The following is a 57671-nucleotide window of genomic DNA, read 5'->3' on the forward strand; positions in this document are numbered from 1 at the left end:
GTATGATGCCAAAGCGCCGCAAGAAGAGAAAGTTAATGGTAAGTGAAGCAAGAAAATTAATAACAAATGAAGAAGCCCAAAAATTAATTGACATGGATGAAGTAACACAAGAAGCGGTCTTTCGTGCGGAGCAATCGGGAATTATTTTTATCGATGAGATCGATAAGATTGCTAGCAAGAATAGTGGAGGATCAAGTGCAGACGTATCACGTGAAGGGGTTCAAAGAGATATCTTGCCAGTTGTCGAAGGGTCAACGGTTGTAACTAAATATGGAACAGTTAAAACAGATCATGTACTATTCATGGCTGCTGGAGCTTTCCATATGGCAAAACCGTCCGATTTAATACCTGAATTACAAGGTCGTTTTCCAATTCGCGTGGAGCTTACAAAGCTAACGGTTGATGACTTCTTTAATATTTTGGTTGAACCAGATAATGCATTAATAAAACAATATGAAGCATTATTGGAAACTGAGGGTATACAAATTGAATTTTCTGACGATGCTATTCGTAGGATTGCTGAATTTGCATTTGAAGTGAATCAAAACACGGATAATATCGGAGCCCGCCGTCTGCATACGATTATGGAAAAACTATTGGAGGATTTATCCTTTGAAGCACCTGAAGTTACTTTAGAAAAAATTACAATAACTCCGCAATATGTAGAGGAAAAATTGGGTGCAATCTCACGTAACAAAGACTTAAGTCAATTTATTTTGTAGATTTTATATACAATAAGTTGCTAAGTTAGGATTTTGAAATGAAAATAAACAATAAAATAGGAATTGTGTTTAGTATTTAGGAGGAAGAAAGAATGGATTTATTATCAAGAACTAGAAAAATTAATGCGATGCTTCAAAAAGCAGCAGGTAAACCAGTAAACTTTAAAGAAATGGCAGAAATCTTAAGTGATGTTATTGGTGCCAATATTTATGTCGTTAGTAGAAGAGGGAAGCTGCTAGGTTTTTCAGCTAACCAGCAAATTGAAAATGATCGTATGAAAAAAATGCTTGAGGAACGCCAATTCCCTGAAGCTTATACAAACAGCCTTTTTAACATCCAAGAAACATCTTCAAATTTAGATGTGGAAAGTGAATACACTGCTTTCCCAATCGAAAATAAAGAATTATTCAGCAATGGCTTAACAACAATTGTTCCAATTATTGGTGGTGGAGATCGTTTAGGTACACTTATTCTTGCTAGATTAAACGATCAATTCCATGATGATGATTTAATCCTTGCTGAATACGGAGCAACAGTTGTAGGTATGGAAATCCTACGTGAAAAAGCAGAGGAAATCGAAGAAGAAGCTCGTAGCAAAGCTGTTGTACAAATGGCAATTAGTTCTCTATCTTACAGTGAATTAGAAGCGATTGAACATATTTTTGAAGAACTAAATGGCAAAGAAGGCCTTCTTGTTGCTTCGAAAATTGCAGACCGTGTAGGAATCACTAGATCAGTCATCGTTAATGCATTGAGAAAATTAGAAAGTGCTGGTGTCATTGAATCCCGCTCATTAGGTATGAAGGGAACATATATTAAAGTATTAAATGATAAGTTTTTATTTGAACTAGAAAAACTTAAATCAAATTAAGTGTATATACAAAACGCCTTTCTTCGACAAGAAAGGTGTTTTTTTATTGCAATCACTTTACAAAAGGCATGCAACAAGATTAGTTAATTTCTACTATATTTTCTTAATGAAGATACGAAGTTTTGTATATGCAGCAGCCCTTCAAATAAAAAACGTTCGTAAATTCATCATTATTTACATAGATTTCCTGTTTCGCAACGAATGATTTAAATTTATAATGAAAATGGGCCAAAGGTCATAACAAAAGTATCCAGTAATGCATGGACATATTATTTCATTTTCTTTACAATGAATAGTAGATTGTCATATTACGTCGAAATTCATCAAAATTCAGAAAATTACTTGATTGTTTATACAATTAAACGAATAATAATGAGGTGCCGAATATGAATTTATTTTCAAATACGATGGCAACAATAGAGAACGGATTGAATTACTCCTCTTTAAAACAAAAGGTTATTTCACAAAATATTGCGAATGAGGCTACACCGGGCTATAAGGCAAAGGATGTTAGCTTTAAAGAAACATTGCAAACGGAAGTGAATCGCTCTGTTTCTGCTTATCGCACAGATGTAAGGCATTATGATTTTAATATTAGAAATGCTTCAACTCAAGGGGTTGTTACAAGGGAGAATGTTTCGTATAACGAAAACGGGAACAGTGTGGACGTTGATAATGAAATGGCTGACCTAGCAACGAACCAGATCTATTACAATGCATTGATCGATCGAATGAGTGGAAAATTCTCTAGTTTGCAAAATGTAATTAGGGGTGGAAAGTAAAAATGACGATTTTTCATAGTATGAATAATACCGCTTCAGCCTTATCTGCTCAGCGTCTACGCATGGATGTAATTTCATCCAACATGGCGAATGTTGATTCTACAAGGGCAGAATATGTTAATGGCGAATGGCAGCCTTATAGACGTAAATCGGTTGTTCTTCAGCCGAAGGAAGGTCAGTTTTCAAATTTCTTACATGTTGCTATGAATAAAGGTGGAGATCAAACTGTTGGCAATGGGGTAAAGGTAACAAGAATTGCAGAAGATGAAACACCTTTCAAACTAGTCTATAATCCTGAACATCCTGATGCAAACGATGATGGGTATGTAGAACTACCTAATGTTGACCCATTACGTGAAATGGTAGATTTAATAAGCGCAACAAGGTCTTATGAAGCGAATGTCACGGTTTTTAATGCGTCCAAAGGCATGATGATGAAGGCGCTAGAAATTGGCAAGTAAAGGAGTGAAATAAATGAATATTAGTGGATTCCAGCCAGTAACGAATGTTTTTAAAGCGGATATAAATACGAAGACTCAGCCATATACACCATACGAAGTACAGAAGAGTTTTGCGTCCGTATTAAAAGAATCTATTGAAAAAGTGAATGAAACACAAATCCAATCTGATAAAATGACAGAGAAATTGGTGAACGGGGAGAATGTTGATTTACATCAAGTAATGATTACCTCTCAGAAAGCTAGTGTGACAATGCAAGCAACTCTTGAAATTCGAAATAAGATCATTGAAGCATATCAGGAAACTATGAGAATGCAAGTTTAATAATATTGGCTTTTTTCTAAAAAGATTGCTGTTTTTTAATGAATTTTAGAATAAATAATATACCAAATAGGTCGGTTGATTGGAGCGGAAATCAACCTTTCCCAATTAGGTGTAAAATAGCGATGATGTTTGCGGAAATAGCCATAATATTTAAAGCTAAAAACTAGTAATTTAGCGGTTATTAGCAACCTAATATGAGACAAAATAACCGGGGGATAAAAATGAACGAATCGTTTCTAAGATATAAAGATAAAATGATGGAATATTGGAGTGGCCTGACCAAAAAGCAAAAAATGCTGCTTTTTGGTTCCGTACTTTTATTAATTATATTTATCGTCTTAATTACTTTTTTTACTACAAGAAAGACGCTTGTCCCACTTTATAGCAATCTGACACCATCAGAAACGGGTACGATTAAGGAAAATTTAGATGGAAGAGGGATTACTTCTGAGATCGCTGATGGTGGAACGACGATAAAAGTACCTGAAAAGATGGTTGACACACTCAAGGTGGAACTTGCAGCAGAGGGAATTCCTAATTCAGGTAATATTGATTACTCGTTTTTTAGCCAAAATGCTGGAATTGGTACAACAGATAATGAATTCAATATGATTAAGCTAGATTCGATGCAGGCTGAATTGGCTAACCTGATTAAGGGGATTGATGGAGTTCAAGATGCGAAGGTAATGATCAATTTGCCTGAGAAGGGTATTTTTGTGAGTGATGCTTCAGAAGCAGCTTCTGCATCTATTATTCTTAACACAAAGTCAGGCTATCAATTTGAAGAAACTCAAATTCAAGCACTCTATCATTTAGTTTCAAAAAGTATTCCGAATTTACCTACAGATAATATCGTCATAATGAATCAGTTTTTTGAGTACTTTGATTTAAAAAATAATGACAATAATTCTTCACCAGGTTCAACATTTGCTACTCAACATGAAATCAAGAAACAAATTGAAAAAGATGTTCAACGTCAAGTTCAAAGTATGCTAAGTACACTTATGGGGCCAGGTAATGTTGTTGTATCTGTCTCAACTGATATTGATTTCACACAAGAAAATAGAGAAGAAAATTTGGTTAAGCCTGTAAATGAGGAAGATATGGAAGGGATTGCGATAAGCGCCCAAAAAATCACCGAAACTTTCACTGGCAATGGAGATGCTGTTGGTGGAATTCCGCAAGGAGAAGATCCATCCGATGCGCTAGGTTCCAATTACTTGGAAGGCAATGGATCAAATGGTGATTACGAACGAATTGAAGAAACAATTAATAATGAAGTAAATAAAATTCGCAGAGAAATTGTTGAAAGTCCTTATAAAGTTCGTGATCTAGGAATTCAAGTAATGGTCAATCCTCCGGAGGAAGGCGATCTTCCGCAGGAAAGAATTGACGATATTACGAAAATCCTAGGGACAATTGTACGGACAACGATTGACAAAAATGCCGGGAATACGGCTCTTACAGAAGACGAGATTAATGATAAAGTAGTTGTTTCTGTTCAGCCGTTTGAAGGGAAAGTTGATTTCGAAAGTGAAACAAAAACGGCTATTCCATTATGGGCTTATATTGTAGGTGGAGTACTATTAGCCATTATTGCATTGCTCATATTCCTATTTATCCGCGCGAAAAGAAAACGTGAGGCAGAAGAACAAGAACTTGAAATACAAGAAGAATTATTACATGTTCCAGATGTGAATGAAGAGCATGAAACTGAAGGTACAATGCGTAAGAAACAGCTTGAAAAAATGGCAAAAGAAAAACCGGAAGATTTTGCGAAGCTATTGCGCACTTGGATTGCTGAAGACTAAGGGGGGTAAAAAGTGGCGAAAAGAGATCAAAAAGAATTATCTGGTAAGCAAAAAGCGGCCATCCTGCTTATTTCCCTTGGTCCTGATGTCGCGTCATCTGTATATAAACATTTAAGCGAGGAAGAAATAGAAAAATTAACTTTGGAAATATCAGGCGTGCGTAAAGTTGAAGCTCATGCAAAAGAGGAAATACTTGAGGAGTTTCATAATATTGCTTTGGCGCAAGATTATATTTCTCAAGGTGGAATTGGCTATGCAAAAACAGTGCTTGAAAAGGCACTTGGTAATGAGCAGGCAGCTGTCATTATTAATCGACTAACCTCATCATTACAGGTTCGTCCGTTTGATTTTGCTAGAAAAGCAGATCCGGCACAAATTTTAAACTTTATACAGAATGAGCATCCACAGACAATTGCTCTCATTCTTTCTTACTTGGATGCCGCTCAGGCTGGACAAATCTTATCTGAGCTTCCACAAGAAATGCAGGCAGATATTGCGAAGAGAATTGCTGTCATGGATAGCACGTCACCAGAGATCATTAATGAAGTAGAACAAATTCTTGAACGAAAACTTTCTTCAACAGTTACTCAGGATTACACGCAAACGGGTGGAATAGAAGCGGTTGTTGATGTTCTTAACGGAGTAGACCGTTCAACAGAGCGGACCATTTTAGATGCACTAGAAATACAGGACCCTGAGCTTGCTGAGGAAATTAAGAAAAGAATGTTTGTATTTGAAGATATTGTTACGCTTGATAGCCGTGCCATTCAAAGGGTTATTCGTGATTGTGAAAATGAAGACCTTATGTTGTCACTGAAAGTATCAAGTGATGAAGTGAAAGGAATCCTCTTCAAGAATATGTCTTCTCGTATGGCTGAGACCTTTAAAGATGAAATGGAATTTATGGGTCCAGTTCGGCTTCGTGATGTGGAAGAAGCACAATCCAGAATTGTTGCGATTATCCGTCGTCTAGAAGAAGCAGGAGAAATTGTCGTTGCCCGTGGTGGAGGAGATGATATTATTGTCTAGATTAATTAAAGGGACAAAGTGGAATCCACCAACTGAAACAGAAAAAAAAGTAATATCTATTAAAGTACTAAATCCATTCATTCAAGATGATGAAGTAGAAGAGATTTCAGCAATTGAGACTGATAAAGTGGTTCAAACCATTTTGAGTGAAGCTGAAATACAAGCAGAATCCATTATCAATGATGCAAAACAAAAAGCAGAACTCTTTCAAAGGGAAATCATGGAAGAGAGACAGGCTTTTGATTTGGCCAAAGAAAAAATGGCAGAACAAGCTCGTAACGATGGTTTTTCACATGGGATAGAAGAAGGAAGACAGCAGGGATATACGGAGTATCGTGAAGTGATCCAGTCTGCGATTGAAATTGTTGACTCAGCAAAGAAAGATTACCAGAGTCATATTGCTTCATCTGAAAGAACGATCCTTGAGTTAGGTATGAAAGTGGCAGAGCGTATTCTCGGGAAGACACTAAGTGAACATGAAGAAGAATTTATATCTATTGTCAAACGAGCGATGAAAGAGGCAAGAGACAATCAGGAAGTACAGCTTCATGTTCATCCCACTCATTATGACTTCCTTCTTGCGAATAAAGAGGAATTATTGATGCTATTCCCAAAGGAAATAGATTTCTATATTTATCCGAATGATGATTTAGCGGAGACAGGCTGTTTTATTGAGTCTGCTAGCGGGAGAATTGATGCAAGCGTTGATAGTCAATTAGAAGAAATAAAGCAAAAGATTATCGAAATGCTAGAGGGTGAGTAAGAAATGAATCTTACTGATTTAATTGAACAAATCGATCAATTAGATACATTTAAGCGTTATGGGAGAGTAAAAAGAGTTGTCGGATTAATGATTGAGTCTCAGGGTCCTGAAAGCTCGATTGGCGATGTTTGCTACATTCATACTGCAGGCACTCGAAAAAGAGTGATTAAAGCAGAAGTAGTAGGCTTCAAGGGAGACGATGTCATATTAATGCCATATACAACGATTAATGATATTTCTCCAGGAAGCTTAGTTGAAGCGACTTCTAAGCCATTAGAAATTAAAGTTGGTGCACAGCTAATAGGCTCTGTTCTTGATTCCGTTGGGCATAAGCTTGATGGATCCTCGCTTCCAACTGGTCTTTCGTCTGTACCAACAGAACAAGAACCACCAAATCCATTGCAGAGACCACCTATTTCGACACCAATCAATGTAGGTGTTCGGATGATTGATAGCTTACTATCAGTTGGTACTGGACAGCGTGTGGGAATATTTGCTGGTAGTGGAGTTGGTAAGAGCACATTATTAGGGATGATCGCTAGAAACACGACAGCAGACTTAAATGTCATTGCTCTAATTGGAGAACGAGGAAGAGAAGTCCGAGAGTTCATTGAGAAGGATCTTGGTCCAGAGGGACTAAGTCGTTCAATTGTTGTCGTTGCAACATCTGATCAACCGGCACTTATGAGAATTAAAGGTGCGTTCACAGCTACAGCTATCGCAGAATACTTCCGTGACAAAGGGTTAAATGTCATGCTGATGATGGATTCAGTTACGAGGGTAGCGATGGCGCAGCGGGAAGTAGGACTAGCTATTGGCGAACCTCCAACAACAAAGGGGTATACACCATCTGTTTTTGCCATTCTTCCAAAGCTCTTAGAAAGAACTGGAACGAATGAATTAGGTTCAATTACCGCCTTCTACACAGTTTTAGTAGACGGTGATGATATGAATGAGCCAATTGCCGATACAGTGCGTGGAATTCTAGATGGTCACTTCGTTCTAGACAGGGCGCTTGCCAATAAAGGTCAATATCCGGCAGTAAATGTCCTAAAAAGCGTGAGTCGAGTGATGAATAATATTGTTGATCCTGCTCACGTAAAGGCGGCTGAAAAATTACGTGAAGTGTTAAGCACATATATTAATTCAGAGGACTTGATTAATATTGGGGCATATAAACGGGGATCGTCAGTCGAAATTGATGAAGCAATTAGACTATATCCTTCAATCATTTCATTTTTAAAACAAGCAACAAGTGAGGAAATCACTTTTCAAGAAAGCCTTCAGCAACTATTTACTTTAGTAGGGAAAGGTGAGTAGCTTTCATGCAGTATCAATATAAATTTGAAAAAATTCTTTCCATAAAAGAAAGAGAAAAAGATGAAGCTTTCAATATTTATAGCCAAGCAGTGAAAAAATTTGAAGAGGCTGCAGAAAAGCTATATGGGTTGTTGAAGAAGAAGGAAGACCTTGAAACTTACCAATCATCTAGACTAGTAAATGGATTACCTGTTCAGGAAATTAGACATCATCAGCATTTTATTCATAATCTAGAAAAAACGATTACTCATTATCAACAAATAGTCATCAATGCAAGAAATCATATGAATTTTTATCAAGAAAAGCTGATGGAGAAAAACATTGAAGTCAAAAAATATGAAAAGATTAAAGAGAAGGACTTCGCCATGCATACTGAAACAATTAAGTATTTAGAAGGCAAACAAATGGATGATATCTCGATCCAGCAATATATGAGTCGGGGAAATTAGGTGGTAATGTGGACAAAGTTACAGAAGAGGTAGAATCAAAAAAAACATCAAGATTCCAAAGCTTCATTTATATTGTTCTAATTCCGCTGTTAGGTGCCATATGCGTCACCCTACTTGTGATGACTTATCTTGGCTACAATGTTTTTGACTTAACAAAGGAATATGGTCAAAAGATTCCATTCTTATCTTCGGCATTCTCGGAGGATACGAAAGAATCAGCTGAGGAAATGGAAACGAAAATGATCGAGCTTGAAGCAGAAATAAAAGATCGTGAAGCAAAAATAGATAAATTAGAGTCTGAATTAAAAAGTAAAGATCAAGAGATATCTAGGTCAGTATTGGAAAAAGAACGTCTAGAAGAAGAAATTGCTGAGTTAACGGCAATGAAAGATGAAAATAAACGAGCGTTCAAAGATATTGTCAAGACATACGAAACGATTTCAGCAAAAAAGGCAGCACCGATTCTTGCACAAATGACAGAAGAGGAAGCCATCCAAATTCTCACAAATCTTAAATCAGATACACTAGCTGCCATAATGGAAAAAATGGAGCCAGAAGATGCTGCGAGATATACTGAACTATTAACAGCAGATATTGATGTGAATGAATAGATGATTATCCTAAATTGATCGTTGAAAGGAGGTGAAAAAGTGGATATTTCAAGTATAGGTGCAATAAATACACTTATTTCTTCAGAGGTAAAAATAGGTGGCACAGGAAAAAATAGCAATAGTTTCTCATCGCTTCTTTCCAATTTAGTATCTGATTCACCTATAACTACACAGCCGAATTCAGTGAATGAGGAATCGAATGAATTAACAGGTGAAGAGCTTGCAGGTCTTGTTCAGTTCTTGCAAATCAATGATATTCTTGAACTGGAAAATGGGATGGAGTTACTTGGGAAGACTGCATTTCAAAGTAACACAGATATTATTTCATTGATTGAAGAGGAATTAAATATTTCATCTGAAGGGCTTCTCCAATTATTAACGACTATTTATAATCATTTTGCGACTGATGAAATGAAGCAAAATGAATGGGTAGGAAATGGTGAAGTGACCCCTGCGGAAGAGAATCATTTAGAAGCGATTCTTTCTATTATTCAAGCAATTTCTGTCATGCAAACGAAGGAAACAAGTATAGTGATGGATAAAGAACTGGCTCAAGGATTGAAGGCATTGAAGCTTTATGATTTATTAGCAGCGAACCAAGATTCTTTCGGAAGTGAAACAAGATTAAAAGAATTACTAAAAAATATCAATGAGAAGTTTGAATTAAAGCTGAATGGTCAAACGTCTGCTAATCGCGAAGAGTATTTACAGAAAACTTTTCATACACTTGTTCAAGAAATGAGCAGTAAAAATCCTATTTTAGGTACAGAAGCAAAGGTGGAACAACCATCTCAAGTGTTGAATAAAACGGATAACATCCATAATGGGTTCATTCAATTTCAACAGATGTCAAAGCCTGAGCAGTTAACACTAATGACAAGTACTCAAAGACCCGTTTCTGCAGAGCAGCTAATGGAGCAATTTGAATCCATTCTATCTCGAAGTAAATTTAGTGTAAATGGTGGTACACAAAGGCTATTCATCAAGTTGAATCCTGAACATTTAGGTGCACTGAGAATTGAGTTGATCCAAAAGGATTCGATGATGGTTGCCCGGATTTTAACATCAACCTCGTTGGCTAGAGAAATGATGGAATCACAGTTGAATGGGTTAAAGCAAGCATTTAGTTCACAAAACATCCAAATTGAACGAGTGGAAATCTCGCAACAGTTTACTGGACAGGAACGTACCTTTAACCGTGAACAACAGCAAGGTCAGGAAAGACAACAGCCGAGAGAAGAGCAAAAGGAACAACAAGCTAATGAGCATTTTACTAAAAGCTTTGAAGAGGCACTCCTCAATACGGAAGCATAGGTGTGATATATATGACAAATACAATCGATTCATCATTGCTGCTTTCTGATTATCAACAGAAGCAAAGAAAAACGGGTTCTGACATTTTAGGCAAAGATGACTTTTTGAAAATATTAATGGTTCAGCTGCAAAACCAGGATCCAACAAATCCGATGCAGGATAAAGATTTTATTGCTCAAATGGCTACTTTTTCTACTTTGGAGCAGATTACGAATATGGGCAAGACGATGGAAAACTTTGTGAAGGTACAGGAACAAAGTCAAGTCATTGCTTATAATCAATTTGTTGGCAAAGATGTAACTTGGCATAAGATTTCAACTTCAGCTTCAGGGCAGGAACCTGTTATTGAAGAAGGAACAGGTCGAGTAGCTTCCGTTCAATTTAAGGATAATAGTGTTATTTTTATTCTTGATGATGGAACAAAATTAGAGCCAGCAAATATTTCGCAAATTAATGAAACATCAAAAGAAAATGCAATGGTACAAGCAAGTATGATGATTGGGAAAATTGTTACTTTCTTAGATGAAAACAAAGTGGAAAAGACAGAGGAAGTGAAATCAGTTTCATTTAAAGATGGAAAAACCGTTTTCCAATTAGCAGATGGGACGACAATTACGTCTTCACAAATTACAAAAATTGAATAATACAGGGAAGTGATTGGATGGATAAAATGATGTTTCATCCGATTCAACCAAAGTCCGTAACGAAACCCAAACCAACATCAGTCAATCAAACGTTTCAATCGAATAATCAATTTACCGTTCATTTTCATCAAGCTTTACAAACAGACAGCAAGCTTACTGTGAGCAAGCATGCAAAGGAGCGCCTCCTTCAAAGAGGAATTCATATCAATGAAACGAGTTGGAATCAGATTGAAAAGAAAGTACAAGAAGCAAAAAACAAGGGTGTAAAGGAATCACTTGTATTGCTGAAAGATGCAGCACTTATCGTCAGTGCAAAAAACAATACAGTGATTACGGCAATGGATCGGGAGGAAGCCCGAACACAAATATTTACGAATATTAACGGAACGATACTGTTAGATCAATAAAATGATTGGCTGGACCTTCAAATGGAAGCCATGGCTTGCTGAATGATGGATGCAAGCTGTATATGAGAGGAGTAATTATTAAATGCTACGTTCAATGTACTCAGGAATAAGCGGAATGAAAAACTTTCAAACAAAGTTAGATGTAATTGGTAACAATATCGCTAACGTTAATACTTTTGGATTTAAAAAGGGTCGAGTAACTTTTAAGGATACAATGAATCAAATGGTTGCTGGCGCAAGTGCCGCTAGTGAAAACCGTGGAGGAAAAAACCCAATGCAGGTTGGATTGGGATCAACACTTGCAACAATAGATACAATTCATACAGGAGCAAGCTTGCAGACAACAGGTCGAGCACTTGACCTTGGGATAGATGGGGATGGATACTTCGTTGTCAAACAAGGAAATGCAGAATTCTATTCTCGTGCTGGAAATTTCTATTTAGATGATGACGGAAATTTAGTTAACGGGGATGGATTGAAAGTACAGGCTTATAAGGTAGATTCTAAAACTAATTTACCAACAAATCAGTATGGGGATGTAGCTGTAAATGTTAACGCTGTGTTGCCAGCAACAGCTACTGGAGATATATCAATTACAGAAAACCTATCTGCAAATGCAACTGATGGTTCCATTTTTACTCAACAAATTAAAATTGTTGATGATGCTGGGAAAGAACACAAAATTGATGTTCATTTTGAAAAGTCAACAACAGCAGATACCTGGAACGTTTATATAAACGCAGATCCAGCAGCAAATCCTAAACCTACAGCAGATACAACTATTGCATTTGATCCTGCTACTGGTATACCGACAACAACACCAACTTCTTTTGCTTTTACTCCTATAGCTACTGGAACTGCAGCACCTGCAGCACCTTTAATTCCGGGCTGGACGGGTGCAACTGCATTGAATTTAAATTTTAAGGATTTAACCCAAGTTGATGGTGCAACAACAGCTATAGTAAGCCCTGATGGAAATACTGAAGGAAGTCTAGAAAGCTTCAATATCGGTTCAATGGGTGAAATTAATGGTGTTTATTCAAATGGACAAGTTAATACATTAGGGGTACTTGCTCTGGCTAAATTCAGCAACTCTTCTGGTTTACAAAAGGCTGGGAACAATCTTTTCCAAGCATCCATTAACTCGGGTACACCAAATGTGGGAATTCCAGGTAGTGGACGTGGAACAATCGCTCCTGGCTCTCTAGAAATGTCCAATGTTGACCTCTCTGAAGAGTTCACTGAAATGATTGTTACTCAGCGTGGATTCCAAGCTAATACACGTATTATCACTACATCTGATGAAATCTTGCAAGAGTTAGTTAACTTAAAACGATAAGTTAAAGGGGGGACAGGGCCAGAGACTTAAAGCTCTTTGGTCCTGAACATAACATTGATAAAGGTTACTCGATTAAATGGCAAAGAATTTATGTTAAATGCGATCTATATTGAAACGATTGAATCTTTTCCTGATACGACAATTATGCTAACAAATGGGCGGAAATATGTTGTACGGGAAGATGAGGATATGGTTGTAGAGCGTGTCAAAAGTTTTTATCAATCTGTAAGCCTGCTAGGGCAACAGCGTATGGGAGAGGATGAAAATGAAGAATAATAAGCTGCTAATGATTATGATAATTATGCTTGTTGCCATTACCCTAGTTGGTGCTGTTGCGGTTATTGTTGTCAAGGAGCTAAATAGTAATTCGGGGTCACAAGCACCTACGATTGATGAAGTATTAGAAGCATCTGTTGATGTGCCACAAATTACAACGAATTTAGCGAGCAATGATTTTCTTCGTATTTCTTTTAAAATTCAAACAGACAGCAAAAAAGCAAAAAGTGAATTAGAGAAAAGAGATTTTCAAGTAAAAGATATTATTATTCAGGAATTGTCTGAAATGACTGCGAAAGACATCCAAGGAAAGGGTGGACAAACGCTCTTGAAAAAAGCATTAAAAGAAAAAATTAACGGCCTCATGCAAAAAGGCAAGGTTGAAGAGGTCTTTATTACCGAATCTCTCCTTCAATAGAATGTGTGTTGGGCTAATGAAATATAGCTAAATTTCTAAACTGGAGGTGAGTTCTCATGTCTGGAGAAGTATTGTCACAAAATGAAATAGATGCCCTTTTATCTGCAATATCAACTGGTGAGATGGATGCGGATGAACTAAAAAAGGAACAATCAGAAAAAAAGGTCAAAGTTTATGATTTCAAAAGAGCCCTTCGTTTTTCAAAGGATCAAATAAGAAACTTAACAAGAATTCATGATAATTTCGCACGACTTTTGACGACATTCTTTTCAGCACAACTAAGAACATATGTACAGATTACAGTAGCTTCTGCTGATCAAATCCCATATGAGGAATTCATTCGTTCAATTCCCAAAATGACCATATTAAATGTATTTGAAGTCCCGCCATTAGATGGTAGAATTCTTATGGAGGTTAATCCGAACATCGCCTATTCATTAATGGATCGAATGATGGGAGGAAAAGGATCGAGTGTCAATAATGTTGAAAATTTAACTGAAATTGAAACAAAAATCATGTCGAACACATTTGAAAGTGCTTTTGAAAATTATCTAGAAGCATGGAATACGATAGTTGACATTGATCCAATGCTCGTCGATTTTGAAGTGAATCCGCAATTTTTGCAAATGGTTTCACCGAATGAAACGGTTGTTGTCATTTCATTAAATACAATGATTGGAGAAACAAGTGGAATGATCAATATATGTATTCCACATGTTGTTCTCGAACCGATTATTCCTCGATTATCTAATAGTTATTATATGCAGAAGGAAAAAAAGGATAGGGAACCTGATGAGATTAAACGTCTGGAAAGTCATCTTCACTATGCAGAGCTGCCAGTTGTTGGTGAACTTGGAAATTCAGAATTTAGTATTCAGGATTTCTTATTATTAGATATTGGGGATGTCATTGAGTTAAATAGACAAATTGATCAGCCGCTCATTGTAAAAGTAGGAGATATTCCTAAATTTATTGGGCAACCAGGTAAAGTAAATAAAAAATTAGCCATTCAAGTTTTGGATATTGTGAAAGGGGGAGACGACGTTGATGAGCGGTGATATGCTTTCACAAGATGAAATAGATGCTCTATTAAGTGGTTCAGATGATACAGATACAGAAGAAACATTAGATGATTCCCTTTTTGTTGAAGATTATCTATCAGCTATGGAGCAAGATGCTCTAGGTGAAATCGGTAATATTTCATTTGGGAGCTCAGCTACAGCATTGTCTACTTTACTAAATCAAAAAGTAGAAATTACAACTCCAACAGTTTCTATAATAGAAAAAAAGAGGTTGCAAGAGGAATTTCCACATCCATATGTTGCAATCCAAGTAAGTTATACAGAAGGATTTTCTGGAAGTAACTTATTAGTAATCAAGCAAGAGGATGCAGCAATTATAGCTGATTTAATGCTTGGCGGGGATGGGAAGAATCCATCAGATATGATGGGGGAAATCCAATTAAGTGCTGTGCAGGAAGCAATGAATCAAATGATGGGTTCAGCAGCTACGTCAATGTCAACTATTTTTAGTAAAAGGGTTGATATTTCTCCACCGACAATTGATATGCTAGACATTCAAGAAGGTGAAGGAACAGAAGTAATCCCAGCTGAAGAAGTATTGGCGAAGATTTCATTCCGATTGAAAATTGGTGATTTAATTGATTCGAATATTATGCAGCTTTTGCCACATCCATTTGCAAAAAGCTTAGTTGAAGAATTGTTAAATCCAAGTCCAGACCCTGTAATAGATACGACGATAAGTAGTGAGATGGAAGCTCCTGTTCAACCATCCATCCCTTCAAGTGAAATTTCGATGGAAAAGCAGCCAGTTCAACAAAGCTATGGATATAATCAAGCGGCAGCCCAACAGGTAGAACAAGCAATTCCACAAGCAGGGTATCAGCAGCAGGCATATGTCTATCAGCAGGCAGTACCAATGCATTCAAATGGGCCACAACATCTTGGATCTGCGTTCGCCGATGGATCAAATGTAAATGTACAGCCAGCTGTATTTTCAAATTTTGAGCCTGTTCATTTACAAGAGTCTGAGTCGAAAAATTTAAATATGCTTCTCGATATTCCGTTGCAGGTTACCGTTGAACTTGGCCGTACGAAACGATCTGTGAAAGAAATACTTGAGCTATCATCTGGTTCGATTATTGAACTTGATAAGCTTGCTGGGGAGCCAGTGGATATTCTCGTTAATAACCGTCTGATTGCCCAAGGGGAAGTAGTTGTCATTGATGAGAACTTTGGTGTTCGTGTGACAGACATTATTAGTCAAAGCGACCGCATAAAAAAACTTAGATAAAAAAACGCATGGGGGTTAAGGAGTTATGGCGCAAAAAATATTAATTGTTGATGATGCAGCATTTATGAGAATGATGATTAAAGACATACTAACGAAAAATGGTTTTGATGTAGTAGGGGAAGCTGCTGACGGTGTACAAGCAGTTGAGAAGTATAAAGAATCCATGCCAGATCTTGTGACGATGGATATTACGATGCCTGAAATGGATGGAATTACAGCTTTAAAGGAAATTAAGAAGATCAATCCAAATGCGAAAGTAATTATGTGTTCTGCAATGGGGCAACAAGCAATGGTAATTGATGCTATTCAAGCGGGAGCAAAGGACTTCATTGTTAAGCCTTTCCAAGCTGATCGTGTCATTGAAGCAATCTCAAAAACTCTAGGATAATACATTGAATAGAGGGTGCAGTCTATTGCAATATGTAAAAAAGACTTTTCTTTTTCTACTTCTTATTGGAATTGCTCTGCTAGGCCAGGAACTTCCAGCCTCTGCAGAGCAATTAAATAATAGTGTAAAGGATTTCTATGAGAATCCTGAAAGTAATGGGGAGAAAGAAGAATCCCCACCTGAGCAAAAGGAACGAGAAGAACCGTTGGATATTGAGCCTTCAACAGTAGGGATTACTGCGTGGGATATTATCAAAATGATCCTTGCTACAGGGTTTGTCATTGCACTTTTATATTTTTTACTTAAATTCATTAATAAAAGAGGCAAAATGTATAACAGCAATCAGCTAATTGAAAACTTAGGTGGAACTTCCTTAGGTACGAACCGTTCAGTACAAATAATTAAGGTAGGAAATCAAGTTTTAGTTGTAGGTGTAGGGGAGAATATTCAGCTTCTAAAAGAAATTACTGATGCTGAGGAATGTAGTCGAATTATTTCAGAGTACAATGATAAAATGGAACAGCTTGTTCAACCAAGCGATATTGTGACAAAGGTACTTCAACTTAAGAAGAAGAATCAGCAAACAACGGATAATAAAGGGAACAAATTTCAATCACTGTTAAAAGAGCAGCTAGATGATATTTCCAAAGGCAGAAAGAAATTATTCGATGAAATGGAGAAGAAAGGGTCAGACGAGCGATGAATGAATTTATGGAGTTTTTTAACAATAGTTCGCCTGAGAATGTTTCGACTTCCGTTAAATTAGTCTTAATGCTGACGGTTTTATCATTGGCACCAAGTATTCTTATTTTAATGACTTGCTTTACACGAATTGTTATTGTTCTCTCCTTTGTCAGAACGGCGCTTGCTACTCAGCAAATGCCCCCGAATCAAGTCATTATCGGACTATCATTGTTTTTAACTTTTTTTATTATGGCACCTACCTTTCAACAGGTAAATCAAGAAGCACTTACACCACTTTTTAATGAAGAAATCAATTTGGAAGAGGCGTACGAGAAAGCAGCTCTTCCGTTTAAAGAATTTATGAGCACACATACACGGCAAAAGGATTTAGCATTGTTTCTCGATTATTCCAAGGCAGATAAGCCAGAATCGATTAGTGATATTCCGTTAACAGCACTTGTGCCAGCATTTGCAATAAGTGAAATTAAGACAGCTTTTCAAATTGGGTTTATGATTTTCATTCCATTTCTTGTGATTGATATGATTGTAGCAAGTGTCTTAATGTCCATGGGAATGATGATGCTTCCACCGGTAATGATCTCACTTCCTTTTAAAATACTGTTATTTGTCCTTGTAGATGGCTGGTATTTAGTCGTTAAATCGCTCTTACAAAGCTTTTAAGCAGGTGAATATAGAAAATGACTCCTGAAACAGTTATATCGATTGCAGAACGCGGCATTATTACTGTATTACTTATATGCGGGCCGCTATTGCTTTTAGCGCTTATTGTTGGGCTAATTGTTAGTATCTTTCAAGCAACAACACAAATTCAAGAACAAACATTAGCCTTTATTCCTAAAATTGTGGCTGTATTAGTAGGGATTGTGTTTTTTGGACCGTGGATGCTTAGCCATCTCCTTTCATATGCGGGCGATATTTTTTCTAACTTAACGAAGTTTGTGGGTTGATATGATGGTAGAATTATTACCCGCTTTTCCAGCATTTTTATTAGTTTTTGTAAGGGTAACATCTTTTTTTCTGATGATGCCCCTTTTTTCATATCGATCAATTCCGACTGCGGCAAAAATTGGCATAGGCTTTTTTATGGCAATGATTATGGTATTCACATTTGATCTACCTGCAATCGAAATAGATCATAATTACTTTTTATTGATAATTAAAGAAGCACTTGTTGGTCTAATGATTGGTTTTATCGCTTACTTGCTATTGTCTGCTATACAAATTGCGGGTGGCTTTATTGATTTTCAGATGGGATTTGCAATTGCAAATGTGATAGATCCACAGACAGGTGCACAAAGTCCATTAATGGGCCAATATTTATATACGATTGCCCTTCTTTTTTTACTAACAGTAAATGGACATCATCTCATGCTGGATGGTGTATTTTATAGTTATCAATTCATTCCGATTGACCAGCCGTGGATTCCTTTCGGAGATCCGAATTTGGCTGAATTTATCATTAAAACATTCAATTCGATGTTCATTATCGCTTTCCAATTGTCCATTCCAGTAGTGGGTAGTTTGTTTTTAGTTGATATCGCATTGGGAATTGTCGCTAGAACAGTTCCGCAGCTTAATGTTTTCGTTGTCGGTCTTCCATTAAAAATTGGCGTGAGCTTTATCGTGCTTATCATAGTAATCAGTGTATTAATGATTGTTATTTCTCAATTATTTGAAACAATGTTAAGCACAATGCGTGGACTCATGGAATTAATTGGGGGAGCATAGTCAATGAAACAATTATTAACTTTAGACTTACAGTTTTTTGCTGGAGAGAAAACAGAGAAAGCAACACCGAAGAAACGGCAAGATTCGAGAAAAAAAGGACAGGTTGCTAAAAGCCAAGATGTAAATACCGCCATTGTTTTATTAGGCGTCTTCCTTTTTCTCTTGTTTGCCGGGTCATATTTAAAGGATATTATTATTAACCTCATGAAGCATAGCTTTCAAGAATTTATGCTGCTCGAATTAACAGAAGTAAATGTTTATACTGTTTTTCTAACGATTTTAAAAGAGCTTGTTGTCCTTCTAGCACCGATTATGGCTGTTGCGATGATTTCCGGTGTGGCAGCAAATTATATGCAAGTTGGCTTTTTATTTTCAACTGAAACAATTCAGCCGAAATTAGAAAAACTTGACCCAATTAAAGGATTCAAACGAATTTTTTCAGTGAGAGCGTTAGTAGAACTGCTTAAATCAATGTTGAAAATTGGATTTGTTGGTCTTGTTACTTTTATGGTTTTATGGAGCAGGATTGATGAAATTCTTATCTTATCACAGTTATCAGTTGGCGCGGCACTAGCAACTATTGGCGGATTGACAGTGCAAATGGGCATTTTTGCTTCTGCTGCCTTATTATTTCTTTCTTCACTTGATTATTTGTATCAGAAGTATGATTTTGAAAAAAACATCCGAATGTCAAAACAAGATATTAAGGATGAATATAAAAATATTGAAGGGGACCCGCTCATTAAATCTAAGATTAAGCAAAAACAACGGGAAATGGCGATGAGTCGAATGATGCAGGAGGTTCCTAATGCAGATGTAGTTATTACGAACCCAACTCATTATGCTGTTGCATTAAAGTATGACGAAACAAAATCAGATGCACCGTATGTAATTGCTAAAGGGGTTGATTTCGTTGCCCAGAAAATCAAACTTATTGCCAAAGAAAAAGAGATCATAACTGTTGAAAATAGGCCTCTTGCGAGAGCTTTATATAGTCAGACCGAAATAGGTGACGCCATCCCAGAGGAATTCTTCAAGGCGGTGGCGGAAATATTAGCCTATGTATATCGAACAAAAAAGAAAATCTAGTAATTTGAAAGATTAAAAGCTGTAGTGCGTAATCGCCTAGAACAGATTTACAGGTGAGAACGGCGTTTGCGCTTTTCTTAATAGGAGTGGACATAAATGCGGTTAAAAGACTTATCAGTTTTACTGAGCGTAATCTTAATAGTAGCAATGTTAATCATTCCTTTTCCAACGTGGCTGCTTAGTATTTTAATTCTGATTAATATTACATTGGCTCTTCTTGTCTTAATGACAACAATGAATATGAGTGAGCCACTCCAATTTTCGATTTTTCCATCTTTATTGTTATTATTAACATTATTTAGACTTGGCCTGAATGTATCCACAACAAGATCGATTCTTTCTACTGGTGATGCAGGCGGGGTTGTTCATACTTTTGGTACGTTCGTTGTTGGCGGAAATATTGTAGTTGGACTTGTTGTTTTCTTAATTCTTATTATTATTCAATTTATTGTTATTACAAAGGGTGCTGAGCGTGTTTCCGAAGTGGCAGCAAGATTTACGCTTGATGCGATGCCAGGGAAACAAATGAGTATTGATGCTGATTTGAATGCGGGCATCATTTCTGAACAGCAGGCACGAGAACGTCGGGAAAAAGTAAGCAGAGAAGCTGACTTTTACGGTTCAATGGACGGTGCGAGTAAATTTGTTAAAGGAGATGCGATCGCAGGGATCATTATCGTATTAATCAACTTGATATTCGGGATTGTCATTGGAATGATGCAGCTTGGCTTGCCATTTGCTGAAGCCGCTCATCGCTTTTCATTAATGACGGTTGGTGATGGCCTTGTGAGTCAAATACCAGCGCTACTTATATCTACTGCTACAGGGATTGTCGTAACAAGAGCTGCGTCAGATGGAAATCTTGGTTCAGATATTCTTACGCAATTATTTGCATTTCCAAAGATGTTATATGTGACTGGTGGAACGATCTTTCTACTCGGATTATTTACACCTATTAATGATATTCTAACGATTCCGATCGCTGCATTGCTTTGTATCGGCGGGTATATGATTTCCAAAACACCAGAGTCAGGAAAAGAACCTTTGGAAGAATTGGAAGATGAAATGGAAGCAGGGGAAATGAAAAGCCCTGAAAATGTCGTTAGTTTATTAAATGTGGATCCGATCGAATTTGAATTTGGCTATGGACTCATTCCTCTTGCTGACGCCAATCAAGGTGGAGATTTACTTGATCGGATTGTTATGATTCGCCGGCAGCTTGCAATTGAACTTGGCTTGGTCATTCCAGTTGTGAGAATTCGTGATAATATTCAACTCCAGCCGAATGAGTATCGACTCAAGATAAAAGGAAATGAAATGGCTCGAGGAGAGCTTTTGCTCGATCATTATTTAGCAATGAGTCCTGGAATTGAAGACGATTCAATTGAAGGAATTGATACAGTGGAGCCATCCTTTGGACTTCCAGCGAAGTGGATTACTGAAGATATGAAAGAGCAAGCTGAAATATTTGGTTATACGGTAGTAGATCCACCATCTGTTGTATCTACTCATATTACTGAAGTGATTAAAGGGAATGCCCATGAACTGCTTGGACGACAAGAAACGAAGCAGCTAATTGATCACTTAAATGAAAGTTATCCAATTTTAGTTGAAGAGGTAACACCAAATCCACTCACGGTAGGTGAGGTTCAAAAGGTACTTGCTAAGCTTCTAAAAGAGAATGTCTCTATTCGTAATTTACCAATAATATTTGAAACATTGGCGGATTTTGGAAAAGTCACGAGTGACACAGAATTGCTAACAGAATATGTTCGCCAAGCATTAGCTCGTCAAATTACTAATCAATTTTCTCAAGGAAATGATTCACTAAAAGTTGTAACTCTTTCAGGAAAAGTGGAAAAGCTAATTGCTGAGGGAATTCAACAAACAGAGCATGGAAACTATTTATCGATCGATCCAACTGTTTCACAAGGCATCCTTGAGTCAATCGCATCACAAGTTGAACAATTATCGCTAATGGAACAAACACCAATTGTTCTATGTTCTCCTGCAGTCAGAATGTACACTAGACAATTAACAGAACGGTATTTCCCACAAATACCAATATTATCTTATAATGAGCTTGAAGCAAATGTTGAAGTACAGAGCGTTGGGGTGGTGAATGTGGAGTGAAGGTGAAAAAATTTATAGGCTCTAGCATGTCTGAAGCGATGAAACAAATTCGTGCAGAACTTGGAAGTGAAGCAGTCATCTTAAATTCAAGAGAAGTCGTAACAGGTGGCTTTCTTGGTTTATTTAAGAAAAGAACAATTGAAGTGATTGCCGCTGTTGATCCAAAATCAACCCAACAGCAAATTCCGACGACTAAGCAAAAGAAAATCATCACTCCAATTACAGAGAAAAGTGAATGGAAGCCTCAACCGGTTCCTCAAGATATTCAACCGATCGAGCCAAAACCATCAAGTGATGTAATAAAAGAAATTAGTGAACTGAAATCTCTAATGAAAACAATGTCTGTTCAGAACAACGGATTTTCACCAGCATACCCTGCAGCAGTACAAATCATGCAAAAGCGTTTAAATGATCAAGAAATTGATTCAAGCATACAGGAATCCATTTTAAGCAGTCTTCTTGAAAAATGGTATATTGCAGGTGCAAATGCATCCATTGATAAGGTTTACACTTGGCTTGAGCAGGAATTAATCAACCGATTGAATGATATTCCTTTCGGCGGGGTATCATTTTCGAAAAAGTATATAAATGTTGTTGGGCCAACAGGTGTTGGAAAAACAACGACATTAGCAAAAATTGCTGCCGAATGTGTAATTAATTACAAGAAAAGGGTTGCATTTATCACGACAGATACTTACAGAATTGCAGCCATTGAACAATTAAAAACATATGCAAAGATATTAAATATTCCATTAGAAGTGTGTTATACAATTGAAGAATTCAAAAAGGCAACTGAAGCATTTATGGATTATGATCTTGTTTTAATTGATACTGCCGGAAGAAACTTTAGAAATAAACAGTATGTAGAGGATCTAAAGAAGGTTATTGATTTTGATAAAGATATAGAAACATTATTAGTTCTTTCTTTAACGGCTAAGCAGCGGGATATGGAAGATATTTACGAACAATTTTCAGCAATTGGAATTGATAAGTTTATTTTTACAAAAGCAGATGAAACATCGACATATGGTGCAATGTACAACATGATCAATAAATACAACAAAGGTGTTGCTTATATGACAAATGGTCAAAATGTTCCTGATGATATGATCGCTGCTAATCCACATGCTCTTGCGAAAACAATTATTGGGGTCGAGAATAATGAAAGATCAAGCTGAAAAACTAAGATTAAGACTTAATGGAAATTCAGAGGTCAAGACGCCAAAAACGTTAGCTGTTGTTAGTGGAAAGGGAGGAGTTGGGAAATCAAATTTATCTTTGAGTTTTTCGATTTCTCTCGCTTTAAAGGGCAATAAGGTTTTGTTATTTGATATGGATATGGGAATGGGCAATTTAGATATATTGATGGGGAAGTCTTCTGAGTATTCGATCGTGGACTTTTTTGAAGGAACGATATCTTTACGAGAAACAATTATGGAAGGTCCAGAAGGAATGAAGTACATTGCTGGCGGTTCAGGCTTATCTCATTTAGTTGGACTTAATGATGATCTGATCCATTCCTTTTTAGATGAGCTTTCTGGATTAATTAATGAGTATGATTATGTTATTTTTGATATGGGGGCAGGGGTGTCTGAAGCAACATTAAAATTCATTCTCTCTGTTCAAGAAATCGTTGTTATTACAACGCCAGAGCCTACCTCAATGACAGATGCATATGCTATTATGAAACATATACATTTAATGGATTCGTCCATTCCTTTCTATATGATTGTGAACCGATTTCAAACGGAAAAAGAAGGACAGCAAACTTTTTTACGACTATCAAATGTGTTAAAAACTTTTCTTGGAAGAGATGTTTTCTGCCTTGGCATGGTTCCTGACGATCGTGCCATTCAATTAGCAGTTAGACGACAAATCCCATTTATCTTATTTAATCAAAAGTCAGCTGCTTCAAAATCAATGAAGCAAATAACGGAAAGATACATGGAAAGACAGTTTTCACAATTGCCATCTACACATACTTCCATTCACTTTGTTTCAAAGCTTAAGAAATTTCTCTTTGAAAGGTAGGAGATCAGCATGACTAAAATAAGTGTCCTCGTAGTGGATGATTCGGCATTTATGAGGAAACTCATTTCTGATTTTCTATCGGAGGATTCCCGGATCGAAATTATCGGGACTGCAAGAAATGGAAAAGATTGCATCGATAAATTAAAAGTACTAAAACCAGATGTTATTACAATGGATGTTGAAATGCCATTATTAAATGGGATAGATGCATTAAAAATAATTATGAAGAATGCCCCTGTGCCAGTTATTATGCTCTCAAGTACTACGAAAGAAGGAGCAGAGAATACGATAGTAGCTATGCAAAATGGAGCCATCGACTTTATTGCGAAACCTTCAGGAGCGATCTCCCTTGATTTACACAAAATCAAGGAAGAATTAATACAGAAAATCATTTCAGCTAGTAAAGTGAATCGTAAACAATTAGTTAAATTAACAAATGATAAATATTTATCTACTACTAAGGCTGAAAGTTATAGTAAAATAGAACTGCATGAGAATAAGCAGCAAGTAAATAAGTCACTTGTTAAGTGGAATCAAGCATCAAAAAAACTAATATGCATTGGCACTTCCACTGGTGGGCCAAGAGCTCTTCAAAATGTACTAACAAAATTACCAGCCAATATAGATGCGGGTATTTTAATTGTTCAGCATATGCCAGCAGGATTTACTAAGTCTTTAGCAACACGATTAGATTCACTATGCATGATTTCTGTTAAATAAGCGACAAATGGGGAAATCGTCCAAAAGGGAACAGCTTATATCGCTCCTGGCGGGTTCCATATGAGAACAATCCAAAAGGGACCGAATATCGTGATAAGTCTTGACCAAACAGAGGCAAGAAATGGCCATAGACCAGCAGTCGATACATTATTTGAATCCATTAGTGAGATACAGCAGTATTCGAAGATAGCTGTAATAATGACTGGTATGGGTTCAGATGGGGCGAAGGGCTTACAAGTATTGAAGCAAAGTGGCTCAGTGAAAGCAATCGCTGAATCAAAGGAAACATCAATCGTTTTTGGAATGCCAAAAGCTGCAATTGCAACGAATTTAATTGATGATATACAAGATGTAGAAAATATTGCACAAACAATTTTGAAATATGTTTAATGCCGAGGGGTGTAGGCCAGATGGATATGAATCAGTATTTAGAGGTGTTTATAGAAGAAAGCAAGGAGCATTTACAGGCATGTAATGAACAACTTCTTGAATTGGAGAAGAATCCAGAGGATATTGCTATTGTTAATGAGATTTTCCGTTCAGCTCATACATTAAAAGGAATGTCTGCGACGATGGGCTATGAAGATTTAGCTAAGTTAACACATCAAATGGAAAATGTCCTTGATGCAATCAGAAACGGCAAGATTAAATTTAATCCAGAAATATTAGATGTCGTATTTCTAGCGGTCGATGATTTAGAAGCAATGGTGCAATCAATCGCTGACGGTGGAGATGGAAAAAGAGATGTTTCAAATGTGGTGGCCAAATTATTGTTAATTGAAAATGGTGAGAGTCCTGCAAATGCTGAGGCAAAGAAAGAAGTAGCTGTTGCGATTGCTGAAAAACCACAAGCGGCTAAAAGTGAATATGATGAATTTGAATTAACGGTTCTTCAACAATCACGTGACCAAGGATTTGAAACATACGAAATTACGGTTGCCTTACGAGATGACTGCCTATTAAAAGCTGCTCGAGTATTTATGATCTTTGAAATTCTTGAGAAGATTGGTGAAGTAATTAAGGCAAACCCTTCTGTGGATCAATTAGAAGAGGAAAATTTTGATCAAGAATTTACAATAACAATTGTATCGAAAGAAAGTAATCATGATATTCAAAAGAAAATAATGAAGGTTTCTGAAGTAGATCGTGTAGATGTTAATATCATATCTTTAGAAAACCTTCGTCAATATGAAGAGCAAGAAGTAACTGATGTGACACCTGAAAAAAATAATCATGTAGAAATAGAGAATACTAGTAATGAAGATCAAGAGAGCAAGCCAGAAGATAAAAAGGCTGCCAATACGACAAAACACTCTAGCAGCAAAACAATTCGTGTAAATATTGAAAGATTGGACATCCTATTAAACTTATTCGAAGAATTAGTGATTGATCGTGGACGTCTAGAACAAATTTCAAGGGATTTGAATAACCAAGAACTACATGAAACTGTAGAGCGTATGTCTAGAACGACTGGTGATTTACAAAATATTATTTTAAATATGCGTATGGTTCCAGTAGAAACAGTCTTTAATCGCTTCCCACGAATGGTTCGTCAATTAGCACGTGATTTAAATAAAAAGATAGATCTTGAAATTATTGGGGCAGAAACAGAATTAGATCGAACAGTTATCGATGAGATTGGTGATCCTCTTGTTCATTTAATTAGAAATGCACTTGATCATGGTGTAGAGACGCCAGAGGAACGGAAAGCAAATGGAAAGAGTGAAGTTGGAACTGTTGTTCTCAAGGCTTATCATAGCGGAAACCATGTATTCATAGAAATTGAAGATGATGGTGCGGGAATCAGCCGTGATAAAGTTTTAAGTAAAGCCTTAAGCAAGGGCATTGTAACAGAGCAAGCTGCAGCATCGATGACCGATAGTCAAGTGTATGAATTGATTCTTGCTTCTGGATTTTCAACAGCTGATAAAATTTCTGCAGTTTCAGGACGAGGAGTAGGCTTAGATGTAGTTAAGAGCACAATTGAATCATTAGGTGGATCCATTTCAATTGAATCAAAACTTGGACAAGGGTCTGTATTCTCTATTCAATTGCCATTAACTTTATCAATCATTTCTGTCATGTTAACTGAAATTCAACAAGAAAAATTTGCTATTCCACTTTCTTCAATTATTGAAACAGCTATTGTAAAGAAAACGGATATTCTAAATGCACATAATCAGCAAGTAATTGATTTCAGGGGCAAAGTTGTTCCTGTATTATTCTTGAACGAAATATTTGAAGTGCCAGTATTTGAAGAATTAGAGGACGAATTCTACTCTGTTGTTATTGTTAGAAAAGGGGATAAGATGGCAGGACTTGTTGTTGATTCCTTTATCGGGCAACAGGAAGTTGTCCTTAAATCACTAGGCAATTATTTAACTAATGTATTTGCGATTTCTGGCGCGACCATTCTTGGGGATGGACAAGTGGCTTTAATCGTTGACTGTAATGCATTAATTAAATAGAAACAAATGAGGGGGTGTACAATAAATGTCAGAAGCAGTAGCATCAGATATTAAACTTATTGTTTTCCAATTAATGAATAAAGAGTATGCAATTCCTGTGAATCAAGTGCAATCGATCGAGAAGGTTGAACATATTACTAGAGTGCCAAAAACAGAGAAGTTTATTAAAGGTGTCATTAATCTTCGAGGAGTCATTACGCCAATTATTGATTTGCGTAGCCGATTTGAACTTGAAGAAGCAGAAGTTACGGAAAGTACACGGGTCATTATTGTAAATTTTAATGATTTAGAGGTAGGTTTTATTGTCGACCTAGCGAATGATGTGATTGATATACCAGTTGAGTCCATTGAGCCTCCACCAGAAGTAGTTGGGGTAACGGAAGCAGAGTATATTAATGGTGTTGCCAAAATTGGAAAGCGCTTATTAATATTAATAGATTTAGAAAAAATATTAATTCCAGAACAATTAAGTAATTTAGGAATTGAAGGATAAATCAATGGATTTCATTGATAAGATTTCTTCGTTGCATCTTGATATTTTAAAGGAAATAGGCAATATAGGGGCAGGTAATGCTGCAACAGCTCTTTCACAAGTCTTAAATAAGAAAATTGACATGAAAGTACCAGATGTTCGTGTTGTTTCCTTTGATGAAATGATGGACATGGCTGGCGGAGCTGAAAATGTTGTTGCTGGAGTTTTTCTAAGAATTGAAGGGGAAGCTCCAGGAAATATGTTTTTTGTACTTCCACTTGAACAGGCAACTAGCTTTATACAAGTAATGATCGGTGATGAAAGCTTTTCGTTTGAAACGACACCTTATAATGAAATTGGCTTGTCTGCATTACAGGAGCTTGGCAATATTCTTTCGGGGTCTTATTTATCTGCTTTATCAGATTTCACAAATTTATCTCTCTATCCTTCTGTACCTGCATTAAGCATTGATATGTTTGGTGCCATTATAAGTTATGGCTTAATTGAATTATCACATGTAAGTGATTATGCCATCGTGATCAATACATCTTTGAATGAAGAGGAAGAAAAGTACAAAGAATATGTGGAGGGTCACTTTTTTCTTCTCCCAGACCCTGACTCATTTCAGACCATTTTCAAATCATTAGGAGTTAGTCATAATGATTGAATGTAAAGATACGATTAAAGTTGGAATTGCTGATATGAATATTGTTAAAGCGCCAAATGTAATTAGAACTTCTGGATTAGGATCTTGTGTGGGTGTAGTCGTCTATGATCAATCACGAGAACTAGCAGGTCTTGCTCATGTCATGCTGCCTGATTCTTCACTTACAAGGTCAGGCAGCTTAAATATTGCCAAGTATGCAGATACTGCAATAAAGGAGCTAGTTTCAATTTTAATGAAGAATGGTGCTAGGTCATATTCGTTAAAGGCCAAAATTGCTGGTGGTGCCCAAATGTTTCAATTCACAAGTGGAAGTGATATGATGCGAATCGGCCCTAGGAATGTAGAAGCGGTGAGAAAGGAACTTGCCGATCTTCATATTTCCATTGTGGCAGAGGATGTGGGTGGAAATAGTGGGAGAACGATTGAATTTAATCCTAAGACGTGTTTGTTAAATATACGGACAGTGAATAAAGGCATTAAGGATCTTTAGTAGATTTCATTCGGTAACTATTCATATCCTCTGATGGCTTATTTATATCAGAAGATTGTGTCAGCCTCTTTCTCGATGAAAGGGCTGTTTTCCTATTGATATATTCCCCGAGTATGATGTGAAACGCTAGATTTGGCATTGATAAAAATGGTTACGCACAGTAAAAGTGTAATGCAAACGTTTGAGGAGGATGGGTATGGCACATCTATTGACAGAGGAGCAAACACATTGGCAAAGCTGGGTCACTTCACGTGATGCTGAAGCTGGGAATTTCCTTGTTCAAAAGTACTTGCCTCTTGTAAGTTATCATGTTCAGCGCATATCGGTAAATCTTCCAAAAAGTGTTTCTCGTGATGATATCCGCAGTCTTGGGATGATTGGTTTGTATGATGCTTTAGAGAAATTCGATCTAAACCGAGATTTAAAGTTCGATACGTATGCCTCTTTCAGAATACGTGGAGCGATTCTAGATGGTTTACGTAAGGAAGACTGGTTGCCTCGAAATACGAGGGAAAAGGCGAAAAAAATTGAGGCAGCAATTGAAAGACTTGAGCAAAAATTAATGCGTAATGCAACAATTCAAGAGATTTCTTCAGAGTTAAATTTACCTGAAGAGGAAGTACAGTCTGTTATGAATGAACATTTCTTTGCTAACATCTTATCGATTGATGAAAAACCAAGTGATCAAGATGATAAAGAAGGACAATCCTTTATTATTAAAGATGAAGGAACAGAAATGCCTGAGGAGAAGTTAATTAAGGATGAAATGATTAGTGAAATGGTCAAGTTAATTTCACAATTAAATGAAAAAGAACAAATAGTAATTAGTTTGTTTTATAAAGAGGAGCTTACTCTAACAGAGATTGGCCAAGTCATGAGTCTCTCAACATCTAGAATTTCTCAAATTCATTCCAAAGCAATTTTTAAATTGCGCCATGCTTTGGAGAAAGTCTATTAATTCTGTAGGGAAAGAGGAGATGGCAGGTGGAACAATATTTTCGCCTTATAATTGATAAAAATCGGCTAGTGGCAAAAATAGAACGAATTGCGCAAGTTGAGGATGATTTTGCAATGTCGCAGGATGAAGTCATTCAATTTCTTAACAAGGAAAAAATCGCCTTTGGAATAAAGGAAGAAGTTGTAATCAATATATGCCATTCACCAAATTCAATTCAATATCCAATTGTTATTGCTGAAGGGATTCCTTCGAAGGATGGAAGCAATGCTTACTTACTGGATGAGGTGCAAAAGGATAAAAAAGAAAAACGGGAGAAATTTAACTTCCGCAATGTAATCGAAATCCCCTCTGTAACGAGTGGACAAGTATTAGCTTCAATTTACCCACCAACCCCCGGAACATCGGGCACCGATGTATTCGGTCATGTTATTCCAGCCAAAAATGGCATGCCACTAAAAATTCGCCCAGGTAAGAATGTTATTCTAAATGGAACAAAGTTTTACTCAACATCTGATGGACAACTTAGCTTAACTAGTAAATTAATTTCAGTCAATCCTGTCTACGAAGTACAGGGAGACCTAGATTTGAAAACAGGAAATATTAATTTTATTGGGAATGTTGTTATTAGAGGAAATGTTCCTAGTGGATATGAAGTCATTGCAGGCGGAGATGTTAAAATATTCGGTTTAGTTGAAGGCGCTATCATTCGGTCGGATGGAAATATTATCATATCAGGCGGTGTTTCTGGAGGAAATAAGGGGAGCTTATTTGCCATAGGAAATATTCAAGCTGCCTACTTAAACCAAGCGAATGTAGAATCTAAACAGGATATTTTTGTGAATAATTCAATTTTACATAGTGAAGTGAAAGCGGCGGGCTCTATTTTCTGTGAAAATGCATTGGTTATTGGGGGGAGGCTAACTGCTGGAAAGTCTATACATATAAAGGAAGTAGGAAATAGATTATTCACGAAAACAACTCTCCGAGCGGGCGTGGATGACTCTGTTATTGAAAGAGAGAGTGCTCTTCAAAAGAATAAAATCGAATTAAATGCAACATTTGAAAAGCTTATGATGATTGAGAATAAGCTCTTGCGCATTGGCAAAGCAAAAGGGATGTTAACTGCTGAACAAAAATCAATTATTTTAATGCAGCGAGAAAGCAAAAATAAGATTACACAACAGTTAAAGGAAATCGATGAAGAGCTTGAAATAATAAATAATGAACAAAGCGAAAGAAATAATTCATGTATTCATATTTATAAAACAGCCTATCCAAATACAATTTTTCAGTTTGGAAAATATGCCATTCAATTGCAAAAAAGCCAATCAAGCAGTAAGTACTCAATCTCTAATAGTGAAATCATCTCTGAGCCAATCGTAGAATTTAAAAATCCAGTTATTAAAGTCTAGGGTGACTACATATGAGCTTAAAGTCTGTTGAGATGCAAATTGCTTTACCTAGAACATTTGAAGCAGGGAAAATTCAAGAACAGCTTCAACAACGCGGGCAAATTGCGAATGATTTTGCTTCTGAGTACACGAGTAAGGAAGCGGAACAAAAAAGGAAAACAGTAAATAAACAGGAGCAAAAGGGAAATGTAAGGTTATCCCAGGAACAAAATGAGCATGATCAAGATCCGAATCATTCAGAGAAAGATGAGCATCAAATAAAAGATTCTCAAAAAGAGAAAAGAGAAAAACACCCCTATAAAGGAAATTTCATTGATTTTAGCGGATAGAGGGATGGTATGACTACATTTTTTTTATTACTTAGCTTGTTTTTAAATATATTAGCCTTATTTGCAATTGTCATTTTATTTCTCCGCCAAAATCGACTTTTGCAAATGGAAAAGAGCCAAGAAAAAGTACTAGCTGATATGGAGGAAGTCATTTCTGCCTATTTAGTACAAATGAAAGAAGAGAATGAAGCATTTATTACTAAAGTACAACAAGTTGAAATTCTGCCCAAATTACCTTTTAATTCAACAATAGAGAAAAAAGACAATGTTGAATTGTCAATGAAGGAAATCGATCAGGGAATTTCGAAAGGACTTGCAAAAGAGACAACCCTATATAATCGGGTAGGTAAAGCTTCGGCACATAAAGCGGTCAATACATATAAACAATACGTGAAAGCAGAAAGTAAGGATACACAATCGAGCGAGAATGATCAAAGAATAAAAGCAGATTCTGAAGTTACTCTCCCTCCATTTGAAGAGGAGCCGAATAAAACAGAAAATCCTCAAAAAAAAGAAGAGTTGAAACCTTCATTAATTAACCAGATAATAGAATTAAAGAAACAAGGTTATACAATAGAGGAAATTGCACAACTTCTTAATAAAGGCAAAACGGAAGTGGAACTATTACTTAAATTTCAAAGCCATAATAGATAATGCTTGATTGTTTTTTAATGATATGCTATATTAACAAATGGTGTTAATACACACGCTTATTGATTTAGTCGGATGGTGCTGAGTTCTCGGTTCCCGATTGAAAATGATTTAAGCGGAGGAAATCAAACCATTAGGAGGAAACACAAATGTCAGTTATTTCTATGAAGCAATTGCTTGAAGCTGGTGTACATTTCGGACACCAAACACGCCGTTGGAACCCTAAGATGAAAAAATATATTTTCACAGAGCGTAACGGTATCTACATCATTGACCTTCAAAAAACAGTTAAAAAGGTTGAAGAAGCTTATAATTTTGTTAAGGAACTTGCTGGAAACGGCGGTACATTCCTATTTGTTGGTACAAAAAAACAAGCACAAGATTCTGTTAAAGAAGAAGCTATCCGTTCTGGTATGTACTATGTTAACCAACGTTGGTTAGGTGGTACTTTGACAAACTTTGAAACAATTCAAAAGCGTATTTCACGTCTTAAAGACATTGAAAGAATGTCAGAAGATGGTACTTTTGAAGTGCTTCCTAAAAAAGAAGTTGTTCAATTGAAAAAAGAACAAGAGCGCTTAGAAAAATTCTTAGGCGGCATTAAAGATATGAAGGGTCTTCCTGATGCATTATTTATCATTGATCCTCGTAAAGAACGCATTGCTGTTGCTGAAGCACATAAATTAAACATTCCAATCGTTGGAATCGTGGATACAAACTGTGATCCAGATGAAATCGATGTTGTTATCCCTGCTAATGATGATGCGATTCGTGCTGTTAAATTATTAACAGGTAAAATGGCGGATGCTATCCTTGAAGCTAAACAAGGTGAAGAAGTTACAACTGCGTAATTAAAAAACAGAAGTAACTTGCTCAAAAAGGGACGACAGAATTAGGCAGCTGACGTAAAGGGTGTTCATTCATCTTTTTGGCTGATTGCCTTATGACCAAAAAGCCCCTTAGCATTAGGGTTGGAGTTCTATCTAACACCTAAGAAGCAAATTATTTTTGGTTACAATAAAAAGGTGATAAGAGGAAGCACTCTTTATCACCTTTTTTTGAAGAAAATACGAATAAATATATTACATTTATTCAGTTTGTAATGTACGGTTAAAGGTAAAGATATAAATACATAAGAAATACTAGGAGGATTATATCATGGCAATTACTGCACAAATGGTTAAAGAATTACGTGAAAAAACTGGCGCAGGAATGATGGATTGTAAGAAAGCACTTCAAGAAACAAATGGCGATATGGATAAGGCAATTGACTTATTACGTGAAAAAGGAATTGCAAAAGCAGCTAAAAAAGGTGACCGTGTTGCTGCTGAAGGCTTAACAGCAATTAAAGTAGATGGCAATGAAGCTGTTATTATTGAAGTGAACTCTGAAACTGATTTCGTATCTAAAAATGAAGGCTTCCAAACTCTTGTTACTGAATTAGCTGCTCATTTACTTGCTAATAAACCAGCTACAGTTGAAGAAGCAGCTGCTCAAACAATGTCAAATGGAGCAACTGTTGAATCACATATTAATTCAGCAATTGCGAAAATTGGTGAAAAACTAAGTCTTCGTCGTTTCGAAGTGAAAACAAAATCTGATAATGATGCATTTGGCGCATACTTACATATGGGCGGACGCATTGGTGTATTATCAGTTCTTGAAGGTACAACTGATGAAGCTGCAGCAAAGGATGTTTCAATGCATATAGCTGCACTTAACCCTAAATATGTTACTCGTGATCAAGTTTCTCAAGAAGAAGTTGAACGTGAGCGTCAAGTGTTAACACAGCAAGCTCTAAACGAAGGAAAGCCTGAAAATATTGTAGCTAAAATGGTTGAAGGCCGTTTAGGTAAATATTTTGAAGATGTTTGTGTTAATGACCAAACATTCGTTAAAAACCCAGATCAAAAAGTTGGTCAGTTTGTAGAATCAAAAGGCGGTAAAATCCGTGAGTTTGTTCGCTTTGAAGTTGGAGAAGGTATTGAAAAGCGTGAAGATAACTTCGCTGAAGAAGTTATGAGTCAAGTGAAGAAATAATAGTAGAGTACAACTTTTTGTTGTCATTTTAGGGAACACTTTGTGTTCCCTATTTTTCAAGATTGATTATATTTAGTACTTGATTATGTCTAGCTAAAGTCGTCGAATTTTCAAGGGTTACAAACTATTCAATTAAGCTAGTTAAGTTCAAACTTCAATAAGCTGGATTCGTTTTGACCTTCTTGACAATCACATGGGCGTCTTGTGCTATTCTTATCCTACATATGGAGGTTCTCTATGAGCAGCCCAAAATATAAACGAGTTGTTTTAAAGTTAAGTGGAGAAGCATTAGCAGGGGAACAAGGATTTGGAATTAATCCTACTGTTATTAAATCAGTTGCATCACAGGTAAAAGATTTGGCTGAACTAGGTGTTGAAGTTGCTGTTGTAGTTGGCGGCGGAAATATCTGGCGCGGGAAAATCGGTGAAGAAATGGGAATGGACAGAGCAAATGCTGATTATATGGGCATGCTTGCAACTGTAATGAACTCATTAGCACTACAAGATAGCCTGGAACAATTAGGTGTAGAGACAAGAGTGCAAACATCAATTGAGATGAGACAAGTTGCTGAACCATATATTCGCAGAAAAGCAATTCGTCACCTAGAGAAAAAACGTGTTGTTATTTTTGCTGCTGGTACAGGAAATCCTTATTTTTCAACGGACACAACTGCTGCTTTACGTGCCGCGGAGATTGAAGCAGAAGTTATTTTAATGGCAAAGAACAATGTAGATGGCGTGTACTCTGCAGATCCTCGCATTGATAAAAATGCGAAGAAATATGATCAACTTTCCTATTTAGATGTAATCAAGGAAGGCTTGGCCGTAATGGATTCCACTGCATCTTCTTTATGTATGGATAATGATATCCCATTAATCGTCTTTTCAATCATGGAACCGGGTAATATAAATCGGGCAGTAATGGGTGAAACAATCGGAACAATAGTGAGGGGGAAAAAATAATGCCTAAACAAGTTATTGAGAATACAAAGGATAGAATGACAAAAGCAATACAAGCATATAGTCGTGAATTAGCAGGAATTCGTGCAGGTAGAGCAAACGCTTCATTACTTGATCGAATAACGGTCGAGTATTATGGTGCACCAACACCAATTAATCAATTAGCAGGAATTTCTGTTCCAGAAGCTCGTCTACTTGTTATTCAGCCTTACGATAAATCAATCCTTGGAGAAATTGAGAAAGCTATTTTGAAATCAGATATTGGTTTAACGCCTTCTAATGATGGCAGCATTATTAGACTTTCAATTCCTCAACTAACAGAGGAACGCAGAAAAGAGCTTGTTAAATTAGTGAAAAAAGAATCGGAAGAAGCAAAGGTTGCGATTCGTAATGTTCGTCGTGATGCGAATGATGATTTAAAGAAGCTGGAGAAAAGTGGCGAAATTACTGAAGATGATTTACGTGGTTACTCAGATGATATTCAAAAACTGACTGATGATCAAATTAGTAAAATTGATGCAGTCACAAAAGAAAAAGAAAAAGAAATTCTTGAAGTTTAATTTGCATCCATTCTATGAATAGATATAGTAACCCTCTATATATAGGGGGTTTTTTTTCTCTTTCTATGTGAAATTGATTGGCTCATAAATGTATAGCAGGAAATCGGTTAATCGGCTGTTCTACCTGATGTTTTGGATAATAGTGTTATATTTCAATCAATGAGGAGACTTACTTCCTGTTATTGAAAAAAACGAGGTAAGAAGGAGTCCTTACAAATTAGTAAACTTTCCACTAATAACAATTGATTGTCTTATTCTTATTTAACATGTTTGTACATATTCATTTATAGAGATATATTTCTCTATTTTTGGTATGATATTATCATGCGGAAATAGGGTTGATTATTTTTTCAATAGATTAAAAAGGCGCAGGGATTATTTTTCTTCTCTTCAAGTTTGCGCTTTTCTTATCGGAGGGTAAGATTAACCTAGCTTAAAGGAGCAGTCTTATGTTAAATATATTAAAAAGATGGAAGAATCAGAGTAGCTCTTCCGAACTCCGAGAAAGAATGATGAAGATTCAAGAGCTCCAAGTTCCTTCACATATCGCCATTATCATGGATGGCAACGGCAGATGGGCTAGTAAGAGGGCATTGCCTAGGATTGCTGGACATCATGAAGGAATGAAGGTCGTTCGGAAAATAACAAAATTGGCAAATGAAGTTGGTGTTAAGACGCTAACTCTTTATGCTTTTTCCACTGAGAATTGGAAAAGACCGAAATTAGAAGTAGATTATTTAATGAAGCTTCCTGAAGAGTTTCTTGAATCATTTCTTCCAGAGCTAGTGAATGAAAATGTAAGAGTTCAAATGATGGGTGATAAAGAAATGCTTCCTTCTCACACAAGAAATGCCATAGGAAAGGCGATGGTGGATACCCAAGAAAATACAGGGCTAATATTAAACTTCGCACTAAACTATGGGAGTCGGAATGAGATTATTGAAGGAATCAAGGAAGTCTTAAATGATTGCAAAAGTGGTATAATAGATGAAAATGAATTAACAGAGGATGTATTTTCATCGTATTTAATGACAAATGGATTAAGTGATCCTGACTTATTGATTCGTACGAGTGGAGAAATCCGGTTAAGTAACTTTATGCTCTGGCAATTGGCGTATACAGAGTTTTGGTTTACAGATGTACTTTGGCCAGATTTTGCAGAAGATCACTTTATTGAAGCAATTGAAGTATTCCAAAACAGGCAAAGACGTTTTGGTGGAGTTTAGTGAAGGTGTTGACAATTAGATGAAGCAAAGAATTATTTCAGCAATTATATTTGGTGCAATATTTCTGCCAGTTGTAGTAATTGGTGGTGTGCCCGTCGTTGTATTAGCCTATTTATTGGCATCCATTGCACTTTATGAATTATTAAACATGCGCAAGCTCAGTGTTTTTTCTGCACCGGGGATTATTTCGTTATTATTGCTTTGGATTTTTCTTTTACCAAACCAATTTGAAAGTGTACTTAATTTGATTCACTTTACTAAAATTGAGTTTGCGCTGCTTGCTGTTCTCTTGTTCTTAACCTATACGGTTGCAACAAAAAATAAGTTTACCTTTGATGATGTAGCTTTTTCTATTTTAGCTACATTATATGTGGGCATCGGTTTTTATTATTTTATTGAGACGAGAGATGCTGGGTTGATTTATGTCGTGTACTCATTATTAATTATTTGGGCAACCGATTCTGGGGCCTATTTCATTGGCCGAGCCATCGGTAAGAGGAAGTTATGGCCAGAAATTAGTCCGAATAAGACTGTGGAAGGATCAATTGGAGGCGTTATTTGTGCACTTGCTGTAGCTGTACTATTCCTCCTCTTCACAAATATTGATGCTTCTTACATTCAATTAATATTGATTACTGTTGTATTATCTGTTTTTGGACAAATTGGTGATCTTGTTGAATCAGCATTGAAACGCCACTATAATGTAAAGGATTCTGGGAATATTATGCCCGGCCATGGTGGAATATTAGATCGCTTTGATAGCTTATTATTTGTTTGGCCGTTGATTCATTTTATTTATTTACTTTAAATTATATGTGCATGCTTGTGCTTTCCAATAGGAGTTGAGTCAATTGAAACATATTAGTTTACTGGGAGCTACCGGGTCTATTGGTACGCAAACATTAGATATTATTAATGAACACCCACAGGAATTTAAGCTTGTTGCCATTGCAGCGGGCAAAAATATTGAATTAACAAGAAAGATAATTAGAGATTTCAGTCCTGAGCTTGTATCTGTTGCTGAGCGTTCTATTGCTAATGAACTGAAAGTTGAATTTCCGCATGTGTTATTTTCTTATGGAGAAGAAGGATTAACAGAGGTTGCAGTTTACCATAAGGCTAATATTCTTGTTAATGCTGTTTCTGGCAGCATTGGACTAGTCCCAACATTGGAGGCTATTAAAGAAAAAAAGAGTATTGCAATTGCCAATAAAGAAACACTTGTAACTGCGGGTCATCTTGTAATGGAAGAGGCAAAGCGTAATCAAGTTTCATTATTACCAGTTGATAGTGAACATTCGGCTATTTTTCAAGCATTACAAGGTGAAAATCAAAAAAATATTGAAAGATTAATTTTGACTGCTTCTGGTGGAAGCTTCAGAGATCGTACACGTGAAGAATTAAGTAATGTGACAGTGGAAGATGCATTAAATCATCCGAATTGGTCAATGGGTGCAAAAATCACGATTGACTCTGCGACAATGATGAATAAGGGATTAGAAGTAATTGAAGCCCATTGGCTCTTCTCGATAGACTATGACAGAATTGATGTCTTATTGCATAAGGAAAGCATTATTCATTCTATGGTTGAATTCCATGATAGTAGTATCATTGCTCAACTAGGTACACCTGATATGAGAGTTCCTATCCAATATGCACTTACATACTCAGATAGATTCAAATTCCCGTCAGCTAAACGATTGAAATTAGAAGAAATAGGTAAGCTTCATTTTAGACAAATGGACCTTGAGCGCTTCCGTTGTTTAAAGCTTAGTTATGAAGCAGGAAAAGCGGGAGGAACGATGCCAACTGTATTAAATGCTGCGAATGAAGCTGCAGTTGCGGCCTTCTTAGATGGAAAAGCTACTTTCCTGCAAATTGAGGATCTCATTGAAAGAGCTTTGAGTAAACATCAAACTATTTCTAATCCAAGCCTGGCAGATATTCGTGAAGTAGATTTGGATACGAGAAAATATGTACACTCACTTCTAAAAATTTAAGAAAAGATAGAATCTTATCTTTTAAAAAGGTGGTTATCATTTGAGTACAGTCATCGCTTTTATTGTCATCTTCGGAGCTCTCGTATTTTTCCATGAACTAGGCCATTTAATTTTTGCAAAAAGGGCTGGGATTTTATGTAGAGAATTTGCGATAGGTTTTGGTCCGAAAGTTTTTTCTCATAAAAAAGGAGATACAGTCTATACGGTTCGATTGCTGCCTATTGGTGGTTTTGTTCGGATGGCTGGAGAAGATCCTGAAATGATTGAGATTAAGCCAGGCTACAGAGTTGGATTATTGTTTAATGAAGAAGAACAAGTTAGTAAAATAATTTTGACGAATAAAGAGAAATATCCAGATGCAAGAGTGGTAGAGGTGGAACATGCAGATATTGAGCATGAGTTAATCATTAAAGGGTTTGTTGAAGGGGATGAAGAGGAAAAGCTTCAATCTTTTCCGATTAGCTCGACTGCTGTTCTAGTTGAAAATGGAACAGAAACGTTAATTGCCCCATATAATAGACAATTTGCCTCTAAAACGCTTGGACAAAGAACAATGGCTATTTTTGCAGGACCAATGATGAACTTTGTGCTTGCATTTGTTGTCTTTGTTTTAATTGGTATTTTACAAGGAATTCCTACAGATGCGCCAATTCTTGGAGAATTAACAAAAGATGGGGCTGCGGTTGAAGCAGGACTTAAAAAGGGTGACGTCGTTCATAGTGTAAATGGGGCTGAAATATCCACTTGGAATGATATCGTTGAAATTATTAGCAAAAACCCTGAAAAAGAGCTGCAATTTTCATTAGAACGGAATGGAAATGAAATGGAATTACCTGTGACACCAAAGCTGCAAGAAGAAGCAGAGGGTAAATCAAGAGGCGTTATAGGTGTTTATCAGCCAATGGAGAAATCTCCACTAAAGTCAATAACTAATGGTGCAAAAGAGACATATCTCTGGACAAAAGAAATATTTGTCATGCTAGGGAAACTTGTGACAGGGCAATTTTCGATTGATGCTTTATCAGGTCCAGTAGGTATTTATGTTTCCACAGATACTGTAGCAAAATCTGGGATTTATTATTTAATGAAATGGGCGGCTGTCCTAAGTATTAATCTTGGAATTATGAATTTATTGCCTATTCCTGCTTTAGACGGTGGAAGACTTATGTTCTTTGCTGTTGAAGCAGTTAGAGGCAAACCGATTGATCGACATAAAGAAGGAATGGTTCATTTTATTGGATTTGCCCTTCTAATGCTACTTATGCTCGTGGTCACATGGAATGATATTCAACGTTTTTTCTTATAAAAAGTTTTTAGGGTCAAATTCAATTAGAATTTGATCCTATTTTTTAATAGTAGGGGTGTTAATCAATAAATCAAAGTAGAACATTTTTTTCAACTTAAGAGAATTTCTAGCAGATGTAAATATACGAAGCCATTAATTTTTACTTAGAGCCAGTTATCCGTTAAAATGCATGTGGAATATACAGCTATTTAACTCTAGTGAAAAGCGGATTCTTTTATAAATTGGGAATCCGTTTTTTCATTATATAGTATGATATAATGGTCAAAGTCTCTACAAAAGATGAGCGAAAAAATAATTAGATGGGAGAGAGAATTATGGAGGAAGCCCTAAGCAATAAAGAGCGATTCCACCTCTTGCTCCAGCAGATTCAACTAACAGATCAAGCGGTTGTTCAGTATTTTCATGATGCGGAAATACAAAAAGTAGTAATAGAGAAAAAGAATAGAAGATGGCATTTTCACTTTCAATTAGAAGCTATTTTGCCATTTCGAGTTTTCAGCATGTTTACGACACAATTAAGATCAGCTTTTTCGCATATTGCAAATATTTCATTTACTACAAATGTAATAAATCAGCAGTTTGATGAAAAGCTTATTTTAGATTACTGGCAGATTTGTATTCAAGAAATGGAAGGAATGGCTCCGCCTCTTTTAAAGTTATTGAATGAACAAATTCCAAAAGTAAATGGAAATAAAGTGATCATTTTAGTTAGAAATGATATGGAAGGTCTATCAATTAAACGAAAATATGCAGGAACGATAAGTCAAGTATTCGAATCCTTTGGCTTTCCGACTCTAGTTATTGACACAGAAATTTCTGCTGAAGAAACAAATGAAGAATACGAAAAATTTATTGCAGCAAAAGAAAAAGAAGATCAGGAACGAGGTCTTCAGGCATTAATCGATATGGAGAAGAAGGAAGCAGAAGCTGCAGAAGGTGATTCATCAGTACTTCAAGGTCCTCTCATGGTTGGCTTAACGATAAAAGACGATGCAGACTATCGCAAGCTCATTGATATTGTAGATGAAGAGAGAAGAGTAGCTGTTGAAGGATATGTTTTTGCTGCTGAAACGAGAGAACTTAGAAGCGGCAGAACATTATTAACCTTTAAAATTACCGATTATACAAGCTCCATTCTTGTCAAAATGTTTTCCCGCGACAAGGAAGATGCTGCCCTATATCAGCATGTCCAAAAGGGAATGTGGTTAAAAGTACGTGGAAGCATTCAAAATGATACTTTTGTCCGAGATCTTGTCATGATCGGTAATGATATTAATGAATTAAAACCTGTTCAAAGAAAAGATACATCACCGGAAAATGAAAAGCGTGTTGAACTACATCTTCATACACCAATGAGTCAAATGGATGCTGTTTCTTCTGTTAGTGCACTCGTTGGACAAGCAAAGAAATGGGGACATAAAGCAATAGCCATCACTGATCATGCAGTTGTTCAATCCTTTCCAGAGGCATTTAATGCTGGGAAAAAAAATGATATTAAAATATTATATGGGGTTGAAGTGAATCTAGTTGATGACGGGGTGCCGATTGCTTATAACAGTGCCCATCGGAAATTGTCGGATGATACGTATGTCGTGTTTGACGTTGAAACAACTGGTTTATCGGCTGTGTATGATACAATCATTGAACTTGCTGCAGTGAAAATTCATGATGGCGAAATTATTGATCGTTTTGAATCATTCGCTAATCCCCATCATCCGCTTTCTGCAACGACAATTAACTTAACGGGGATTACAGATGACCTAGTTGAAAATGCACCAGAAGTTAGTGAAGTGCTGCAGAAATTCCATGATTGGACAGAAGATGCGATATTAGTTGCTCATAATGCTTCATTTGATATGGGCTTTCTAAATGTTGGTTATAAAAAAATAAACCTTGGGAAGGCAACAAATCCTGTTATAGATACACTTGAACTAGCTCGTTTCCTTTATTCAGATATGAAAAACCATCGCTTAAATACGCTAGCGAAGAAATTTGATATTGAATTAACCCAGCATCACCGTGCGATATATGATGCAGAGGCTACAGGATATCTCTTGTTGAAAATGCTAAAGGATGCAGCAGAAAAAGAGATTGAGTATCATGATCAGTTCAATGATAATATGGGCAAAGGAAATGCTTATCAGCGTGCAAGGCCCTATCATTGTACATTGCTTGCACAAACAGAAGTTGGTTTAAAAAATCTTTTTAAGCTTGTGTCATTTTCGCATCTTAATTATTTTTATCGGGTGCCTCGAATCCCAAGGTCCCAGCTTGAAAAGTATCGGGAAGGTCTTCTTGTCGGCTCTGCCTGCGATAAGGGGGAAGTATTTGAAGGAATGATGCAAAAGTCCCCTGAAGAGGTAGAGGAAACAGCACAATTTTATGATTATATTGAGATACATCCAAAAGAAGTGTATGCGCATCTGCTTGAGCTCGAATTAGTTCGGGATGAAAAGTCGCTAGAGGATATTATCAGGAAGCTTGTTCAACTTGGAGAAAAGCTAGGACTTCCTGTAGTGGCGACAGGCAATGTTCATTACTTAAATCCAAACGATAAAATCTATCGAAAAATATTAGTCAATTCACAGGGCGGAGCGAATCCATTAAATCGTCATAAGCTCCCCGATGTCCATTTTCGAACAACAAATGAAATGTTGGATGCCTTCAAGTTTTTAGGACCAGAAAAGGCGAAGGAAATTGTAGTTGAAAACACGAACAAAATTGCTGATATGATTGATGTTATTAAGCCAATTAAAGATGATTTATATACGCCAAAAATTGAAGGCGCAGACGATGAAATGCGTAATATGAGCTACACGATGGCGAGAAAAATCTATGGTGAGAACCTTCCTGAAATTGTTGAAGCAAGATTAGAGAAAGAATTAAAGAGTATTATCGGCCATGGATTTGCGGTTATTTACTTGATTTCCCATAAATTAGTGAAAAAATCATTAGATGATGGATATCTAGTAGGATCTCGTGGGTCTGTCGGTTCATCTTTCGTGGCAACAATGACAGAAATAACAGAGGTAAATCCACTCCCACCACATTATGTTTGTCCAGAATGCAAACAATCGGAGTTCTTTAATGATGGTTCTGTAGGGTCCGGATTTGATTTACCTGATAAGGATTGTCCGAACTGCCATGTGAAATATAAAAAAGATGGACAGGATATTCCATTTGAAACCTTCTTAGGTTTTAAAGGCGATAAGGTACCAGATATCGATTTGAATTTCTCAGGTGAATACCAGCCGCGTGCACATAACTATACGAAATTGCTCTTCGGAGAGGATTATGTATACCGTGCTGGAACAATTGGTACGGTTGCAGACAAGACCGCTTTCGGTTATGTGAAAGCTTATCAGCAGGATAATAATCTTCAATTAAGGGGAGCGGAAATTGATCGATTGGCATCTGGTTGTACAGGGGTAAAGCGGACAACCGGCCAACATCCAGGAGGAATTATTGTTGTTCCTGATTATATGGATATTTTTGACTTTTCGCCAATTCAATTTCCAGCTGATGATAAAAATTCTGAATGGAAAACAACCCATTTTGATTTCCATTCCATTCATGACAATCTATTAAAGCTTGATATACTCGGGCACGATGATCCGACTGTCATCCGTATGCTTCAAGATTTAAGTGATATTGATCCAAAGACAATACCTACGGATGACCCGGAAGTGATGAAACTATTTAGTGGAACGGAATCACTTGGTGTAACGGAAGAGCAAATTATGTGTAAGACAGGGACATTGGGGATTCCGGAATTTGGAACAAGGTTCGTAAGGCAAATGCTTGAGGACACAAAACCAACGACATTTTCTGAGCTTGTCCAAATCTCTGGCCTCTCACATGGAACCGATGTATGGCTTGGCAATGCACAGGAGCTAATCCATAATAAAATTTGTACACTAAGTGAAGTGATTGGCTGTCGTGATGACATCATGGTCTATTTAATTTATCAAGGATTAGATCCAGCGTTTGCTTTTAAAATTATGGAATCTGTTCGTAAAGGTAAAGGATTAACGGATGAAATGGAAGAAGAAATGAGAAAGAATAATGTACAAGAATGGTATATTGATTCTTGCAAGAAAATAAAATATATGTTTCCAAAGGCGCATGCTGCAGCATATGTTTTAATGGCAGTTCGAATTGCATACTTTAAAGTACATCACCCGTTATACTATTATGCAGCATACTTTACTGTTCGTGCGGAAGACTTTGATGTTGATGCTATGTCTAAAGGATCACAAGCTATACGTTCAGTTATCGAGGATATTAATGCAAAAGGATTAGATGCATCCAACAAGGAAAAGAATTTATTAACAGTTATGGAGCTTGCCCTTGAGATGAATGAACGTGGTTTTAAATTTAAAAAGGTTGATTTATATCGTTCAAGTGCAAACGAATTTCTGATTGATGATGGTGCACTCATTCCACCATTTAATGCCATTCCAGGTTTAGGGACAAATGCAGCCATTAATATCGTAAATGCAAGAAAGGAAGGAGAGTTCCTTTCTAAAGAAGATTTGCAGCAACGTGCTAAATTATCAAAAACGATTATCGAATATCTGGATAATCACGGTTGCTTAGAATCCCTTCCTGAGCAAAATCAGCTATCATTATTTTAATTGACGCATCCTGGAAGCCTTGAAATGACAGCAATTCCATTTGCATAAAAAAATTGGTTATGGTATAGTTTTAATGGAAATACTATTTATAACTCTCGTAAAAGAAGAGTGGGGCAACCCACTCTTTCGTGTTGTGTACGTACTTTCTTAAAAGATAAGAGGTATTTCTTTTGAGTTGGAAAATGGTCTAGCACAAGCAACCTTTCCCTTGATGTCACAAGTCATTCCTCTAAATAAGTAAAGGAATATTGAGAGATTTGTTTTGTGATAACTAAGGCTGAACGCGGTGCTTCCGCATTTCTATGTAAAGGAGGGATATGTATGAGCAAAGTGACTGAAACAGTTGAAGGATTAGTCACCCCTATATTAGATGAACTTAAATTAGAATTAGTTGACATTGAATATGTTAAGGAAGGGAAAGATTGGTTCCTTCGCATTTTTATCGATAAAGAAAATGGTGTGGATATCGAAGAATGCGGACTAGTCAGTGAACAATTAAGTGAAAAACTTGATGAGGTTGACCCTATTCCTTATAACTATTTCTTAGAGGTTTCATCACCGGGAGCTGAGCGCCCTCTTAAAAATGACAAGGATTTTAATCAATCAATTGGAAAAAATGTATTCATTAAAACGTACGAGCCTATTGATGGGGAAAAAACGTTTGAAGGGATTTTAACGCATTTTGATGGTCAAACCGTCTCTGTTGAAATCAAAATTAAGACGAGAAAGAAAACGGTTAATATTCCATATGAAAAAGTGGCCAATGCTCGTCTAGCAGTGGTTTTTTCGTAATTTATCCAGGAAATTATACTAACACACGTAGTGTTTAACTTTGCTAACAGTTTTGTCTACGTCCAGCTTCAGCGCTTACCTCCTCGAGGTCATAAGCCATTCCAGCAATAAGGTTAAAGAAGAACCTTTTTGCTGGTAAGACTCATACTTACCTTAGGGTGATCAAGGCGCTTACGCTTTAGTTTTTTAGAAATAATCCAAGAAAAAAAGAGAATACATAGCGCAAGTATGTTCATGCTTACGCTTTTCTATTAAAGGGGGATATAAATCTCATGAGCAGTGAATTGTTAGATGCTCTGACCTTGCTTGAAAAAGAAAAGGGAATTTCACGAGATGTAATTATCGATGCAATTGAAGCAGCTCTCGTTTCAGCATACAGAAGAAATTTCAATCAAGCCCAAAATGTGCGAATTGATTTAAATCTGGGGACTGGTACGATGCGAGTTTTTGCACGTAAAGAAGTTGTTGACGAAGTATTCGATCCGAGATTGGAAATTTCGCTTGAAGACTCACAAAAGCTAAATCCGAATTACCAAATCGAGGACATTGTTGAATTAGAGGTTACGCCAAAGGACTTCGGACGGATCGCAGCGCAAACGGCAAAACAGGTTGTAACTCAACGTGTGCGTGAGGCTGAAAGAGGCATCATTTATTCTGAATTTATTGATCGTGAAGAGGATATCATGACTGGTATCGTACAACGTCAAGATTCGAAGTTCATTTATGTCAGTCTTGGGAAAATTGAAGCCATTTTACCGGCAAATGAGCAAATGCCGAATGAGCAGTATAAACCCCATGATCGAATTAAAGTGTTCATTACAAAAGTTGAAAAAACAACTAAGGGTCCACAAATTTTTGTTTCGCGAACTCATCCGGGTTTACTAAAAAGACTGTTTGAAATAGAAGTTCCTGAAATATATGACGGAACAGTTGAAATTAAATCTGTTGCGCGTGAGGCTGGAGATCGTTCGAAAATATCTGTTCACTCAGATAATGAAGAAGTAGATCCAGTTGGTTCATGCGTTGGTCCAAAGGGAACACGTGTCCAAGCTGTTGTAAATGAGCTAAAAGGTGAAAAAATTGATATTGTGAAATGGTCACAAGATCCAGTTGTTTTTGTTGCCAATTCGCTTAGTCCTTCAAAAGTATTAGATGTCATTGTGAATGAAGAAGAGAAGGCGACAACTGTTATTGTTCCAGATTATCAATTATCATTAGCAATCGGTAAGCGTGGACAAAATGCCCGCTTAGCTGCAAAGTTAACAGGTTGGAAAATTGATATTAAATCAGAAACAGATGCTAGAGAAGCTGGTATTTATCCGAGAGAAGAAACATTATTAAATTACGATGATAATGATTTTGAGGATGAAGATATCGATCTATCAGATGATATGGAATAATCGAGGTGAATGAGCGTGAACAATCGTAAAAAAGTTCCTATGCGTAAATGTGTCGCAACCGGTGAAATGAGACCGAAAAAAGAACTCGTTCGCATCGTTCGCTCAAAAGAAGGAGACGTATCGATTGATCTCACTGGAAAACGATCTGGGCGAGGAGCGTATCTTTCAAAAGAGAAAGAAGCAATATTGCTTGCAAAAAAGAAAAACATATTAGCCAATCATTTGGAAGTAAAAATAGATGATTTAATTTATGATGAGCTTCTTGAGCTAATAGAGAAGGAGAAACGACAATCCAAATGAGAGCGAATCAATGGATGTCATTACTTGGTTTAGCCAATCGGGCACGAAAAATCACTTCGGGTGAAGAGCTTACTATCAAAGAAATTAGAAACGGTAAGGCGAAGCTCATATTGCTATCAGCAGACGCTTCTATTAATACAGCAAAAAAAGTGACAGACAAATGTAAATCCTATCATGTCCCATATAAGCTTGTTGATAACCGAGAAATGCTAGGTCAGGCGATTGGAAAAGATGCCAGGGTAGTTGTGGCGGTTTTAGATGAGGGATTTGCAAAAAAGCTGAAGTCGTTGCTCGATTAATTCCAGCGGGGGTGAAAGTATGAGTAAAATGCGCGTTTACGAATATGCAAAAAAACAAAATGTTTCAAGTAAAGATGTCATAACGAAATTACAAAGTATGAATATTGAGGTTTCTAATCATATGACAACAATTGAAGCGGCTGCCGTACAAAAATTGGACGGAATCTATAGCAAGAAAGAAGAGAAGCAACCTCAAATGCAAACTAATCAAAATAATAATGGCCAAAAGCCACAACCAAAAGAGCAAGTAAAAGCAAAAACAAATTCATCATCGAATAATGGAAGTCGTCCTGCTAATCAATCTTCAAAACCAGCAAATAAAGCTGGGGAAGGAAGAACACAAAACCAGGGGAACAATAAGCCATTTAATAAAAATAACAGCAATCAAAGAAACAACAACAATAACAATAATAAGAATAATAAAAACAGAAACAATAAAGGAAAGCAGCAGCAAGCTCAACCAGTACCAGCTCCAAAGAAAGTGAAGGAATTACCTGCAAAGATTACCTTCTCTGAATCATTAACTGTTGCTGAACTAGCAAAAAAGCTACATCGTGAACCATCAGAAATTATCAAAAAATTATTTATGCTCGGTGTAATGGCAACAATCAATCAGGAGCTTGATAAAGATGCGATTGAGCTTATTGCAGGTGAGTACGAAGTTGAAGTCGAAGAAGAAGTGATTGTTGATACAACTGATTTAGAAGTATACTTCACTGAAGATGAAGGTACGGATTTAGAAGAGCGCCCAGCTGTTGTTACAATTATGGGACATGTTGACCACGGGAAAACTACAACATTAGATTCGATACGTAACACAAAGGTAACAGCGGGAGAAGCTGGAGGAATTACCCAGCATATTGGTGCGTACCAAGTTGAAGTAAATGGAAAGAAAATTACTTTCTTAGATACACCTGGACACGCTGCATTTACAACGATGCGTGCGCGTGGAGCGAAAGTAACGGATATAACGATTTTAGTTGTAGCAGCAGATGACGGGGTTATGCCACAAACAATTGAAGCCATCAACCATGCGAAAGCAGCGGAGGTACCAATCATCGTTGCTGTCAATAAGATGGATAAAGAAGCGGCAAATCCTGACCGAGTAATGCAAGAATTGACTGAGTATGGATTAGTTCCTGAAGCATGGGGCGGGGAAACGATATTTGTACCGATTGCTGCATTAAAAGGTGAAGGAATTGAAAATCTTCTTGAAATGATCTTACTTGTAAGTGAAATGGAAGAATATAAGGCAAATCCAAAACGTAATGCGGTTGGAACTGTAATTGAGGCACAATTAGACAAAGGCAGAGGTTCTGTTGCTACTCTCCTTGTTCAAAATGGAACATTAAAAGTTGGAGATCCTATCGTAGTCGGAAACACATTTGGTCGTGTCCGTGCAATGGTAAATGATTTAGGACGTCGTGTGAAAGTAGCTGGACCTTCAACTCCTGTTGAAATAACTGGGCTAAATGATGTACCACAAGCAGGTGATCGCTTCGCTGTCCTTGATGATGAGAAAACGGCTCGTCAAGTCGGAGAAGCTCGTGCACAGCAAGCATTACAGGCTCAGCGCAGTGAAAAGACTCGTGTAAGCTTAGATAACTTGTTTGAGCATATGAAACAAGGAGAAATGAAGGAACTTAATGTGGTTGTGAAGGCTGATGTTCAAGGCTCTGCCGAGGCACTTACTACTGCATTGCAAAAAATTGATGTAGAAGGTGTAAATGTACGTATTCTGCATACAGGTGCAGGCGCAATTAATGAATCAGATATTACACTTGCAGCTGCCTTCAATGCCATTGTTGTAGGGTTCAATGTACGTCCAGATATTAATGCAAAACGTGCTGCCGATGCTGAAGGTGTTGAAATTCGTCTACACCGTATCATCTATAAAGTAATCGAAGAAATTGAATTAGCAATGAAAGGTATGCTTGATCCAGAATTTGAAGAAAAAATCATTGGTCAAGCTGAAGTCCGCCAAACATTCAAAGTTTCGAAGATTGGTACAATTGCTGGTTCATATGTCATTGATGGGAAAATTACACGTGATAGTGGAATTCGTTTAATCAGAGAAGGCATTGTTGTCTTCGAAGGTGAAATTGATGCACTGAAACGTTTTAAAGATGATGCAAAAGAAGTAAACCAAGGGTACGAATGTGGAGTTACAATTAAAAATTTCAATGATGTAAAAGAGGGAGACATTATTGAGGCGTTCATTATGCAGGAGATTGAACGTAAGTGATCATTGGCCTAGCAGCCTGTGAATGTATTATTTATGATGCACACTCTTTAAAAGAAAAACGATCAGTCATGCTGCGTATTCTTACCCGATTGAAGCAGAAGTTCAATATTTCTGTATCAGAGGTCGATTTTCAAGATGTATGGCAACGTACGAAAATTGCAATCGTTGCTGTCTCTTCCTCGCAGGTTTCGACGGAACAAGAATTACAGAATGCCCTTAAATTGATTGATTCGTTTCCAGAAATTGAGCGAACAATAACAGATATTGAGTGGCTTTAAGAAGAGGTGAAATATAATGAGCCTTCGAGCAAATAAAGTTGGAGAACAAATGAAAAAGGAATTGGGCGAAATCATCGGACGTAAACTCAAGGACCCTCGGGTTGGGTTTGTTACGGTAACGGACGTTCAAGTAACTGGCGATCTTCAACAAGCAACTGTGTTTATTTCAGTCCTTGGTGATGAGGAGCAAAAGGAAAATACGTTAAAAGGCTTAGCGAAAGCAAAAGGCTTTATCCGTTCAGAAATTGGGCAGCGTATTCGATTGCGCAAAACACCTGAAATTCTCTTTGAATTTGATGAATCTATTGATTACGGAAATCGAATTGATACATTGCTTCATCAAATTCAGGACGAAAACCGTTCAAAGTCGAATGAAGAATAGGGCTTACCCGAAAACAAAGAATGAGATGGATAGACATATTTGTCTATCCATTTTTTTGAATAAAGTACAAGTTTCTTTGGGGAACCTTGATAATTGCCTTGCTCAAATCATGGAGCGATACAATTCTTGTTTTTGTACTTTTTAAAAGGAGGTATAATATGGAGGGAATTCTGCCATTATTGAAACCAAAAGGAATGACTTCGCATGATTGTGTATTTAAGCTTCGGAAAATCTTAAAGATGAAACGAATCGGCCATACAGGGACATTAGATCCAGACGTGACTGGCGTACTTCCTATTTGTATTGGTAAAGCAACTAAAGTGGCTGAATACATTACTGATGCGGGAAAAGCGTATGAAGGAGAAGTATCGATAGGGTTTTCAACGACAACAGAGGATGCTTCAGGTGAAATAGTTGAACAAAAAAAAGTGGATCAATCATTTACTCGTGAACAAATCCTTTCAGTATTATCGAAATTGACTGGGGAGATCGTCCAAACACCCCCCATGTACTCAGCTGTCAAAGTGAATGGAAAAAGACTATATGAATATGCAAGACAGGGGATTGAGGTAGAAAGACCTTCAAGAAAAGTCATGATTTATTCGATCGAGCTTCTTGATGATAGAACCGTTTTCACTGGAGAAATTATCCGATTCCGTTTCCGCGTTTCATGTAGCAAAGGAACATACATACGTACATTAGCGGTAATGATGGGGCAAGAGTTAGGCTATCCTGCACATATGTCAGAACTTGTAAGAACTCAATCTGCTGCCTTTCAATTAGAAGACTGTCTCACATTGGAAGAGATTGAAAATAAAATGGGAGAAGGCAGTTTAGCTGATTCAATTTATCCATTAGAAACAGCACTTTCCCATTTGCCGAAATATAAGATAAATGATACATTAGCTAAGAAAGTAAGAAATGGGGCAGTGTTGCACATCCCTGATCATTTATTAACTATAAAGGGCCCAATTGTGCTTGAAACAGCCGAAAGCCAAGCTTTAGCCATCTATGAACACCATCCACAGAAGCAAGGGTTGATGAAGCCAGCTAAAGTGTTAAGAAATGAGATACAAGTATAAGGCTCGGAAAAGAAAAAAGGTGAAACATCATGGAAGTTATTTCAGTACAACATCCACTTCAACTAGAAAAAAAGGATTTGCCAGAACTTGTCATAGCTTTAGGCTATTTTGATGGGGTTCATTTAGGCCATCAAGAAGTCATCCTAAATGCGAAGAGGATGGCAAAGCAAAAAGGAATGAAGAGTGCAGTAATGACCTTTGATCCTCACCCATCTGTCGTTCTTGGGAAAAGTATCAAACATATTGAATATATTACTCCTCTGAAGGATAAAATCGAATTAATTTCTAATTTAGGAATTGATTATTTATTTGTTGTTCATTTTACAAAGGACTTTGCTAATTTATTGCCACAGGAATTTGTTGATCAATATTTAATCGGCCTCAATGTTCAGCATGTAGTAGCGGGGTTTGACTATTCCTATGGGCGAATGGGGAAAGGAACAATGGAAACATTGCCATTCCATTCAAGGGAGCAATTTGATTATACGATTATCCCAAAATTATCAGCAAATAAAGAAAAAATAAGCTCGACACTCATTCGATCATTGTTGCGTAACGGAAAAATGGATGAACTGTATTCACTTTTAGGAAGGAATTACCGAACGACAGGAACGGTTATTCATGGAGACAAACGCGGCCGTACAATTGGATTCCCTACTGCAAATATTGAATTGGCATTGGATTACATGATTCCGCCATTAGGTGTCTATTGTGTCCGATTTTTTGTTGATGGCAAGTGGTATGATGGTGTCTGCAATGTCGGTTATAAACCTACCTTCAAAAGTGAGGCTGCAGCGAAGCCGTCGATAGAAGTTCATATATTTGATTTTGAACAAGATATTTATGGGCATGAGGCAACAGTTGAATGGCATTTACATTTAAGAAATGAACAAAAGTTTTCTGGAATTGCGGAACTTGTGGCGCAAATAGAAAAGGATAAAGAACATGCCTTGCAATACTTCCAAAAAATCAGGGTTTAGCCTTGCTTTTTGTCAAAAAAAGAGGTATCCTTATAAACGTATTAAATGAACCTTTGCTTGGCATGTCGAGTCACCGACGCATGCTCAGTAAATGGGGATTGATAAATTAGGAGGTGAAACGGATGGCAATCACTAAAGAACGTAAAAATGAACTAATCAATGAGTTCAAAACTCATGAGAGCGATACTGGTTCTCCAGAAGTTCAAATCGCTGTCCTTACAGAAGAAATTAACACTTTGAACGAGCATTTACGTACACACAAGAAAGATCACCACTCACGTCGCGGTCTTTTAAAAATGGTAGGTAAACGTCGTAATCTTTTAACGTACTTACGTAACAAAGATGTTCAACGTTACCGTGTGTTAATTAACAAGCTAGGCTTACGCCGTTAATAGAAATGGGTAGAGTGCCTATTTATCGGTGTCAAGCATAAGGATTCTGATTACGAAGGCATTATAAATCCTTCTGATGGATAAACTTATGACTGAAGCCTAGGCACTCGGAGTTAGACAATTGACTAATTCCGTGATACAAAATTTTCTATTTCTAGAAAAGCGGGAATTATCCCGCTTTTTTATTAGTTTTAAAAAGAACACTTGTTTACATACATAAAGAAGCATTTTAACGAGTGAAAAAATTGTACATACTATTATTATGCATGAATTCATACTTAGATGAGCTATGTTGATTTATATAAGTGATGATAGATCCTTATCCTATAAAAAGTGGGATAAGATAGAGAGGGGTTACAAAGATGGAACAAGATAAGCACATCTATTCAATAGAATGGGCAGGACGCAAACTTTCTGTTGAGATTGGCCAATTGGCAAAGCAAGCAAATGGTGCTGTGCTCGTTCGATACGGCGATACAGCTGTATTAAGTACAGCAACTGCATCAAAGGAGCCAAAAAACCTAGATTTCTTCCCGTTAACTGTAAATTACGAAGAGAGACTATACGCAGTAGGGAAAATTCCTGGTGGGTTCATTAAAAGAGAAGGCCGTCCAAGTGAAAAAGCCATTTTGGCGAGTCGTTTAATTGATCGACCAATTCGTCCGTTATTTGCTGACGGTTTCCGTAATGATGTACAAGTAGTAAGCATGGTTATGAGTGTTGATCAAGATTGTTCTTCAGAAATGGCAGCAATGTTTGGTTCATCACTTGCATTAAGTGTATCAGATATTCCTTTTAATGGGCCTATTGCTGGTGTGACGATTGGACGTATTGATGGTGAATTTATTATTAACCCATCAGTTGACCAAGCTGAAAAAAGTGATATTCATTTAGTTGTTGCAGGAACAAAAGATGCGATTAATATGGTTGAAGCTGGAGCACTTGAAATTCCAGAGGAAATCATGCTTGAAGCAATCATGTTTGGACATGAAGAGATTAAACGCTTAATTGCATTCCAAGAAGAAATTGTATCTGAAATTGGCAAAGCTAAAATGGAAATAATTCTTTATCAAGTAGACCAAGATATCGAAGCAAAAGTCCGTGAACTATGTGAGCGTGACATGATTGTTGCGATTCAAGTGCAGGAGAAGCATGCACGTGAAGCTGCTATTAAAGTTGTTAAAGATGAAATTTTAGCAAAATATGAAGAGCAAGAAGCAGATGCGGATGAGCTAAAGCAAGTAAAACAAATTCTTGATAAAATTGTTAAAGGTGAAGTGCGTCGTTTAATTACAGAAGATAAGGTTCGTCCAGATGGGCGTGGACTGGATGTTATCCGTCCATTATCTTCAGAAATCGGGCTGCTGCCACGTACACACGGATCTGGCTTGTTCACTCGTGGGCAAACACAGGCGCTAAGCATTTGTACATTAGGTGCACTTGGTGATGTGCAAATTCTCGATGGTCTCGGAATTGAAGAAGAGAAGCGTTTCATGCATCATTATAATTTCCCTAACTTTAGTGTAGGTGAGACAGGCCCGATTAGAGGACCAGGTCGTCGTGAAATTGGACATGGTGCATTGGGTGAACGTGCATTAGAGCCAGTTATTCCATCTGAAAAAGATTTCCCTTATACTGTCCGTCTAGTGTCTGAGGTATTAGAATCAAACGGTTCAACATCACAAGCAAGTATTTGTGCGAGTACACTTGCGATGATGGATGCAGGTGTGCCAATTAAAGCACCAGTAGCAGGAATTGCGATGGGACTTATTAAGTCTGGTGAGCACTACTCGATTTTAACCGATATTCAAGGGATGGAAGACCATCTTGGAGATATGGACTTTAAGGTAGCTGGAACGGCTAAAGGTGTAACAGCATTACAAATGGATATTAAGATTGAAGGGTTATCTCGTGAAATTTTAGAAGAGGCACTTCAACAGGCGAAAAAAGGCCGTATGCAAATTCTTGATTCAATGCTTGCTACAATTTCTGAACCGAACAAAGAGCTTTCACAATATGCGCCAAAAATCTTAACAATGAATATTAATCCTGATAAGATTCGTGATGTAATTGGACCGAGCGGAAAGCAAATCAATAAGATCATCGAAGAAACAGGTGTGAAGATTGATATTGAACAGGATGGAACAGTATTCATTTCCTCAACAATTGAAGAAATGAACCAAAAGGCGAAGAAGATTATTGAAGATATCGTTCGTGAAGTTGAAGTCGGTCAAATGTATCTTGGAAAAGTAAAACGAATTGAAAAATTCGGTGCATTTGTTGAAATCTTCAATGGAAAAGATGGTCTTGTGCATATTTCTGAGCTTGCTGAGGAACGTGTTGGGAAAGTTGAAGACGTCGTTGCGATTGGTGACGAATTGCTTGTAAAAGTAACTGAGATCGATAAGCAGGGACGAGTGAATTTATCTCGCAAGGCAGTTCTTCGAGAGCAAAAAGAACAAAAGGAAAATGCACAGAAATAATGAACAAAAGCATAATCGCCCCGGATTTTTATACACAAAGTGCGATTATATAATTTTCTATACTATGTTAATTAAAAGTCAGGAGAAGCCTCCTGACTTTTTGTATATCCATGTTATAAATAGAAGCAATTATTACATACTAGGTAGTAAGGACTTAGGCGGTTTTAGCTTGTCCCTTCAAAACAACATGTTAAATGAAGGAGTCGTAGAAAATGAGAAAGTATGCTCATTTCGTCATTATTTGTCTACTAGCATTAATAATTGTTAATCATCCAATCATAGATCAATATGCAGCTGGCACAGAAATAGGCAATGAAGTCTTTTCAAAAGAAAATGATGAATTATATATGGAAATAATCAAAAGTTCAGAAAGCCTATATATTCCGCCGATCGATGCAAAAGTCGATCGCGTGTGGAAAGCAATCCCAGGACTGAATGGAGTAGAAGTTGATATAAAGGCCTCCTACGAAAAAATGAAATCAGATGGTAAGTATAAAAAAGAAAAGCTTGTATTTAAACAAATTGCACCAAAAGTTAATTTAAGTGATTTGCCACCAACTCCCGTTTATAAAGGACATCCGGATAAAAAGATGGTAAGCTTTCTTATTAATGTCGCATGGGGAAACGAATACTTAACTGATATGCTGGCAACTTTAAAAAAGCATAATGTATCAGCCAGCTTCTTTTTGGAAGGCAGATGGGTTCAGAATAATCCTGAGTTAGCTAAAATGATTGAAGAGGCAGGACATGAAATAGGAAATCACTCGTATACACACCCAGATATGAAGACGATCTCTACGCCAAAGGCAAGAGAAGAAATCCGCAGAACAAATGAGGTAATCAAAGCGACAACAAATAAATCTGTTCGATGGTTTGCTCCTCCTAGTGGAAGCTATCGGGATGAAATTGTTCAAATAGCTGCAGAGGAAAAGCTAGGGACAGTCATGTGGACGGTAGATACGGTCGATTGGCAGAAGCCAACTCCAGATCAATTAATTCAGCGTGTCATAAGTAAGGTTCATAATGGAGCAATGATATTGATGCATCCTACAGATTCAACAGCTAAATCATTAGATCAATTAATCCAAATGCTGAAGCAAAAGGATTTACAAATGAACACAGTTACTGAATTATTAAGTGCTGAGAGAACAATTGAAACTCGATAATCTTGTTTGAACAACTAATTTTGGAAAAATATGCGATAATAGTATAAAATTAATAGGTGCAGCAGAGTATCGAGACTGGAGGAATTTAATTGATAAAGAAGTATACGTGTCAAAATGGAGCAAGAGTTGTACTAGAAAAGATCCCAACTGTACGATCTGTTGCGATTGGTGTTTGGATTGGAACAGGATCAAGGGATGAGAACAAGGAGAATAATGGAATATCTCATTTTCTAGAACATATGTTTTTTAAAGGGACGAAAACGAGATCAGCGAGAGAAATAGCTGAATCCTTTGATAGCATCGGTGGACAAGTTAATGCTTTTACATCGAAAGAATATACTTGCTACTATGCAAAGGTTCTTGATACACATGCCCATTTTGCACTTGAAGTATTAGCAGATATGTTTTTTAATTCAACTTTTGTTGAAGAAGAATTGGATAAAGAGAAAAAGGTTGTGTACGAAGAAATAAAAATGTATGAAGACACACCTGATGATATTGTACATGATCTTTTAAGTAAGGCTATTTATGAAAATCATCCACTAGGTTATCCAATTTTAGGAACAGAAGAAACACTTGCAACTTTTAATGGGGAAAAATTAAAGCAGTATGTACATAATATGTATACACCTGAAAATATTGTTATTTCAATTGCAGGGAATATTGAAGAATCCTTCATTCGTGAAGTAGAACAATTCTTCGGCTCCTATGAAGGTGGAAGTCGTGAAAAAGCAGAAGGCAAACCAGCATTTCACTCGAATCAAATTGCCAGGAAAAAAGATACGGAACAAGCACATTTATGTATTGGCTTTGATGGGTTACAGGTTGGCCATGAAAACATGTATGATTTAATTATTCTAAATAATATTTTAGGTGGAAGCATGAGCAGCCGTTTATTCCAGGATGTAAGAGAACAGAAAGGACTGGCATACTCTGTATTCTCTTATCATTCAGCATTTCAAGACAGCGGAATTGTTACGCTCTATGGGGGTACTGGTGCTAATCAACTGGATGAACTATTCGGAACGATGCAAGATACATTAAATAAA

58 protein-coding genes and 1 pseudogene (2 of these 59 only partly in view) are annotated in these 57671 nt (G+C 36.8%); all 59 read left to right on the top strand.

All coding sequences use genetic code 11. The annotated features are described in order from the left end of the window. Positions 1–722, top strand: the 3' portion of a protein-coding gene (gene hslU / locus J2Z40_RS03305; protein ID WP_066393568.1) for an ATP-dependent protease ATPase subunit HslU. Its footprint begins 685 nt before the window's first position; only the last 722 of its 1407 coding nucleotides appear in the window; its start codon lies off the left edge, out of view; the stop codon is at positions 720–722. Positions 723–814: 92 nt separating this feature from the next. Further along, on the top strand, positions 815–1594 hold the full coding sequence (gene codY / locus J2Z40_RS03310) for a GTP-sensing pleiotropic transcriptional regulator CodY (protein ID WP_066393569.1): 780 nt from the start codon (positions 815–817) through the stop codon (positions 1592–1594). 386 nt (positions 1595–1980) lie between these two features. After that, entirely contained in the window at positions 1981–2376 is a 396-nt protein-coding gene (gene flgB / locus J2Z40_RS03315; RefSeq protein ID WP_066393572.1) for a flagellar basal body rod protein FlgB, read from the top strand. Positions 2377–2378: 2 nt separating this feature from the next. Continuing rightward, positions 2379–2837 carry a flagellar basal body rod protein FlgC gene (gene flgC / locus J2Z40_RS03320; protein ID WP_066393574.1) on the top strand — a complete coding sequence of 153 codons (459 nt, stop codon included), beginning with the start codon at positions 2379–2381 and terminating at the stop codon, positions 2835–2837. Between the two features lie 13 nt (positions 2838–2850). Continuing rightward, positions 2851–3159: a flagellar hook-basal body complex protein FliE gene (gene fliE, locus J2Z40_RS03325; protein WP_066393576.1), complete on the top strand. Its 309-nt coding sequence runs from the start codon at positions 2851–2853 to the stop codon at positions 3157–3159. A 221-nt stretch (positions 3160–3380) separates the two neighbouring features. After that, a complete protein-coding gene (gene fliF, locus J2Z40_RS03330; RefSeq protein WP_066393578.1) occupies positions 3381–4970 on the top strand; it encodes a flagellar basal-body MS-ring/collar protein FliF in 1590 nt (529 codons plus the stop codon). Between the two features lie 12 nt (positions 4971–4982). Beyond that, positions 4983–5999 (top strand): flagellar motor switch protein FliG, encoded by a 1017-nt coding sequence (fliG, locus tag J2Z40_RS03335; RefSeq protein WP_066393580.1) that lies wholly within the window; start codon positions 4983–4985, stop codon positions 5997–5999. Next, entirely contained in the window at positions 5983–6762 is a 780-nt protein-coding gene (fliH, locus tag J2Z40_RS03340; protein ID WP_066393583.1) for a flagellar assembly protein FliH, read from the top strand. The genes fliG and fliH overlap by 17 nt, the downstream gene beginning before the upstream one ends. Before the next feature lie 3 nt (positions 6763–6765). After that, positions 6766–8082, top strand: a complete 1317-nt coding sequence (gene fliI / locus J2Z40_RS03345; RefSeq protein ID WP_066393584.1) for a flagellar protein export ATPase FliI — start codon at positions 6766–6768, stop codon at positions 8080–8082. Between the two features lie 5 nt (positions 8083–8087). After that, positions 8088–8531: a flagellar export protein FliJ gene (gene fliJ / locus J2Z40_RS03350; protein WP_066393585.1), complete on the top strand. Its 444-nt coding sequence runs from the start codon at positions 8088–8090 to the stop codon at positions 8529–8531. Between the two features lie 8 nt (positions 8532–8539). Beyond that, entirely contained in the window at positions 8540–9142 is a 603-nt protein-coding gene (locus J2Z40_RS20065; RefSeq protein ID WP_066393586.1) for a magnesium transporter MgtE N-terminal domain-containing protein, read from the top strand. A gap of 39 nt (positions 9143–9181) precedes the next feature. Continuing rightward, the gene (locus J2Z40_RS20070; protein WP_066393593.1) at positions 9182–10456 is read left to right on the top strand and encodes a flagellar hook-length control protein FliK; all 1275 of its coding nucleotides are present in this window, start codon (positions 9182–9184) and stop codon (positions 10454–10456) included. Between the two features lie 11 nt (positions 10457–10467). Next, positions 10468–11100: a flagellar hook assembly protein FlgD gene (gene flgD, locus J2Z40_RS03365; protein ID WP_066393595.1), complete on the top strand. Its 633-nt coding sequence runs from the start codon at positions 10468–10470 to the stop codon at positions 11098–11100. 17 nt (positions 11101–11117) lie between these two features. Next, the gene (locus J2Z40_RS03370) at positions 11118–11507 is read left to right on the top strand and encodes a TIGR02530 family flagellar biosynthesis protein (RefSeq protein WP_066393597.1); all 390 of its coding nucleotides are present in this window, start codon (positions 11118–11120) and stop codon (positions 11505–11507) included. Positions 11508–11589: 82 nt separating this feature from the next. Continuing rightward, entirely contained in the window at positions 11590–12846 is a 1257-nt protein-coding gene (locus J2Z40_RS03375) for a flagellar hook protein FlgE (RefSeq protein WP_066393599.1), read from the top strand. A gap of 54 nt (positions 12847–12900) precedes the next feature. After that, positions 12901–13122, top strand: a complete 222-nt coding sequence (locus J2Z40_RS03380; protein WP_066399229.1) for a flagellar FlbD family protein — start codon at positions 12901–12903, stop codon at positions 13120–13122. After that, positions 13112–13540 (top strand): flagellar basal body-associated protein FliL, encoded by a 429-nt coding sequence (gene fliL / locus J2Z40_RS03385; protein WP_066393601.1) that lies wholly within the window; start codon positions 13112–13114, stop codon positions 13538–13540. The genes J2Z40_RS03380 and fliL overlap by 11 nt, the downstream gene beginning before the upstream one ends. A 56-nt stretch (positions 13541–13596) precedes the next feature. After that, positions 13597–14598, top strand: a complete 1002-nt coding sequence (gene fliM, locus J2Z40_RS03390) for a flagellar motor switch protein FliM (RefSeq protein ID WP_066393603.1) — start codon at positions 13597–13599, stop codon at positions 14596–14598. Next, a complete protein-coding gene (gene fliY, locus J2Z40_RS03395) occupies positions 14585–15853 on the top strand; it encodes a flagellar motor switch phosphatase FliY (RefSeq protein ID WP_066393606.1) in 1269 nt (422 codons plus the stop codon). The genes fliM and fliY overlap by 14 nt, the downstream gene beginning before the upstream one ends. A 25-nt stretch (positions 15854–15878) precedes the next feature. Continuing rightward, positions 15879–16241, top strand: a complete 363-nt coding sequence (locus J2Z40_RS03400; RefSeq protein WP_066393608.1) for a response regulator — start codon at positions 15879–15881, stop codon at positions 16239–16241. A 25-nt stretch (positions 16242–16266) separates the two neighbouring features. Continuing rightward, positions 16267–16944, top strand: coding sequence for a flagellar biosynthetic protein FliO (locus tag J2Z40_RS03405; RefSeq protein ID WP_066393610.1), 678 nt, complete (start codon positions 16267–16269; stop codon positions 16942–16944). Next, positions 16941–17606 (top strand): flagellar type III secretion system pore protein FliP, encoded by a 666-nt coding sequence (gene fliP, locus J2Z40_RS03410; protein WP_066393612.1) that lies wholly within the window; start codon positions 16941–16943, stop codon positions 17604–17606. Before J2Z40_RS03405 ends, fliP begins: the two co-directional genes overlap by 4 nt. 17 nt (positions 17607–17623) lie before the next feature. Further along, positions 17624–17893 carry a flagellar biosynthesis protein FliQ gene (gene fliQ, locus J2Z40_RS03415; protein WP_066393615.1) on the top strand — a complete coding sequence of 90 codons (270 nt, stop codon included), beginning with the start codon at positions 17624–17626 and terminating at the stop codon, positions 17891–17893. 4 nt (positions 17894–17897) lie between these two features. Continuing rightward, entirely contained in the window at positions 17898–18674 is a 777-nt protein-coding gene (fliR, locus tag J2Z40_RS03420) for a flagellar biosynthetic protein FliR (RefSeq protein ID WP_066399240.1), read from the top strand. A 3-nt stretch (positions 18675–18677) separates the two neighbouring features. Further along, a complete protein-coding gene (gene flhB, locus J2Z40_RS03425; RefSeq protein WP_066393617.1) occupies positions 18678–19763 on the top strand; it encodes a flagellar biosynthesis protein FlhB in 1086 nt (361 codons plus the stop codon). A 96-nt stretch (positions 19764–19859) separates the two neighbouring features. Beyond that, positions 19860–21896, top strand: coding sequence for a flagellar biosynthesis protein FlhA (gene flhA / locus J2Z40_RS03430; protein ID WP_066393618.1), 2037 nt, complete (start codon positions 19860–19862; stop codon positions 21894–21896). Continuing rightward, a complete protein-coding gene (gene flhF, locus J2Z40_RS03435) occupies positions 21893–23074 on the top strand; it encodes a flagellar biosynthesis GTPase FlhF (protein ID WP_066393620.1) in 1182 nt (393 codons plus the stop codon). Before flhA ends, flhF begins: the two co-directional genes overlap by 4 nt. After that, positions 23058–23927: a MinD/ParA family protein gene (locus tag J2Z40_RS03440; protein ID WP_066393621.1), complete on the top strand. Its 870-nt coding sequence runs from the start codon at positions 23058–23060 to the stop codon at positions 23925–23927. The genes flhF and J2Z40_RS03440 overlap by 17 nt, the downstream gene beginning before the upstream one ends. Before the next feature lie 9 nt (positions 23928–23936). Beyond that, positions 23937–25037, top strand: a pseudogene (locus J2Z40_RS03445) (protein-glutamate methylesterase/protein-glutamine glutaminase). A 20-nt stretch (positions 25038–25057) separates the two neighbouring features. Next, entirely contained in the window at positions 25058–27115 is a 2058-nt protein-coding gene (locus tag J2Z40_RS03450; protein ID WP_066393622.1) for a chemotaxis protein CheA, read from the top strand. A 25-nt stretch (positions 27116–27140) separates the two neighbouring features. Further along, positions 27141–27608 carry a chemotaxis protein CheW gene (locus tag J2Z40_RS03455; protein ID WP_066393624.1) on the top strand — a complete coding sequence of 156 codons (468 nt, stop codon included), beginning with the start codon at positions 27141–27143 and terminating at the stop codon, positions 27606–27608. A gap of 4 nt (positions 27609–27612) precedes the next feature. After that, positions 27613–28254, top strand: coding sequence for a chemotaxis protein CheC (locus J2Z40_RS03460; protein WP_066393625.1), 642 nt, complete (start codon positions 27613–27615; stop codon positions 28252–28254). After that, positions 28247–28744, top strand: a complete 498-nt coding sequence (locus J2Z40_RS03465) for a chemotaxis protein CheD (protein WP_066393627.1) — start codon at positions 28247–28249, stop codon at positions 28742–28744. The genes J2Z40_RS03460 and J2Z40_RS03465 overlap by 8 nt, the downstream gene beginning before the upstream one ends. A 196-nt stretch (positions 28745–28940) precedes the next feature. Further along, positions 28941–29702 carry a FliA/WhiG family RNA polymerase sigma factor gene (locus J2Z40_RS03470; RefSeq protein WP_066393629.1) on the top strand — a complete coding sequence of 254 codons (762 nt, stop codon included), beginning with the start codon at positions 28941–28943 and terminating at the stop codon, positions 29700–29702. Between the two features lie 26 nt (positions 29703–29728). Beyond that, positions 29729–31114: a FapA family protein gene (locus tag J2Z40_RS03475; protein WP_066393632.1), complete on the top strand. Its 1386-nt coding sequence runs from the start codon at positions 29729–29731 to the stop codon at positions 31112–31114. A gap of 11 nt (positions 31115–31125) precedes the next feature. Continuing rightward, positions 31126–31443 (top strand): hypothetical protein, encoded by a 318-nt coding sequence (locus tag J2Z40_RS03480; RefSeq protein ID WP_066393633.1) that lies wholly within the window; start codon positions 31126–31128, stop codon positions 31441–31443. A 9-nt stretch (positions 31444–31452) separates the two neighbouring features. Next, positions 31453–32097, top strand: a complete 645-nt coding sequence (locus J2Z40_RS03485; RefSeq protein WP_066393634.1) for a DUF6115 domain-containing protein — start codon at positions 31453–31455, stop codon at positions 32095–32097. A 146-nt stretch (positions 32098–32243) separates the two neighbouring features. Beyond that, complete coding sequence (rpsB, locus tag J2Z40_RS03490; protein ID WP_066393635.1) at positions 32244–32945, top strand: 30S ribosomal protein S2; 702 nt, start codon at positions 32244–32246, stop codon at positions 32943–32945. A 307-nt stretch (positions 32946–33252) separates the two neighbouring features. Then, positions 33253–34134, top strand: a complete 882-nt coding sequence (gene tsf, locus J2Z40_RS03495) for a translation elongation factor Ts (RefSeq protein ID WP_066393638.1) — start codon at positions 33253–33255, stop codon at positions 34132–34134. 237 nt (positions 34135–34371) lie between these two features. Next, on the top strand, positions 34372–35097 hold the full coding sequence (gene pyrH / locus J2Z40_RS03500) for a UMP kinase (protein ID WP_066393640.1): 726 nt from the start codon (positions 34372–34374) through the stop codon (positions 35095–35097). After that, positions 35097–35654 carry a ribosome recycling factor gene (gene frr / locus J2Z40_RS03505; RefSeq protein WP_066393644.1) on the top strand — a complete coding sequence of 186 codons (558 nt, stop codon included), beginning with the start codon at positions 35097–35099 and terminating at the stop codon, positions 35652–35654. The genes pyrH and frr overlap by 1 nt, the downstream gene beginning before the upstream one ends. Positions 35655–36103: 449 nt before the next feature. Further along, positions 36104–36880: an undecaprenyl pyrophosphate synthase gene (locus tag J2Z40_RS03510; RefSeq protein ID WP_066393647.1), complete on the top strand. Its 777-nt coding sequence runs from the start codon at positions 36104–36106 to the stop codon at positions 36878–36880. 19 nt (positions 36881–36899) lie between these two features. Then, on the top strand, positions 36900–37688 hold the full coding sequence (locus tag J2Z40_RS03515; protein ID WP_066393648.1) for a phosphatidate cytidylyltransferase: 789 nt from the start codon (positions 36900–36902) through the stop codon (positions 37686–37688). A gap of 43 nt (positions 37689–37731) precedes the next feature. Beyond that, on the top strand, positions 37732–38880 hold the full coding sequence (locus J2Z40_RS03520) for a 1-deoxy-D-xylulose-5-phosphate reductoisomerase (protein WP_066393650.1): 1149 nt from the start codon (positions 37732–37734) through the stop codon (positions 38878–38880). 40 nt (positions 38881–38920) lie between these two features. Continuing rightward, complete coding sequence (rseP, locus tag J2Z40_RS03525; RefSeq protein WP_066393652.1) at positions 38921–40186, top strand: RIP metalloprotease RseP; 1266 nt, start codon at positions 38921–38923, stop codon at positions 40184–40186. Between the two features lie 314 nt (positions 40187–40500). Next, positions 40501–44823, top strand: coding sequence for a PolC-type DNA polymerase III (locus J2Z40_RS03530; RefSeq protein WP_066393655.1), 4323 nt, complete (start codon positions 40501–40503; stop codon positions 44821–44823). Positions 44824–45144: 321 nt separating this feature from the next. Continuing rightward, positions 45145–45615, top strand: a complete 471-nt coding sequence (gene rimP, locus J2Z40_RS03535; RefSeq protein WP_066393662.1) for a ribosome maturation factor RimP — start codon at positions 45145–45147, stop codon at positions 45613–45615. Between the two features lie 272 nt (positions 45616–45887). Further along, positions 45888–47015, top strand: coding sequence for a transcription termination factor NusA (nusA, locus tag J2Z40_RS03540; protein ID WP_066393665.1), 1128 nt, complete (start codon positions 45888–45890; stop codon positions 47013–47015). 15 nt (positions 47016–47030) lie between these two features. Continuing rightward, positions 47031–47315, top strand: coding sequence for an RNase P modulator RnpM (gene rnpM, locus J2Z40_RS03545; protein WP_066393668.1), 285 nt, complete (start codon positions 47031–47033; stop codon positions 47313–47315). Beyond that, positions 47312–47614 (top strand): YlxQ family RNA-binding protein, encoded by a 303-nt coding sequence (locus J2Z40_RS03550; RefSeq protein ID WP_066393670.1) that lies wholly within the window; start codon positions 47312–47314, stop codon positions 47612–47614. Before rnpM ends, J2Z40_RS03550 begins: the two co-directional genes overlap by 4 nt. A 19-nt stretch (positions 47615–47633) precedes the next feature. Further along, a complete protein-coding gene (gene infB / locus J2Z40_RS03555) occupies positions 47634–49859 on the top strand; it encodes a translation initiation factor IF-2 (RefSeq protein ID WP_066393672.1) in 2226 nt (741 codons plus the stop codon). Continuing rightward, positions 49856–50137 (top strand): DUF503 family protein, encoded by a 282-nt coding sequence (locus tag J2Z40_RS03560; protein WP_066393680.1) that lies wholly within the window; start codon positions 49856–49858, stop codon positions 50135–50137. Before infB ends, J2Z40_RS03560 begins: the two co-directional genes overlap by 4 nt. 16 nt (positions 50138–50153) lie before the next feature. Then, entirely contained in the window at positions 50154–50519 is a 366-nt protein-coding gene (rbfA, locus tag J2Z40_RS03565) for a 30S ribosome-binding factor RbfA (RefSeq protein ID WP_066393683.1), read from the top strand. Positions 50520–50677: 158 nt separating this feature from the next. Continuing rightward, positions 50678–51601 carry a tRNA pseudouridine(55) synthase TruB gene (gene truB / locus J2Z40_RS03570; RefSeq protein ID WP_066393685.1) on the top strand — a complete coding sequence of 308 codons (924 nt, stop codon included), beginning with the start codon at positions 50678–50680 and terminating at the stop codon, positions 51599–51601. Positions 51602–51630: 29 nt separating this feature from the next. Continuing rightward, on the top strand, positions 51631–52581 hold the full coding sequence (gene ribF / locus J2Z40_RS03575) for a bifunctional riboflavin kinase/FAD synthetase (RefSeq protein WP_066393687.1): 951 nt from the start codon (positions 51631–51633) through the stop codon (positions 52579–52581). 122 nt (positions 52582–52703) lie between these two features. Then, positions 52704–52973: a 30S ribosomal protein S15 gene (rpsO, locus tag J2Z40_RS03580; RefSeq protein ID WP_066393689.1), complete on the top strand. Its 270-nt coding sequence runs from the start codon at positions 52704–52706 to the stop codon at positions 52971–52973. 362 nt (positions 52974–53335) lie between these two features. Beyond that, positions 53336–55456 carry a polyribonucleotide nucleotidyltransferase gene (gene pnp, locus J2Z40_RS03585; RefSeq protein WP_066393691.1) on the top strand — a complete coding sequence of 707 codons (2121 nt, stop codon included), beginning with the start codon at positions 53336–53338 and terminating at the stop codon, positions 55454–55456. A gap of 212 nt (positions 55457–55668) precedes the next feature. Further along, positions 55669–56622 (top strand): polysaccharide deacetylase family protein, encoded by a 954-nt coding sequence (locus tag J2Z40_RS03590; RefSeq protein ID WP_066393692.1) that lies wholly within the window; start codon positions 55669–55671, stop codon positions 56620–56622. Positions 56623–56711: 89 nt separating this feature from the next. Beyond that, positions 56712–57671, top strand: partial view of a M16 family metallopeptidase gene (locus tag J2Z40_RS03595; RefSeq protein WP_066393693.1) — the 5' portion only. It continues 276 nt past the right edge of the window; 960 of the gene's 1236 nt are visible here — the first part of the coding sequence; the start codon lies at positions 56712–56714; the stop codon falls past the right edge of the window.

The sequence above is a fragment of the Cytobacillus eiseniae genome, assembly GCF_017874625.1.
In the GTDB taxonomy this organism is placed as follows: domain Bacteria; phylum Bacillota; class Bacilli; order Bacillales; family Cytobacillaceae; genus Cytobacillus; species Cytobacillus eiseniae.

Excerpts from the sequence above, each read along its gene's own strand:
- fliM (WP_066393603.1), top strand. The coding sequence starts at position 13,597 with ATGTCTGGAGAAGTATTGTCACAAAATGAAATAGATGCCCTTTTATCT.
- fliP (WP_066393612.1), top strand. The coding sequence starts at position 16,941 with ATGAATGAATTTATGGAGTTTTTTAACAATAGTTCGCCTGAGAATGTT.
- fliI (WP_066393584.1), top strand. The coding sequence starts at position 6,766 with ATGAATCTTACTGATTTAATTGAACAAATCGATCAATTAGATACATTT.
- J2Z40_RS03455 (WP_066393624.1), top strand. The coding sequence starts at position 27,141 with ATGTCAGAAGCAGTAGCATCAGATATTAAACTTATTGTTTTCCAATTA.
- tsf (WP_066393638.1), top strand. The coding sequence starts at position 33,253 with ATGGCAATTACTGCACAAATGGTTAAAGAATTACGTGAAAAAACTGGC.
- infB (WP_066393672.1), top strand. The coding sequence starts at position 47,634 with ATGAGTAAAATGCGCGTTTACGAATATGCAAAAAAACAAAATGTTTCA.
- frr (WP_066393644.1), top strand. The coding sequence starts at position 35,097 with ATGCCTAAACAAGTTATTGAGAATACAAAGGATAGAATGACAAAAGCA.
- fliL (WP_066393601.1), top strand. The coding sequence starts at position 13,112 with ATGAAGAATAATAAGCTGCTAATGATTATGATAATTATGCTTGTTGCC.
- rpsB (WP_066393635.1), top strand. The coding sequence starts at position 32,244 with ATGTCAGTTATTTCTATGAAGCAATTGCTTGAAGCTGGTGTACATTTC.
- codY (WP_066393569.1), top strand. The coding sequence starts at position 815 with ATGGATTTATTATCAAGAACTAGAAAAATTAATGCGATGCTTCAAAAA.
- J2Z40_RS03515 (WP_066393648.1), top strand. The coding sequence starts at position 36,900 with ATGAAGCAAAGAATTATTTCAGCAATTATATTTGGTGCAATATTTCTG.
- fliH (WP_066393583.1), top strand. The coding sequence starts at position 5,983 with ATGATATTATTGTCTAGATTAATTAAAGGGACAAAGTGGAATCCACCA.
- rimP (WP_066393662.1), top strand. The coding sequence starts at position 45,145 with ATGAGCAAAGTGACTGAAACAGTTGAAGGATTAGTCACCCCTATATTA.
- flgC (WP_066393574.1), top strand. The coding sequence starts at position 2,379 with ATGACGATTTTTCATAGTATGAATAATACCGCTTCAGCCTTATCTGCT.
- J2Z40_RS03465 (WP_066393627.1), top strand. The coding sequence starts at position 28,247 with ATGATTGAATGTAAAGATACGATTAAAGTTGGAATTGCTGATATGAAT.
- J2Z40_RS03440 (WP_066393621.1), top strand. The coding sequence starts at position 23,058 with ATGAAAGATCAAGCTGAAAAACTAAGATTAAGACTTAATGGAAATTCA.
- fliF (WP_066393578.1), top strand. The coding sequence starts at position 3,381 with ATGAACGAATCGTTTCTAAGATATAAAGATAAAATGATGGAATATTGG.
- ribF (WP_066393687.1), top strand. The coding sequence starts at position 51,631 with ATGGAAGTTATTTCAGTACAACATCCACTTCAACTAGAAAAAAAGGAT.
- nusA (WP_066393665.1), top strand. The coding sequence starts at position 45,888 with ATGAGCAGTGAATTGTTAGATGCTCTGACCTTGCTTGAAAAAGAAAAG.
- J2Z40_RS03470 (WP_066393629.1), top strand. The coding sequence starts at position 28,941 with ATGGCACATCTATTGACAGAGGAGCAAACACATTGGCAAAGCTGGGTC.
- flgD (WP_066393595.1), top strand. The coding sequence starts at position 10,468 with ATGACAAATACAATCGATTCATCATTGCTGCTTTCTGATTATCAACAG.
- rbfA (WP_066393683.1), top strand. The coding sequence starts at position 50,154 with ATGAGCCTTCGAGCAAATAAAGTTGGAGAACAAATGAAAAAGGAATTG.
- J2Z40_RS03510 (WP_066393647.1), top strand. The coding sequence starts at position 36,104 with ATGTTAAATATATTAAAAAGATGGAAGAATCAGAGTAGCTCTTCCGAA.
- J2Z40_RS03400 (WP_066393608.1), top strand. The coding sequence starts at position 15,879 with ATGGCGCAAAAAATATTAATTGTTGATGATGCAGCATTTATGAGAATG.
- pnp (WP_066393691.1), top strand. The coding sequence starts at position 53,336 with ATGGAACAAGATAAGCACATCTATTCAATAGAATGGGCAGGACGCAAA.
- J2Z40_RS03370 (WP_066393597.1), top strand. The coding sequence starts at position 11,118 with ATGGATAAAATGATGTTTCATCCGATTCAACCAAAGTCCGTAACGAAA.
- J2Z40_RS03550 (WP_066393670.1), top strand. The coding sequence starts at position 47,312 with ATGAGAGCGAATCAATGGATGTCATTACTTGGTTTAGCCAATCGGGCA.
- rpsO (WP_066393689.1), top strand. The coding sequence starts at position 52,704 with ATGGCAATCACTAAAGAACGTAAAAATGAACTAATCAATGAGTTCAAA.
- J2Z40_RS03590 (WP_066393692.1), top strand. The coding sequence starts at position 55,669 with ATGAGAAAGTATGCTCATTTCGTCATTATTTGTCTACTAGCATTAATA.
- J2Z40_RS03460 (WP_066393625.1), top strand. The coding sequence starts at position 27,613 with ATGGATTTCATTGATAAGATTTCTTCGTTGCATCTTGATATTTTAAAG.
- flhA (WP_066393618.1), top strand. The coding sequence starts at position 19,860 with ATGCGGTTAAAAGACTTATCAGTTTTACTGAGCGTAATCTTAATAGTA.
- J2Z40_RS03485 (WP_066393634.1), top strand. The coding sequence starts at position 31,453 with ATGACTACATTTTTTTTATTACTTAGCTTGTTTTTAAATATATTAGCC.
- fliR (WP_066399240.1), top strand. The coding sequence starts at position 17,898 with ATGGTAGAATTATTACCCGCTTTTCCAGCATTTTTATTAGTTTTTGTA.
- truB (WP_066393685.1), top strand. The coding sequence starts at position 50,678 with ATGGAGGGAATTCTGCCATTATTGAAACCAAAAGGAATGACTTCGCAT.
- fliE (WP_066393576.1), top strand. The coding sequence starts at position 2,851 with ATGAATATTAGTGGATTCCAGCCAGTAACGAATGTTTTTAAAGCGGAT.
- flhB (WP_066393617.1), top strand. The coding sequence starts at position 18,678 with ATGAAACAATTATTAACTTTAGACTTACAGTTTTTTGCTGGAGAGAAA.
- J2Z40_RS03375 (WP_066393599.1), top strand. The coding sequence starts at position 11,590 with ATGCTACGTTCAATGTACTCAGGAATAAGCGGAATGAAAAACTTTCAA.
- fliJ (WP_066393585.1), top strand. The coding sequence starts at position 8,088 with ATGCAGTATCAATATAAATTTGAAAAAATTCTTTCCATAAAAGAAAGA.
- J2Z40_RS03480 (WP_066393633.1), top strand. The coding sequence starts at position 31,126 with ATGAGCTTAAAGTCTGTTGAGATGCAAATTGCTTTACCTAGAACATTT.
- fliQ (WP_066393615.1), top strand. The coding sequence starts at position 17,624 with ATGACTCCTGAAACAGTTATATCGATTGCAGAACGCGGCATTATTACT.
- flgB (WP_066393572.1), top strand. The coding sequence starts at position 1,981 with ATGAATTTATTTTCAAATACGATGGCAACAATAGAGAACGGATTGAAT.
- J2Z40_RS03530 (WP_066393655.1), top strand. The coding sequence starts at position 40,501 with ATGGAGGAAGCCCTAAGCAATAAAGAGCGATTCCACCTCTTGCTCCAG.
- J2Z40_RS03450 (WP_066393622.1), top strand. The coding sequence starts at position 25,058 with ATGGATATGAATCAGTATTTAGAGGTGTTTATAGAAGAAAGCAAGGAG.
- pyrH (WP_066393640.1), top strand. The coding sequence starts at position 34,372 with ATGAGCAGCCCAAAATATAAACGAGTTGTTTTAAAGTTAAGTGGAGAA.